This is a genomic window from Streptomyces sp. KL116D (assembly GCF_030766975.1).
Lineage (GTDB): Bacteria > Actinomycetota > Actinomycetes > Streptomycetales > Streptomycetaceae > Streptomyces > Streptomyces longispororuber_A.
This window is the reverse complement of the sequence record NZ_JASERH010000099.1, coordinates 1-57,671: the sequence shown is the minus strand read 5'-3', so window position 1 is coordinate 57,671 and position 57,671 is coordinate 1. Positions and strand designations below refer to the sequence as shown.

The 57,671-nt window shown below is 70.7% G+C and carries 48 protein-coding genes, 1 tRNA gene and 1 other RNA gene (1 of these 50 running past the window's edge); 36 read left to right on the top strand and 14 right to left on the bottom strand.

The window, feature by feature from the left end:
- The 4 genes from RBJ77_RS39645 to dacB all read left to right on the top strand — a co-directional run.
- Positions 1 to 804, top strand: partial view of a S41 family peptidase gene (locus tag RBJ77_RS39645; protein ID WP_372349405.1) — the 3' portion only. The gene continues 363 nt to the left of window position 1, outside the view; only the last 804 of its 1,167 coding nucleotides appear in the window; the start codon falls outside the window, past its left edge; its stop codon occupies positions 802 to 804.
- Positions 805 to 835: 31 nt separating this feature from the next.
- On the top strand, positions 836 to 1,375 hold the full coding sequence (smpB, locus tag RBJ77_RS39640) for an SsrA-binding protein SmpB (RefSeq protein WP_372349404.1): 540 nt from the start codon (positions 836 to 838) through the stop codon (positions 1,373 to 1,375).
- A 118-nt stretch (positions 1,376 to 1,493) separates the two neighbouring features.
- Positions 1,494 to 1,881, top strand: a transfer-messenger RNA (tmRNA) gene (gene ssrA, locus RBJ77_RS39635).
- 138 nt (positions 1,882 to 2,019) lie between these two features.
- Positions 2,020 to 3,624 carry a D-alanyl-D-alanine carboxypeptidase/D-alanyl-D-alanine-endopeptidase gene (dacB, locus tag RBJ77_RS39630; protein ID WP_372349403.1) on the top strand — a complete coding sequence of 535 codons (1,605 nt, stop codon included), beginning with the start codon at positions 2,020 to 2,022 and terminating at the stop codon, positions 3,622 to 3,624.
- On the opposite strand, the gene RBJ77_RS39625 is transcribed toward dacB, so the two are convergent.
- Complete coding sequence (locus tag RBJ77_RS39625; RefSeq protein WP_372349402.1) at positions 3,605 to 4,894, bottom strand: MFS transporter; 1,290 nt, start codon at positions 4,892 to 4,894, stop codon at positions 3,605 to 3,607. The two genes, dacB and RBJ77_RS39625, sit on opposite strands and share 20 nt — an antisense overlap.
- A gap of 83 nt (positions 4,895 to 4,977) precedes the next feature.
- On the opposite strand from RBJ77_RS39625, the gene RBJ77_RS39620 reads away from it, so the two are divergent.
- The 6 genes from RBJ77_RS39620 to RBJ77_RS39595 all read left to right on the top strand — a co-directional run bounded on the left by RBJ77_RS39620 (position 4,978) and on the right by RBJ77_RS39595 (position 13,324).
- A complete protein-coding gene (locus RBJ77_RS39620) occupies positions 4,978 to 5,955 on the top strand; it encodes a LysR family transcriptional regulator (RefSeq protein ID WP_372349401.1) in 978 nt (325 codons plus the stop codon).
- A 159-nt stretch (positions 5,956 to 6,114) separates the two neighbouring features.
- Complete coding sequence (locus RBJ77_RS39615) at positions 6,115 to 6,888, top strand: hypothetical protein (protein WP_372349400.1); 774 nt, start codon at positions 6,115 to 6,117, stop codon at positions 6,886 to 6,888.
- Complete coding sequence (locus RBJ77_RS39610) at positions 6,889 to 9,075, top strand: glycosyltransferase (RefSeq protein ID WP_372349399.1); 2,187 nt, start codon at positions 6,889 to 6,891, stop codon at positions 9,073 to 9,075.
- Positions 9,072 to 10,496 (top strand): acyltransferase, encoded by a 1,425-nt coding sequence (locus RBJ77_RS39605; protein ID WP_372349398.1) that lies wholly within the window; start codon positions 9,072 to 9,074, stop codon positions 10,494 to 10,496. Before RBJ77_RS39610 ends, RBJ77_RS39605 begins: the two co-directional genes overlap by 4 nt.
- A gap of 168 nt (positions 10,497 to 10,664) precedes the next feature.
- Entirely contained in the window at positions 10,665 to 12,014 is a 1,350-nt protein-coding gene (locus RBJ77_RS39600; protein WP_255976169.1) for a NarK/NasA family nitrate transporter, read from the top strand.
- A 149-nt stretch (positions 12,015 to 12,163) separates the two neighbouring features.
- Positions 12,164 to 13,324, top strand: a complete 1,161-nt coding sequence (locus RBJ77_RS39595) for a uroporphyrinogen-III synthase (RefSeq protein WP_372349397.1) — start codon at positions 12,164 to 12,166, stop codon at positions 13,322 to 13,324.
- A 21-nt stretch (positions 13,325 to 13,345) separates the two neighbouring features.
- Here RBJ77_RS39595 and RBJ77_RS39590 read toward each other — a convergent pair whose 3' ends face one another.
- Positions 13,346 to 13,849: a DUF1772 domain-containing protein gene (locus RBJ77_RS39590; protein ID WP_372349396.1), complete on the bottom strand. Its 504-nt coding sequence runs from the start codon at positions 13,847 to 13,849 to the stop codon at positions 13,346 to 13,348.
- 100 nt (positions 13,850 to 13,949) lie between these two features.
- Between RBJ77_RS39590 and RBJ77_RS39585 the strand changes: the two genes are divergently transcribed.
- From RBJ77_RS39585 to RBJ77_RS39555, 7 genes are all read left to right on the top strand, one after another.
- Positions 13,950 to 14,483, top strand: a complete 534-nt coding sequence (locus RBJ77_RS39585; protein WP_372349395.1) for a GNAT family N-acetyltransferase — start codon at positions 13,950 to 13,952, stop codon at positions 14,481 to 14,483.
- A gap of 53 nt (positions 14,484 to 14,536) precedes the next feature.
- Positions 14,537 to 15,127 (top strand): ABATE domain-containing protein, encoded by a 591-nt coding sequence (locus RBJ77_RS39580; RefSeq protein ID WP_372349394.1) that lies wholly within the window; start codon positions 14,537 to 14,539, stop codon positions 15,125 to 15,127.
- Positions 15,128 to 15,240: 113 nt separating this feature from the next.
- Positions 15,241 to 15,816 carry a sigma-70 family RNA polymerase sigma factor gene (locus RBJ77_RS39575; protein WP_207829144.1) on the top strand — a complete coding sequence of 192 codons (576 nt, stop codon included), beginning with the start codon at positions 15,241 to 15,243 and terminating at the stop codon, positions 15,814 to 15,816.
- Positions 15,813 to 16,607, top strand: a complete 795-nt coding sequence (locus RBJ77_RS39570) for a zf-HC2 domain-containing protein (RefSeq protein WP_372349393.1) — start codon at positions 15,813 to 15,815, stop codon at positions 16,605 to 16,607. Before RBJ77_RS39575 ends, RBJ77_RS39570 begins: the two co-directional genes overlap by 4 nt.
- An 81-nt stretch (positions 16,608 to 16,688) precedes the next feature.
- On the top strand, positions 16,689 to 19,100 hold the full coding sequence (locus RBJ77_RS39565) for a UvrD-helicase domain-containing protein (RefSeq protein ID WP_372349392.1): 2,412 nt from the start codon (positions 16,689 to 16,691) through the stop codon (positions 19,098 to 19,100).
- A gap of 344 nt (positions 19,101 to 19,444) precedes the next feature.
- Positions 19,445 to 20,878 carry an NAD-dependent malic enzyme gene (locus RBJ77_RS39560; protein ID WP_372349391.1) on the top strand — a complete coding sequence of 478 codons (1,434 nt, stop codon included), beginning with the start codon at positions 19,445 to 19,447 and terminating at the stop codon, positions 20,876 to 20,878.
- A 301-nt stretch (positions 20,879 to 21,179) separates the two neighbouring features.
- Positions 21,180 to 21,461, top strand: a complete 282-nt coding sequence (locus RBJ77_RS39555) for an HU family DNA-binding protein (RefSeq protein WP_016645140.1) — start codon at positions 21,180 to 21,182, stop codon at positions 21,459 to 21,461.
- 217 nt (positions 21,462 to 21,678) lie between these two features.
- Here RBJ77_RS39555 and RBJ77_RS39550 read toward each other — a convergent pair whose 3' ends face one another.
- Positions 21,679 to 22,311, bottom strand: coding sequence for an HAD family hydrolase (locus RBJ77_RS39550; RefSeq protein ID WP_372349390.1), 633 nt, complete (start codon positions 22,309 to 22,311; stop codon positions 21,679 to 21,681).
- A gap of 79 nt (positions 22,312 to 22,390) precedes the next feature.
- A complete protein-coding gene (gene murA, locus RBJ77_RS39545) occupies positions 22,391 to 23,731 on the bottom strand; it encodes a UDP-N-acetylglucosamine 1-carboxyvinyltransferase (protein WP_255976127.1) in 1,341 nt (446 codons plus the stop codon).
- Between the two features lie 253 nt (positions 23,732 to 23,984).
- On the opposite strand from murA, the gene RBJ77_RS39540 reads away from it, so the two are divergent.
- The 12 genes from RBJ77_RS39540 (at position 23,985) to mycP (ending at position 38,931) form a co-directional block, all read left to right on the top strand.
- Positions 23,985 to 24,554, top strand: coding sequence for a YqgE/AlgH family protein (locus tag RBJ77_RS39540; protein ID WP_255976125.1), 570 nt, complete (start codon positions 23,985 to 23,987; stop codon positions 24,552 to 24,554).
- Positions 24,555 to 24,578: 24 nt separating this feature from the next.
- A complete protein-coding gene (locus tag RBJ77_RS39535; RefSeq protein ID WP_255976123.1) occupies positions 24,579 to 24,869 on the top strand; it encodes a DUF3039 domain-containing protein in 291 nt (96 codons plus the stop codon).
- A gap of 233 nt (positions 24,870 to 25,102) precedes the next feature.
- Positions 25,103 to 26,413 carry an extracellular solute-binding protein gene (locus tag RBJ77_RS39530; protein ID WP_372349389.1) on the top strand — a complete coding sequence of 437 codons (1,311 nt, stop codon included), beginning with the start codon at positions 25,103 to 25,105 and terminating at the stop codon, positions 26,411 to 26,413.
- Entirely contained in the window at positions 26,410 to 27,297 is an 888-nt protein-coding gene (locus RBJ77_RS39525; protein ID WP_372349388.1) for a carbohydrate ABC transporter permease, read from the top strand. Before RBJ77_RS39530 ends, RBJ77_RS39525 begins: the two co-directional genes overlap by 4 nt.
- The gene (locus RBJ77_RS39520; RefSeq protein WP_372349387.1) at positions 27,294 to 28,157 is read left to right on the top strand and encodes a carbohydrate ABC transporter permease; all 864 of its coding nucleotides are present in this window, start codon (positions 27,294 to 27,296) and stop codon (positions 28,155 to 28,157) included. The genes RBJ77_RS39525 and RBJ77_RS39520 overlap by 4 nt, the downstream gene beginning before the upstream one ends.
- Positions 28,158 to 28,226: 69 nt before the next feature.
- On the top strand, positions 28,227 to 29,840 hold the full coding sequence (locus RBJ77_RS39515) for a beta-N-acetylhexosaminidase (RefSeq protein ID WP_372349386.1): 1,614 nt from the start codon (positions 28,227 to 28,229) through the stop codon (positions 29,838 to 29,840).
- Between the two features lie 360 nt (positions 29,841 to 30,200).
- Complete coding sequence (locus RBJ77_RS39510) at positions 30,201 to 31,097, top strand: xanthine dehydrogenase family protein subunit M (RefSeq protein ID WP_255976113.1); 897 nt, start codon at positions 30,201 to 30,203, stop codon at positions 31,095 to 31,097.
- Complete coding sequence (locus RBJ77_RS39505; RefSeq protein ID WP_372349385.1) at positions 31,094 to 32,653, top strand: 2Fe-2S iron-sulfur cluster-binding protein; 1,560 nt, start codon at positions 31,094 to 31,096, stop codon at positions 32,651 to 32,653. Before RBJ77_RS39510 ends, RBJ77_RS39505 begins: the two co-directional genes overlap by 4 nt.
- Complete coding sequence (locus RBJ77_RS39500) at positions 32,650 to 34,983, top strand: xanthine dehydrogenase family protein molybdopterin-binding subunit (protein WP_372349384.1); 2,334 nt, start codon at positions 32,650 to 32,652, stop codon at positions 34,981 to 34,983. The genes RBJ77_RS39505 and RBJ77_RS39500 overlap by 4 nt, the downstream gene beginning before the upstream one ends.
- Positions 34,984 to 35,200: 217 nt before the next feature.
- The gene (locus RBJ77_RS39495; RefSeq protein WP_372349383.1) at positions 35,201 to 35,728 is read left to right on the top strand and encodes a hypothetical protein; all 528 of its coding nucleotides are present in this window, start codon (positions 35,201 to 35,203) and stop codon (positions 35,726 to 35,728) included.
- Positions 35,728 to 37,506, top strand: coding sequence for a hypothetical protein (locus RBJ77_RS39490; RefSeq protein WP_372349382.1), 1,779 nt, complete (start codon positions 35,728 to 35,730; stop codon positions 37,504 to 37,506). The genes RBJ77_RS39495 and RBJ77_RS39490 overlap by 1 nt, the downstream gene beginning before the upstream one ends.
- A gap of 3 nt (positions 37,507 to 37,509) precedes the next feature.
- On the top strand, positions 37,510 to 38,931 hold the full coding sequence (gene mycP / locus RBJ77_RS39485; RefSeq protein ID WP_372349381.1) for a type VII secretion-associated serine protease mycosin: 1,422 nt from the start codon (positions 37,510 to 37,512) through the stop codon (positions 38,929 to 38,931).
- A gap of 334 nt (positions 38,932 to 39,265) precedes the next feature.
- Here the strand turns inward: mycP and RBJ77_RS39480 are convergent, their stop codons facing one another.
- The 7 genes from RBJ77_RS39480 to RBJ77_RS39450 form a co-directional block, all read right to left on the bottom strand.
- Positions 39,266 to 39,883 carry a hypothetical protein gene (locus RBJ77_RS39480; RefSeq protein WP_372349380.1) on the bottom strand — a complete coding sequence of 206 codons (618 nt, stop codon included), beginning with the start codon at positions 39,881 to 39,883 and terminating at the stop codon, positions 39,266 to 39,268.
- A 65-nt stretch (positions 39,884 to 39,948) separates the two neighbouring features.
- On the bottom strand, positions 39,949 to 40,518 hold the full coding sequence (locus tag RBJ77_RS39475; protein ID WP_372349379.1) for a hypothetical protein: 570 nt from the start codon (positions 40,516 to 40,518) through the stop codon (positions 39,949 to 39,951).
- 307 nt (positions 40,519 to 40,825) lie between these two features.
- Complete coding sequence (locus RBJ77_RS39470) at positions 40,826 to 41,437, bottom strand: hypothetical protein (protein ID WP_372349378.1); 612 nt, start codon at positions 41,435 to 41,437, stop codon at positions 40,826 to 40,828.
- Between the two features lie 314 nt (positions 41,438 to 41,751).
- Positions 41,752 to 42,321 carry a hypothetical protein gene (locus RBJ77_RS39465; protein WP_372349377.1) on the bottom strand — a complete coding sequence of 190 codons (570 nt, stop codon included), beginning with the start codon at positions 42,319 to 42,321 and terminating at the stop codon, positions 41,752 to 41,754.
- A gap of 66 nt (positions 42,322 to 42,387) precedes the next feature.
- Positions 42,388 to 44,709 carry a hypothetical protein gene (locus RBJ77_RS39460; protein WP_372349376.1) on the bottom strand — a complete coding sequence of 774 codons (2,322 nt, stop codon included), beginning with the start codon at positions 44,707 to 44,709 and terminating at the stop codon, positions 42,388 to 42,390.
- A complete protein-coding gene (locus RBJ77_RS39455; protein ID WP_372349375.1) occupies positions 44,709 to 45,227 on the bottom strand; it encodes a hypothetical protein in 519 nt (172 codons plus the stop codon). The genes RBJ77_RS39460 and RBJ77_RS39455 overlap by 1 nt, the downstream gene beginning before the upstream one ends.
- Before the next feature lie 143 nt (positions 45,228 to 45,370).
- A complete protein-coding gene (locus tag RBJ77_RS39450; RefSeq protein WP_372349374.1) occupies positions 45,371 to 45,994 on the bottom strand; it encodes a Uma2 family endonuclease in 624 nt (207 codons plus the stop codon).
- Positions 45,995 to 46,619: 625 nt separating this feature from the next.
- Here RBJ77_RS39450 and RBJ77_RS39445 point away from each other — a divergent pair.
- Positions 46,620 to 46,862, top strand: a complete 243-nt coding sequence (locus RBJ77_RS39445) for a hypothetical protein (protein WP_372349373.1) — start codon at positions 46,620 to 46,622, stop codon at positions 46,860 to 46,862.
- A gap of 412 nt (positions 46,863 to 47,274) precedes the next feature.
- A complete protein-coding gene (locus RBJ77_RS39440) occupies positions 47,275 to 47,832 on the top strand; it encodes an AAA family ATPase (protein WP_372349372.1) in 558 nt (185 codons plus the stop codon).
- A 10-nt stretch (positions 47,833 to 47,842) separates the two neighbouring features.
- Here RBJ77_RS39440 and RBJ77_RS39435 read toward each other — a convergent pair whose 3' ends face one another.
- Positions 47,843 to 48,481 carry a DinB family protein gene (locus RBJ77_RS39435; protein WP_372349371.1) on the bottom strand — a complete coding sequence of 213 codons (639 nt, stop codon included), beginning with the start codon at positions 48,479 to 48,481 and terminating at the stop codon, positions 47,843 to 47,845.
- A gap of 174 nt (positions 48,482 to 48,655) precedes the next feature.
- Positions 48,656 to 48,727 (bottom strand) — tRNA-Cys (locus RBJ77_RS39430).
- A 193-nt stretch (positions 48,728 to 48,920) separates the two neighbouring features.
- On the opposite strand from RBJ77_RS39430, the gene RBJ77_RS39425 reads away from it, so the two are divergent.
- The 5 genes from RBJ77_RS39425 (at position 48,921) to dapE (ending at position 55,977) form a co-directional block, all read left to right on the top strand.
- On the top strand, positions 48,921 to 50,396 hold the full coding sequence (locus tag RBJ77_RS39425) for an MFS transporter (protein WP_372349370.1): 1,476 nt from the start codon (positions 48,921 to 48,923) through the stop codon (positions 50,394 to 50,396).
- A 210-nt stretch (positions 50,397 to 50,606) separates the two neighbouring features.
- Complete coding sequence (locus RBJ77_RS39420) at positions 50,607 to 52,400, top strand: DEAD/DEAH box helicase (RefSeq protein WP_255982053.1); 1,794 nt, start codon at positions 50,607 to 50,609, stop codon at positions 52,398 to 52,400.
- A gap of 271 nt (positions 52,401 to 52,671) precedes the next feature.
- Positions 52,672 to 53,313: an IclR family transcriptional regulator gene (locus tag RBJ77_RS39415; RefSeq protein ID WP_255982055.1), complete on the top strand. Its 642-nt coding sequence runs from the start codon at positions 52,672 to 52,674 to the stop codon at positions 53,311 to 53,313.
- Between the two features lie 133 nt (positions 53,314 to 53,446).
- Complete coding sequence (locus tag RBJ77_RS39410; RefSeq protein ID WP_372349369.1) at positions 53,447 to 54,895, top strand: amino acid permease; 1,449 nt, start codon at positions 53,447 to 53,449, stop codon at positions 54,893 to 54,895.
- The gene (gene dapE, locus RBJ77_RS39405) at positions 54,892 to 55,977 is read left to right on the top strand and encodes a succinyl-diaminopimelate desuccinylase (protein ID WP_372349368.1); all 1,086 of its coding nucleotides are present in this window, start codon (positions 54,892 to 54,894) and stop codon (positions 55,975 to 55,977) included. Before RBJ77_RS39410 ends, dapE begins: the two co-directional genes overlap by 4 nt.
- Before the next feature lie 404 nt (positions 55,978 to 56,381).
- On the opposite strand, the gene RBJ77_RS39400 is transcribed toward dapE, so the two are convergent.
- A partial coding sequence (locus tag RBJ77_RS39400) for a PucR family transcriptional regulator (RefSeq protein WP_372349367.1) occupies positions 56,382 to 57,671 on the bottom strand: 1,290 nt, incomplete at its 5' end.

Here is a 57,671-nt window from a genome sequence, read left to right as displayed (position 1 = left end):
ACGGTGGACGGCGAGGTGCAGGTGACCCGGGTGCGCGGCGGCTCGCCCGCACAGCACGCCGGGATCCGGGAGGGCGACCGCATCGCGGCCGTCGACGGCAGGCCGGTCACCGGCCGGCCCGTCACCGAGGTCCTCGCGCTGCTCCGCGGCGAGCGCGCCGGGACGTCCGTCCACGTCGGCCTGCAGCGCGGCACGCGCGCGTGGAGCGAGACGCTGCGCCGCGCGAACCTCTCCACGGACTCCGTCGCCGTCACCCGCCTCGCCGACGGGGCCGTGCTGATCAAGGTGAGCGCGTTCACCAAGGGAGCGGGCGGCCGGGTGCGTGCGGCGGTGCGTGCGGCCCCCGCGCGCGCGGGCGTCGTCCTCGACCTGCGGGGCAACTCCGGCGGCCTGGTCACCGAGGCCGTCACCGCGGCCTCCGCGTTCCTCGACGGCGGGCTCGTGGCGACGTACGACGTGCGCGGCGCGCAGCGCGCCCTGCACGCGGAGCGCGGCGGGAACACGTCCAGACCGGTGGTCGTGCTCGTCGACAGCGGGACGATGAGCGCGGCCGAGCTGCTCACCGGAGCCCTTCAGGACCGTGGCCGCGCGGTCGTCGTGGGCACCAGGACCTTCGGCAAGGGCTCGGTCCAGATGCCGAGCCGACTGCCCGACGGCTCCGTCGCCGAGCTGACCGTCGGGCACTACCGCACCCCTTCGGGGCGCAGCGTCGACGGCCGGGGCATCACCCCCGACCTGGAGGCCGCCGACGGGCAGCTGGAGCGGGCCGAGACGGTATTGAGTGGCCTCGGGGCCCCCTCGTAGTGCGAAAATGGCCAGCACTATGGCCAAGGGAATGTACGTACCGAAGGAGTCCCAGCCCAAGCAGGGCAAGGGGAAGGCGTCCGACCAGAAGGACGGCAAGCGCAAGATCGTCGCGCAGAACAAGAAGGCGCGGCACGACTACCTGATCATGGACACCTACGAGGCCGGCATCGTGCTGTCCGGCACCGAGGTCAAGTCGCTGCGCCAGGGGCGGACGTCCCTGGCCGACGCCTTCGTCCAGATCGACGGGGGCGAGGCGTGGCTGCACAACGCCCACATCCCCGAGTACAGCCAGGGCACCTGGACCAACCACGCGGTGCGCCGCAAGCGCAAGCTGCTCCTGCACCGCGACGAGATCGACAAGCTGGACTCGAAGTCCCAGGAGTCGGGTCACACGATCGTGACCCTCGCGATCTACTTCAAGGACGGCCGCGCCAAGGCCGAGATCGCGCTCGCCAAGGGCAAGAAGGAGTACGACAAGCGGCAGACGCTGCGCGAGCAGCAGGACCGGCGGGACTCCGACCGCGCCATCGCGGCGGCGAAGCGGCGGCAGCGGGCGCGGGAGCACTGACCCGCGGTGCGGGGGCGTCAGGAATAGGCTGGCATCGCCGCGCGTTGTTCACGTACGATGGCACTGCTCCTCACCGAAGGGGCGCCGGATCGACAGATCCACTTTGAAAAAACAACATGGGGATGATCGGTTTCGACAGCGGCTGTCGAAGCAGGTGAAGCGTGTCGAGGAAGCGGCAATGATCTCGTAAACCATATGTCGCAACCAATAATCGCCAATTCTAAGAGCGATTCCCAGTCCTTCGCCCTCGCTGCCTAATAACAGCGACTGAAGGACCCTAAAAGGGTGTCAGCCCGGGAGTGTTCCCGGCCCGGATCCTGGCATAATCTAGGGGACTAAACCATCGAGCCCGGTCACGGGGTTCGATGGGAAATCAAACAGTGACTGGGCCCGTCGGCGACTTGTTCGCGTGATCACCGGGGCCGAGAAAATCGAAGCGAACTGCACACGGAGAAGCCCTGCTGCTGCACCGTTGGACGCGGGTTCGATTCCCGCCATCTCCACTCATCCCATGCGATTCAGGCCCGACTGTCACCAGTCGGGCCTTTGTCGTGGTGCGGTCCCCTGACCTTGGCGCTCGTGGGTCTTGGCTGAGCCCTGCTCCTCCGGAATGCTCCTGAGCCATGAGCAGACCTGACGGACCCGTGAGACGAGCCATCGACCTCGACTTCCGTACGAAGGCGCGGCGCTGGGCCCTGCCCGCCGTCGCGCTCGTCACCGCCGCCACGCTCTCCTGGGGCGCGCCCGCCGGCGCCGACTCGGACCCCAGCGGGCTGCCCGAGGCCATCGACACCATCCTGGGCGACCCGCGGATGGAGGGCGGCGCGGCGAGCGTCGTCGTCGCCGACGCCGCCACCGGCGAGACCCTCTACCAGCACAACCCGACCGGGCGGCTGATGCCCGCCTCCAACACCAAACTCGCCACGTCCACCGCCGCGATGGCGGTGCTCGGGCCCGACTACCGGTTCAGCACCGACGTGCTCGCCGCGGGCAAGGTGCGGGGCGGGGTGCTCGCCGGGGACCTGTACCTGCGCGGCACCGGCGACCCGACGACCCTCGCCGCCGACTACGACAAGCTCGCCGCGGAGGTCGCCGCGGCCGGGGTGAAGCGGGTGAGCGGGCGGCTCGTCGCCGACGACACCCGGTTCGACGCCCAGCGCCAGGGCGACACCTGGGGCGCCGACGACGAATCCTCGTACTACGCCGCCCAGATCTCCGCCCTGAGCGTCGCCCCGGACACCGACTACGACACCGGCACCGTGATCGTGGAGGTGGAGCCCGGCGCCCGGCCGGGCGACAAGCCCGTCGTCAGCGTCACGCCGAAGAACGACTACGTGCACGTCGACCTGCGGGCGAGCACCGTGGGCGCCGACGGCGACGACACCGTCGGCGTGGTCCGCGAGCACGGGACCAACACCATCACCGTCAGCGGGACCGTCCCGGTGGGCGGTGACACCACCAAGGAGTGGGTCACGGTGTGGGAGCCGACCGGATACGCGGCCGCCGTGTTCCGGGACGCGCTCGCCGCGCACGGGGTGAAGGTCACCGGCGCCACCCGGCTCGGCCGGGCCGCACCGGCCGGTGCCCAGCGGCTCGCCACGCACGACTCGATGGCGCTGAAGGACCTGCTCGTCCCCTTTATGAAGCTGTCCAACAACATGCACGCCGAGTCGCTGACGAAGGCCATGGGGTACAAGACCACCGGCCGCCCCGGCAGCTGGGGCGACGGCATCGCCGCCATCGCCGGCTACCTCAAGGGCGCCGGCGTCGACGCGACGAAGATCCGCCAGGTCGACGGGTCCGGCCTGTCCCGCAAGGACAACTTCGCCGCCCGGCAGCTCGCCGACCTGCTGCTCGCCGTGCAGCACGAGCCCTGGTACGCCGACTGGTACAAGTCGCTGCCGGTGGCCTGCGACCCCGACCGGTTCGTCGGCGGGACGCTGCGGACCCGGATGTGCGGCACGCCCGCCGCCCTCAACGCCCGGGGGAAGACCGGGTCGTTGACGGGGGCGTCCGGTCTGTCCGGCTACGTGAAGGACGCCGACGGGCGGCTGCTCGTCTACAGCATCGTGCAGAACAACTACCTGGTGTCCTCCGTGAAGCCGCTGGAGGACGCCATCGTGGTGACCCTCGCCGGGTCGACCGGGAAGAAGGCCGCCGCCGTGCCGCCGAAGGCCACCCGGTCCGTGCCGGCCGCCGAGCGCCGCGGCGACCTGGAGTGCTCGTGGCTCAAGCCCGCCACGTGCTAGCCGGCCGCTGCGACCTGCCGCGTGCGTAGCCGTACAGCGACAGCAGCAGGGCGCACGCCGCGGCCGTGACCGGCACCGTGTACGCCGCGGTGGGGCCCCAGTGCTCCACCGCGGCACCGCCCGTCGCCGAGCCGCACGCGATGCCGCCGAGCAGCGCGGTCACCGCGAGGGTCATGCCCTCGTTCAACCGGCCGTCGGGCGTGCGCTCCTGGACCAGCGTCATGCCCGTCACCATCGTCGGCGCCGTGCCCATGCCCGCGATCAGGAGCGCCGCGCCGAGCACGTACAGCGAACCCGTGAGGGCCGCCGCGAGCAGCGGCAGCGTCATCAGTACGGCCATCGCCGCGACGCACACCGGATGGCGGCGGGCCGCGGGCCCCGACGGCTTCACCGCCCCGAACACCAGGCCCGCCACGCACGACCCGGCCGCCTGGAGCGCCAGGACGCCCCCGGCCCACGCCTTGTGGCCCAGCTCGTCCGCGAAGGCGACGGTGGTCACCTCCAGGGAGCCGAAGATCGCGCCGAGCGCGAGGAACGCGACCAGCAGCGGCGGCATGCCCGGCGCGCGCAGCGGCGTCCGCGTCGCCGCCGTGCGCGGCCGAGCGGGCGGTTCCGTCGCACGCTGCGCGGCGAAGACCAGCACGCCGGTCACCATCAGGACCGTACCGACGAGCGCGCCCGCCTCCGGGAACAGCGCACTGCACAGGAACGCGGCCACCACCGGGCCGAGCATGAAGCACAGTTCGTCGGCCGCCTGCTCGAAGGAGTTCGCGGTGTGCAGCGCCTTCGGGTCGCCGTCGAGCAGATGCGCCCAGCGGGCCCGCGACATGCCGCCGGTGTTGGGCTGCGCGGCCGTCGGCAGGTACGCCACGAACAGCACCCAGTCGGGGACGTCGAGCCGTACGCAGAGCAGGAGCGCGAGAGCGCCGGACGCCGCGACGAGCGTCGCGGGCACGGCGATCCTGGCCTGCCCGTGGCGGTCCACCATCCGCGCGAGCCACGGTCCGAGGAACGCACTGGTGACCAGGCCCGTCGCGGTGAGCGCCCCGGCGAGCGCGTACGAGCCGCGGACGCCGGAGATCAGCATCACCGCGCTGATGCTGAACATGCCCTGCGGGAAGCGTGCGAGGAGGTTGCCGAGGGTGAAGGCGAGGGCGCCGGGGATCGCGAAGAGCCGGGTGTACGAGGTGACGGCCGTGGCGGGCGCGGCAGGCGGGGTGGGCGCGGCAGGGGACGAAGCAGGGGACGAAGCAGGGGTGGCAGTGGGCATGCCAAGAGCGTCGCCGCAGGCCACCCGATGGGTCCAACACTTACTCGGTACCCATTCACGCACCTGCGTTGTAAATTCGCCCGATGCCCCCGGTGAACGTCGAACCCCGCCTGCTGCGCGCCTTCCTGGCCGTCGCCGACGAGCTGCACTTCACGCGCGCCGCCGCCCGGCTCTACGTCGCCCAGCAGGCGCTCAGCCGGGACATCCGGCGCCTTGAGCGGGAGCTGGGAGCCGAACTGTTCGGCCGGACCACCCGGCAGGTGACGCTCACCGCGGAGGGCGCCCGGCTGCTGCCGTACGCGCGGCGGGCCGTCGAGGCGCAGGACGAGCTGCTCGCCGCGTTCGCCCGGCCCGCCGCCGCGGCCCGGCCGCTGCTGGTCGACGTGAACAGTCCGGGGCTCGTGCATGAACAGGTCCTCGCGCGGGCCCGCGAACTCGCCCCGGACTGCGAGCTGATGGCCCGCTACGAGAGCGGGCTGACCGGGGCCGCCGCCGAACTGCTCGCCGGGCGCCTCGACGTGTCCTTCGGGCGCTTCGGCGGGCTCGACCCCGCGGTGCGCGAGCGGCTCTCCCAGCAGCCCCTGCGGTACGAGCCGATGGCGGTCGTGCTGCCCGACGACCATCCGCTGGCCGCACTCGACGCGGTGCCCCTCGGACGGCTCGCGGGGGAGACGGTCTACGCGGGCGCCGGCAACCCCCGGACGCCCGAATGGACCGATCTGGCACGGCAGTTGTTCGCCGGACGGGGCATCGGGATCGCGCCGCCCGCGCCGCTCGCCGTCGGCAAGGAGGAATTCCGGCGGATCATGACGAAATACCGGAATCCGGTCCTCGCCGGAGTGGATTTTCCGGCCATGCCGGGATCGGTTCTGCGGCCCCTGGTCGACCCGGTGCCACTGTCCCCGGTGTCGCTGGTGTGGCTGAAGGGGAGGCAGCACCCCGGAATCGACGCGCTGCGGGCCGCCGCGGCCGAGCTGGCCGGGATGAACGGGTGGCTGGAGCGGCCCGCCGGGGCGTGGATACCGGCCACGGATGCACTCATCATGGTGAGCCCGGACTGAACCGTGGCAACGGCTGTCACCTACGTGCGCTACATTCATAGTCCGGGCGCGGTGTGATAAGGGGGGCGCTCGGGCCGGGTGGGGGCCCGGTCCGGCCGACGAGTGCCCGGGGAGTCGCGCGCGCACCCATGAACATGTCCTTGGGGGGATGTGCGTACGGTGGATAACTGGCGAGAAGACGCCCTGCCCGGGCAGACCCATGACCCGAACGAGGTGACGGTCCAACTGGACGGCGCAGGCCGGCAGTTGGGCGAGCTCCTCGCGGCGCGTGGGCAGACCGGGCCGGCCGAAGCCACGGGGGACGACAAGGAAGTACCCGTCTTCGTCGACGACTCGGGGCGGCGCAGCCGCAGATTCCGGCGCATCGGCGTGTTCCTCGGTATCGCCTGCGCGGTGTACGCGGTCGTCATCGTGGCCACCCTGCTCTCGGGGAACTCGAGCGCGCCCTGGCTGCCCATGGACCCGGAGAAGCCCGCGGGCAAGGTCGACACCAAGCCGCTGCCCGCCGATCCGGAGGCGCCGTCCGTGTCCCCGGGCACCACCCCGGACCCGAGCGCCTCCGGCACCGCGCCCGGCGCCACCGGCGCGCCCGGCACGTCGACGTCGCCGACGGCCGACGCGAGCACGGGCGACGACGAGCCGGGCACCGGCACCACCCCGTCGGACCGGCCCACCGGCGGCAAGACGACGCCACCGGTCGAGCCGTCCAAGCCCGGGGGGCACACGACGCCGCCGGTCGACCCGACCACCGATCCGCCCACGGACCCGAGCACCCCGCCGGTCGACCCGACGGACGACCCGACCACGGACCCCGTGGGCGGTGGCACCGACACCGTCGCCGACGGCACCTCATCGCCCCAGCCCGTCGACCGGAGCCCGAGCGGCGAGCCGTCGGCACCGACCGTCGCGTCCCAGGAAAGCAGCGTCCTGTAGATGTCCCACCGCTCACGTCGCCGGCACACCGGTCCCCGCAGGCGCCGCCTCCCGCTGCGCTATCTCCTGCCGTCCCTGCTGCTCGTGGCCCTGATCGCGATGCTCATGCTCCGCGGCTACGTGCACAGCGAGATCATGGCCGACCACCGCATCCGGCCCGAGGCCGCCACCGACAAGGTGCCGGAGAAGATCCTCGACGGCGGCCCCGTCATCGACACCCGCGAGGGCCGCCAGGAGAGCCGCTCCATAGGCAGCCACAAGCTGGTCCTCACCTTCGACGACGGGCCGGACCCGGAGTGGACCCCGAAGGTCCTCGACGTCCTGAAGAAGCACGACGCGCACGCCGTCTTCTTCGTCACCGGCACGATGGCCTCGCGCTACCCCGACCTGGTGCACCGCATGGTCGAGGAGGGCCACGAGGTCGGCCTGCACACCTTCAACCACCCGGACCTCTCGTACCAGTCGACGAAGCGGATCGACTGGGAGCTGTCGCAGAACCAGCTGGCCCTAGAGGGCGCGGCGGGCGTGCGCACCTCCCTGTTCCGGCCGCCGTACTCGTCGTTCGCCGACGCCATGGACGACATGTCGTGGCCGGTCACGCAGTACATCGGCTCGCGCGGCTACATCACGGTCGTCAACAACACCGACAGCGAGGACTGGAAGCGCCCCGGCGTCGACGAGATCATCCGGCGCGCCACGCCGCACGACGGCAAGGGCGCCATCGTCCTGATGCACGACTCCGGCGGCAACCGCTCGCAGACCGTCGCCGCCCTCGACCGCTTCCTGCCCCACCTCCAGGACGAGGGCTACAAGTTCCAGAACCTCACCGAGGCCCTGGGCATCGCCAGCGCGCACACCCCCGTCACCGGCCCCGAGCTGTGGAAGGGCAAGGCGTGGATCGTGGCGGTCCAGGCGTCGGAGAACATCACGGGCGTGCTGGTCGCCGGGCTCGCCGTCATCGGCGTCCTCGTCATGGGCCGCTTCGGCCTGATGCTGATCCTGTCCGCGGCGCACGCCCGGCGGGTGCGCAAGAAGGGCTTCGCCTGGGGGCCGCCGGTCACCGAGCCGGTCTCCGTCCTGGTCCCGGCCTTCAACGAGGCCAAGTGCATCGAGAACACGGTGCGTTCGCTGATGTCCAGCGAGCACCCCATCGAGATCATCGTCATCGACGACGGCTCCACCGACGGCACGGCCCGCATCGTGGAGAACCTCCGGCTGCCCAACGTGCGGGTGGTCCGCCAGCACAACGCGGGCAAGCCCGCCGCCCTCAACAGGGGCCTGGCGAACGCCCGGTTCGACCTCGTCGTGATGATGGACGGCGACACGGTCTTCGAGCCGGCCACCGTGCGCGAACTGGTCCAGCCGTTCGGCGACCCGCGCGTCGGCGCGGTCGCGGGCAACGCGAAGGTGGGCAACCGGGACTCGCTGATCGGCGCCTGGCAGCACATCGAGTACGTGATGGGCTTCAACCTCGACCGCCGCATGTACGACATCCTGCGCTGCATGCCGACGATCCCCGGCGCCGTGGGAGCCTTCCGCCGCAGCGCCCTGGAGCGGATCGGCGGCATGAGCGACGACACGCTCGCCGAGGACACCGACGTCACGATGGCGCTGCACCGCGACGGCTGGCGCGTCGTCTACGCGGAGAAGGCCCGCGCCTGGACCGAGGCGCCCGAGTCCGTCCAGCAGCTGTGGTCGCAGCGCTACCGCTGGTCGTACGGCACCATGCAGGCGATCTGGAAGCACCGCCGCGCCCTGATCGAGGGCGGCCCGTCCGGCCGCTTCGGCCGCGTCGGCCTGCCGCTGGTCTCCCTGTTCATGGTCCTGGCCCCGCTCCTCGCCCCGCTGATCGACGTCTTCCTGCTCTACGGGGTGGTCTTCGGCCCCACCGAGAAGACGGTGATCGCGTGGCTGGGCGTGCTCGCGATCCAGGCGGTCTGCGCGGCGTACGCCTTCCGGCTCGACAAGGAACGCATGACGCACCTCATATCCCTCCCGCTCCAGCAGCTCCTCTACCGGCAGTTGATGTACGTCGTGCTGCTCCAGTCCTGGATCACGGCGCTCACCGGCGGCCGGCTCCGCTGGCAGAAGCTGCGCCGCACCGGCGCGGTCGGCTCGGTCCCCGGCGGACTGCCGCGCCAGCGGACGTCCTCGGTGTCCGGTGACGACAGGAGGCCGGTGGCATGACGTACCCCCACGACCCGTCCGCGCAGGACGGCTGGTTCGGCGGAGCCCAGCAGCCCGCCCCCGCACCCGGCCCCGCCCCGGCGCCCGGACCCGGCCCCGTGCGGCCGGTGACCTCGGGCTGGCCGCAGGCCGCGCCGGTCTGGCCCGACGGCCTGGACACCGGAGCACCCGCCCCGGCCCAGACCGCCCCCGCCACCACGACCACCCGCCTCGCCGAGGTGCCCCGGCAGGCACAGGGGGAGGCGGACGCCACCCGACCGCTGCCGGAGGCGAAGCCCGCGCCGAAGAAGCCCGGCCGCGACCGGTACCTGGACCTGCTGCGCACCACCGCGCTGGTCCGCGTCGTCGTCTACCACCTGTTCGGGTGGGCGTGGCTGACGGTGCTCTTCCCGTCCATGGGCGTGATGTTCGCGCTCGCCGGATCGCTGATGGCCCGCTCGCTGAGCCGGCCCGCGATCGGCGTGATCCGCGGCCGCATCCGGCGACTGCTGCCGCCGATGTGGGCGTTCAGCGCGGCCGTCCTCACGCTGCTCTTCGCGGGCGGCTGGAACCCCGGCAAGGACCCGGACAACGGCGGCACCTGGGGCTGGATCAGCCTCGTCAACTACCTGGTGCCGATCGGCGCGCCCAGCTTCCCCTGGCACCTCGGGGACAAGGCGGGCCTGCTGGAGGACACCTGGCCCGCCCAGGCCGCGGGCCCGCTCTGGTACCTGCGCGCCTACATGTGGTTCGTGATCGCCTCGCCGCTGCTGCTCTGGGCGTTCCGCAAGGTGCCGTGGGCGACGCTGCTCGCCCCGCTCGGCCTCACCGCGATCGTCGGCACCGGCCTCGTCACGATCCCCGGCGAGACGGGCAACGCGGTCACCGACTTCGGCGTCTACGGCAGCTGCTGGGTGCTCGGCTTCGCCCACCACGAGGGCATGCTGGTCAAGATCCCGCGCTATCTCGCGGTGTCCGTCTCCGCGCTCGTGATGGCCTTCGGCATCTGGTGGGCCTCGGGCCACCTCGGCCCCGACGGCTGGGACCTGAACGACATCCCGCTGGCCCAGGCCACCTGGTCCTTCGGATTCGTCGTCATCCTGCTCCTGTACTCGCCCTCCTGGCAGCAACTGCCCGGCAAGCTCGCCAGGTTCGACAAGGTCATCACGCTCTCCAACAACCGGGCCGTGACGATCTACCTGTGGCACAACATGCTGATCATGGCGACGGTGCCGCTCATCGACCTCGCGTACAACCTGCCGTTCATGGACGACGCGCGCTGGAGCGGGGCGCTCGACTCGACGTACATGCTCTGGATGTTCGTGCTGGTCTGGCCGCTGATCGCGCTGGCGATCGTGAGCACCGGCTGGATCGAGGACCTGGCCGCCAAGCGCTCGCCGCGGCTGTGGCCGGACGGGTCGCGCCGCACGAAGAAGCACTGACACCCGGCCCGGGGGCGGCGTCGGCCGCCCCCGGACCCGGGCCTCACCACCCGCCCGGCGGGCAGGTGAGAGCAACGTTCCCCGACGGTCACTCCACGCCACAGCCCGGAAATCCGGCCTCCCTACCTTCGGTCGCATCAGCAGTGAACCGTGACCTGGAGGCGTCAGATGGCCGGCCGGAGCTGGATCGAACAGTGGGATCCCGAGGACGAGGCGTTCTGGGAGAGGACGGGCGCGAGGGTGGCCCGGCGCAATCTCGTCTTCTCCATCCTGTCCGAACACATCGGGTTCTCCGTGTGGACCCTGTGGTCGGTCATGGTCCTGTTCATGGGACCCGAGTACGGCATCGACCCGGCGGGGAAGTTCTTCCTCGTCTCCATGGCCACGCTCGTCGGCGCCTTCGCCCGCGTGCCCTACACCTTCGCCGTCGCCGTCTTCGGCGGCCGCGCCTGGACGGTCATCGCGGCGAGCATGCTGCTCGTGCCGTCGATCGCCGCGTTCGCCGTGATGGAGCCGGGCACCTCGTACAGCACCTTCATGGTGTGCGCGGCGCTCACCGGGGTCGGCGGCGGCAACTTCGCCTCCTCCATGACCAACATCAACTCCTTCTTCCCGATGCGGAAGAAGGGCTGGGCGCTCGGACTGAACGCGGGCGGCGGCAACATCGGCGTCCCCGTCATCCAGCTGATCGCGCTCGCCGTCATCGGCGCGGGCGGCGGCCCGCGCGTCCTGCTCGGGATCTACATCCCGCTGATCGTCGTCTCGGCGGTCTGTGCGGCCCTGTTCATGGACAGCCTGGCCACCGTCAAGAACGACACCGGTGCCGCCAAGGACGCCGCCCGGGACGTGCACACCTGGATCATGGCGTTCCTCTACATCGGCACCTTCGGTTCCTTCATCGGCTACTCGTTCGCCTTCGGGCTCGTCCTGCAGACCCAGTTCGGCCGCACCCCGCTGCAGGCGGCGGGCGTCACGTTCATCGGCCCGCTGCTCGGCTCGCTGATCCGCCCGGTCGGCGGCCGGCTCGCGGACCGGTTCGGCGGGGCGCGCATCACGCTGTGGAACTTCGTGGCGATGGCGGCGGCGACCGGGGTGGTGATCCTGGCGTCGGTGCAGAAGTCGCTGGCCCTGTTCACGGTCGCGTTCATCGTGGTGTTCGTGCTGAGCGGCCTCGGCAACGGGTCCACGTACAAGATGATCCCCGGCATCTTCCAGGCCAAGGCGCTCGCCACGGGGCTCACGGGGGAGGAGGCCGCGGCGTACGGGCGGCGCCTGTCGGGCGCGTCGATGGGGTTGATCGGCGCGGTCGGGGCACTCGGCGGACTCGGCATCAACCTGGCCTTCCGCCAGTCCTTCCAGACGGCGGGCACCGGCACCGGCGCCTTCGTGTCCTTCCTGGTCTTCTACGGGGCGTGCTTCGTGGTCACCTGGGCCGTATACCTTCGCCGGTCGGCCGCCCGCTCCGTCGCCGCACCGACGGCGGAGGCGAAGCCGCAGCTCAGCTACGCGGAGGTGTGAGCGACCCGCACGTAACACGTACGCAATCATGTGGATCCGGGCCCGTCACGGGTTGTTGACAGGCTCGGACGACGCCAGGAGAGCCACGGCAGCACGAACGACAGCACGACCAGTGCACGGGACGACCGTCGAGCGGGACGAGAACGAGCATGTACGAACCACAGCAGTCCGCCCCCGAGCAGGCCCACGGCCCGCTCGCGGGGTTCACCGTCGGCGTGACCGCCGCCCGTCGCGCCGACGAGCTCGGGGCGCTGCTGCGGCGGCGCGGCGCCGCGGTGCAGCACGCGCCCGCCCTGCGCATCGTGCCGCTCTCCGACGACAGCGAACTCCTCGCCGCGACGAAGGAGTTGCTCGACCACGCGCCCGACGTGGTGGTCGCCACGACCGCCATCGGGTTCCGCGGCTGGGTCGAGGCGGCCGACGGCTGGGGCCTGGGCGACGCGCTCCTGGACCGGCTGCGCGGCGTCGAACTGCTCGCCCGCGGGCCGAAGGTCAAGGGCGCGATCCGGGCGGCGGGCCTGACCGAGGAGTGGTCGCCGTCGTCCGAGTCGATGGCGGAGGTCCTGGAGCGGCTGCTCGCCGAGGGCGTCCAGGGGCGGCGCGTGGCGGTCCAGCTGCACGGGGAGCCGCTGCCCGGCTTCGTGGAGGCGCTGCGCGAGGCGGGCGCCGAAGTGGTGGGCGTCCCCGTGTACCGGTGGATGCCGCCGGAGGACATCGGCCCGGTGGACCGGCTGCTCGACGCGACGGTGGCGCGCAGCGTGGACGCGCTGACCTTCACCTCGGCCCCGGCGGCGGTGTCGCTGCTGAACCGGGCCGAGGAGCGGGGCCTGCTGCCCGAACTGCTCGCGGCCCTGCACCACGACGTGGTCCCGGCGTGCGTCGGCCCGGTGACGGCGCTGCCGCTGCAGGCGCACGGCGTGGACACCGTGCAGCCGGAGCGGTTCCGGCTCGGCCCGCTGGTCCAGCTGCTCTGCCAGGAACTGCCGTCCCGCGCCCGTACGCTCCCGGTCGCCGGACACCGCGTCGAGATCCGCGGCCACGCGGTCCTGGTCGACGGGGCGCTGCGCCCGGTGCCGCCCGCCGGGATGGCACTGCTGCGCTCGCTGGCCCGGCGGCCCGGCTGGGTGGTGGCACGGGCGGAGCTGCTGCGCGCGCTGCCCGGCGCGGGCCGCGACGAGCACGCGGTGGAGACGGCGATGGCCCGTCTGCGCTCCGCCCTCGGCACCCCGAAGCTGATCCAGACCGTGGTGAAGCGCGGCTACCGGCTCGCGCTGGACCCGGCGGCGGACGCCAAGTACGCGGACGACTGAGGCAGTTCGCGGCGCGGTGGCTCACCGCGCCTTCCGCCCCCACACCACGAGCCCCCGTATCAGGCAGCCGAGGGCGCCGGTGCACAGCACGGCCCGCACCACGTTCCACGCCACCCACGGCCCCTCGAACCGGTCCCGCACCCGGGCCGGATCGGCGATCCGCGCGGGGTCGCCGGCCTGCGCCAGCGCGTCGTTGAGCGGCACGTTCACCCCGGACGTCAGCACGAACGCCACCCCGTAGAGGACCAGCGCGACCACCACCCAGGAGCGCAGCGCCCGTTCGTGGCGCAGCCGCCAGACCGCCGCGCCCGTGAGCAGCAGCGCCCCGATGAAACCGAGGAAGAACACCGGGTTCTGGATGACGTCGTTGATGTTCTGCATCACCTCGATGTACGTACGGTCGTCGCTGCGGGCCAGCGCGGGCATCACCGCGCACCCGAACACGTAGAACGAGCCCGCCATCAGGCCCATGGCGACCGTGGCCGCCCCCAGCACCCATCCCGTGAAACGCTTCGCTGTCGTCATGCGCCCAGTCAAGACGAGGGCCACCCCTGCCGACATCGTCGATCCGCGCATTCCCATACGCGAGCGTCCACCGTGCCCTGCCCGCGCGTACCGTACGGACATGCTGATCACTCCCGACATCGACCTGCGCCGGGGAGTCCCCGCCGACGCACAGGCCCTCGCCGACGCCACGGTCCGCAACCTGGAGCACCTGCGCCCGATCGATCCCCACCGGGACCCGGAGTACTACACGGCCAGCGGGCAGCTGGAGCGCCTCACGCAGCCGAACAGCGTGACGTGGCTGCTGTTCGACGGCGAGCTGGTCGTCGGCCGCCTCATGATCACCAGCATCGTGCTCGGCCCGCTGTGCAGCGCGAGCCTCGGCTACTGGGTCGACGCCGAGTACCGGGGGCGCGGTCTGATCCCCGCCGCGGTCGAGGAGATCGCCCGGATCGGCCGCGACGAGCTGGGCCTGCACCGCATCGAGGCCGGCACCCTCATCGACAACAAGGCGTCCCAGCGGGTCCTCGCCAAGTGCGGTTTCACCGAGTACGGCCGCGCGCCCAAGTACCTGCACATCGACGGCGAATGGCGCGACCACATCCTCTTCCAGCGCATCCTGCACGACGATCCTCCGCCGAACGTCCCCAAGTAGCGGTGCGGCACCGGGGGTTCCGGCCCCGCGCGCGGGCGGGCACTGTAGAGGACATGGCAGCAGTACCCACAGGGCCCTACCTCCACGAGCTGCGGTTCGACTCCGGACGCCTCTGCCTGGACCTGGTCGCCACCGCACACCCCGACGAACGCCTCACCTCACCCGACCTGTTGCGCGCCTGGCTCGTCGGCGCCGGACTCGTCCCCGACACCGTCGCGCCGCCCGTCTGCGCCCCGGCCTGGCTCGCCGCCTTCCGTGAACTGCGCGGCCACATCGGCCAGTTGGTGCGCGGCGAGCTGGCGGGCCGGCCGGCCCCCGCGGCTCTGGAACGTGTCAACCTGCTGGCCCGTGCCGCCCCGCCGACGCCCTGTGCCGTCCGCGCCTCCGACGGCACCCTCGCCCGCTCCCTGCAGACCGCCCCCGGCTGCCCGGCCCTGCTCGCCGCGGTCGCCCGGGACGCCGTCGACCTGCTCACCGACCCGGCCGTCCGCGGCTGCCTGCGCCAGTGCGAGGGCGACAACTGCAGCCTCATCTACCTGGACACCTCCCGGGGCCGGCGCCGCCGCTGGTGCTCCAGCGAGGTCTGCGGCAACCGGGAGCGGGTGGCCAGGCACCGGCGCAGGGCGGCCCTCGCCCGGGCGTGAGACGAGCGCCACAACGCCGTTTGAACATCCGTGAGTTCGTCTGCGTATCAACTCCGTGAGCCCAGCCGAAAAGACGTGGCCGGATCGTCGAACTGGGGACACCGGAGGTAGGCGTGCGCAAGGATTCCGCCGTGGCCGATGAACGCCCGCCCCGGGCCCGACATCGTGCGCCCCGGCCCCCCGAGCCGGACGAGGAGCTGATGCGCGCGCTCTACGCCGAGCACGCGCGGCCGCTCCTGGCCTATGTGCTCCGGCTCGTGGCGGGGGACCGGCAGCGCGCGGAGGACGTCGTGCAGGAGACGCTCATCCGTGCCTGGAAGAACGCCGGCCAGCTCAACCGAGCGACCGGTTCGGTACGCCCCTGGCTGGTGACGGTCGCCCGACGGATCGTCATCGACGGCCACCGCAGCCGGCAGGCCCGGCCGCAGGAGGTCGACCCGTCGCCGCTGGAGGTCATCCCCGCGGAGGACGAGATCGACAAGGCGCTGTGGCTGATGACGCTGTCCGATGCCCTGGAGGACCTCACCCCGGCCCACCGGGAAGTGCTGGTCGAGACCTACTTCAAGGGGCGTACGGTCAATGAGGCGGCCGAGACGCTCGGCATCCCCAGCGGAACGGTGCGCTCCAGGGTGTTCTACGCGCTGCGTTCGATGAAGCTGGCTCTGGAGGAGCGGGGGGTGACGGCATGACATCGACGCACGGACCGTACGGACACGGGCCCGCGGGTGATGTGCACGAGACGGTCGGCGCCTACGCGCTGGGCATCCTCGACGACGCGGAGGCGACCGCGTTCGAGGCCCATCTGGCGACCTGCGAGCCGTGCGCGCGGCAGCTGGAGGAGTTCGCGGGCATGGAGCCGATGCTCGCCGCGCTCGCCGATCTGCCGGGGGAGCGGGGCGTGCCGGTGGTCGGCGAGTCGCTCGCGGCCCGCCCGAGCCCGCGCCTGGCCGAGTCCCTGGCCGACGAGGTGGCCCGCAAGCGGACGCAGAAGCGCCGCCGCGGCCTGTACCTGGTGGCGGCCGCCGCCGCGCTGATCATCGGCGGCCCGCTTACGGTGATGGCGGTGACGGACGACGGCGGCACCGGAACGGTCGCGGGCGACCCGCACCCCACCAGCCCCGCCGAGGACGCCTTCTTCCACCACATGGACGAGAAGGTGCAGGCCACCGACCCGACGACGAAGGTCAGCGCGACCGTCGGCATGGAGAGGAAGGCGTGGGGGACGCACACCGTCCTGCAGCTGAAGAACGTGAAGGGCCCGCTGAAGTGCTCGCTCATCGCGGTCGGCAAGGACGGCGAGCGCGAGACGGTCACCACCTGGGCCGTCCCGAAGTGGGGCTACGGCATCGACAACAGCACGCACGAGAGCGCCAAGTACCCGCTGTACGTGCACGGCGGCGCGGCCCTCGACCGCAACCAGATCGACCACTTCGAGGTGGAGACGCTCGACGGGAAGCGGCTCGTGGAGGTGAACGCGTGACCCCTCCGCGCCGCACGTAGCCTGACCGGGCCCTTTTCGCGTACCTTTGACGGCTGCCCAAGCACGTCAGAAGGGGGCCCGGTGGCCGCTCAGGCTCAGCACGATTCGACGGTGGACCGCGGGAGGAACGCCGCGGCCCGATCCGCCGCGGACTCCGTGCGTGACCGCGAGATCGGTGTCGAACAGGATCATCTCGACGCCGTCTACCGCCGCCTCGAGGAGAAGATCCACGAGGCGGAGTTCCTGATGGACGACGCCGCCAAGCGCGGCCAGGTCGGCACGCCCGGCGCGCTCGCCGAGCGGGACGCCCAGGTGTTCCGCGCGGGCATCCACCTCAACCGGCTCAACAACGAGTTCGAGGACTTCCTGTTCGGCCGGATCGACCTGCTGCTCGGCAAGGACGGCAAGAAGGGGCCCGACGGCGCGTACACCGCCGTCGAGCCGGCCGAGGGGGCCGTCCGCGCCGACAACACGGCCGACATCGCCGAGACGCTGCACATCGGCCGCATCGGCGTCCTGGACGCCGACTACTCGCCGCTCGTCATCGACTGGCGCGCCCCGGCCGCCGCGCCCTTCTACCGGTCGACCCCGGTCGACCCGGGCCGCGTCGTGCGCCGCCGCGTCATCCGCTCCAAGGGCCGCAAGGTGCTCGGCGTCGAGGACGACCTGATGCGTCCCGAGCTGACCGCGTACCTGGACGGCGAGACGCTGCCCGCGATCGGCGACGGCGCCCTGATGGCCGCGCTCGGCCAGGCCCGCAGCCACTCGATGCGCGACATCGTCGCCTCCATCCAGGCCGAGCAGGACCTGGTCATCCGGGCCCCCGCCGCGTCGGTGACGTACGTGGAGGGCGGTCCGGGCACCGGCAAGACGGCGGTGGCGCTGCACCGCGCCGCGTACCTCCTCTACCAGGACCGCCGGCGCTACGCGGGCGGCATCCTGATCGTCTCGCCGACCCCGCTCCTGGTCGCGTACACGGAGGGCGTGCTGCCCTCGCTCGGCGAGGAGGGCCAGGTCGCGATCCGCGCGGTCGGCTCCCTGGTCGACGGCGCGGAGGCCACGGAGTACGACAGCCCGGCGGTGGCCCGCGTGAAGGGTTCGTCGCGGATGCTGAAGGTGCTGCGCAAGGCGGCCCGCGGCGCGCTGGAGTCGCCGGTCGCGCCGCCCGCGCCCGCGTCCGGCGGCGACGGGCAGCTGGCCTTCGGCGACGACGAGGCCGACGACGAGGCCGGGGCGACGGCCGCCGTCACCACGAGCCGCCTCCGCGTGGTCGCCTTCGGCCGCCGCCTGGAGCTGGAGGCCGACCAGCTGAACCGCATCCGGCACGCGGCGCTGAGCGGCACGGCCCCCGTGAACCACCTGCGCCCGCGCGCCCGCAAGCTCCTGCTGGACGCGCTCTGGAGCCAGTCGGGCGCCGGCAGCCGCCACACCGACCCCGAACTCGCCGCCGAGCTGCGCTCGTCCTTCGACGACGACATCACGGGCGAGGACGACTTCATCCGGTTCCTCGACGCGTGGTGGCCGGAGCTGACGCCGCGCTCCGTGCTCGCCGCGATGGCCGACGAGAAGCGCCTGGGCCGCTGGGCCCGCCGCATCCTGAACCCGGGCGAGGTGCGCAAGCTCGCCCGGTCCCTGAAGCGGGACGCCCTCTCGGTCCACGACGTCGCCCTCCTCGACGAGCTGAACGCCGTCCTCGGCACCCCGGCCCGCCCGCGCAAGAAGCGCGAGTACGACCCGCTGGACCAGCTCACGGGCCTGGACGAGCTGATGCCCGTGCGCGAGGAGACCCAGTACGAGCGCGCCGAGCGCCTGGCGCAGGAGCGCACCGAGTACGCGCACGTCATCGTCGACGAGGCGCAGGACCTGACGCCCATGCAGTGGCGGATGGTCGGCCGCCGCGGCCGGCACGCCACGTGGACGATCGTCGGCGACCCGGCGCAGTCCTCGTGGTCGACCCCGGACGAGGCGGCCGAGGCCCGTGACGAGGCCCTCGGCAGCCGCCCGCGGCGCCGCTTCACGCTGACCGTCAACTACCGCAACCCGTCCGAGATCGCCGACCTCGCGGCGAAGGTGCTGGCGCTGGCGATGCCGGGCTCGCAGTCCCCGTCCGCGGTCCGCTCGACGGGCGTGGAGCCGCGCTTCACGGTCGTCGGGGACCGGCTCGGCAGCACGGTCCGCGAAGAGGCCGCGCGGCTGCTCGACCGGGTCGACGGCACGGTCGGCGTCGTCGTGGCGATGCACCGCCGCGCGGAGGCGGCCCGCTGGCTGGCCGGGCTCGGCGAGCGGGTGGTGGCGCTGGGCTCGCTGGAGGCCAAGGGCCTGGAGTACGACGCCACGATCGTGGTCTCCCCGGCGGAGATCGCCGACGAGTCCCCGGCCGGCCTGCGGGTCCTGTACGTCGCCCTGACCCGGGCGACCCAGCAGCTCACGGTCGTCTCGGCGGACCGTGACGAGCCCGACGCGCGGGGGGTTCCGGACCTGCTGCGCGACTAGGACAGGTCCTGGGGGCGACGGGCCCTTGTGTCCGCAGCAGCCGGTGTTACCGTTGATGACGGCACCGGCTCGATCCAAGCCCCCGGGCCCAACCTTCGTCCCTCAGAGGGACCACTTGCCGCGAGGCGAGCATGGCGGGTCGGTGTCGTCAGCGTGGAGAGGCCCACGTCACTTCGGTGACGTGGGCCTCTTTCTGTTTCCCTCAACTTCTCGTATGGTGGAAGTCAGTTTCCGAAAGCGCGGTGAACGTAAGGTTCACAATCCGATGCGGCTACCACGTACTCACCGGTAGGTGCGACCATCGGACGGCAACAGCTACACGGTGAAAGCAGAGGAAGTCGGCCATGGCAACGGCGCCCAGCGTCTCCTACTCGATGACGGTCCGGTTGGAGGTGCCCGCGAGCGGAACCGCCGTCTCGCAGCTCACCACCGCCGTGGAGTCCTCCGGAGGCTCGGTGACCGGCCTCGACGTCACCGCTTCCGGCCACGAGAAGCTCCGGATCGACGTCACGATCGCGGCCACCTCGACGTCCCACGCGGACCAGATCGTCGAGGAACTGCGCGGCATCGAGGGCGTGACGCTCGGGAAGGTCTCCGACCGTACGTTCCTGATGCACCTCGGCGGCAAGATCGAGATGCAGTCCAAGCACCCCATCCGCAACCGTGACGACCTGTCCATGGTCTACACGCCGGGTGTGGCCCGCGTCTGCATGGCGATCGCCGAGAACCCCGAGGACGCCCGCCGCCTCACGATCAAGCGCAACACCGTTGCGGTCGTGACGGACGGCTCCGCGGTCCTCGGCCTGGGCAACATCGGCCCGATGGCCGCCATGCCGGTCATGGAGGGCAAGGCGGCCCTCTTCAAGCGGTTCGCCGACATCGATGCCTGGCCGATCTGCCTGGACACCCAGGACACCGACGCCATCGTCGAGATCGTCAAGGCGATCGCCCCCGGCTTCGCCGGCATCAACCTGGAGGACATCTCCGCGCCGCGCTGCTTCGAGATCGAGGCCCGGCTGCGCGAGGCCCTCGACATCCCGGTCTTCCACGACGACCAGCACGGCACCGCGATCGTCGTCCTCGCCGCCCTGACCAACGCACTTCGCGTCGCGGGCAAGGCAATTGGGGACATTCGCGTCGTCATGTCGGGCGCCGGCGCCGCCGGTACCGCGATCCTCAAGCTGCTGCTCGCGGCGGGCGTGAAGAACGCGGTCGTGGCCGACATCCACGGCGTCGTGCACGCCGACCGCGAGGACCTCAAGGGCGCCGACAGCGACTCGCCGCTGCGCTGGATCGCCGACAACACCAACCCCGAAGGCCTGACCGGCAGCCTCAAGGAGGCCGTCGTCGGCGCGGACGTCTTCATCGGCGTCTCGGCCCCGAACGTCCTGAACGGCGACGACGTGGCCGCGATGGCCGACGGCGCCATCGTGTTCGCGCTCGCGAACCCGGACCCGGAGGTCGACCCGGCGATCGCCCGTCAGACGGCGGCCGTCGTGGCCACGGGACGCTCCGACTTCCCGAACCAGATCAACAACGTCCTCGTCTTCCCGGGCGTCTTCCGCGGCCTGCTCGACGCCCAGTCGCGTACGGTCAACACGGAGATGATGCTGGCCGCGGCGACCGCCCTGGCCGACGTCGTCAGCGAGGACGAGCTCAACCCGAACTACATCATTCCGAGCGTCTTCAACGACAAGGTCGCGGGCGCCGTGGCCGGCGCCGTGCGCAACGCCGCGAAGGCGGCCGGAGTGGCTGTGACGGGGACCACGACCGCCTGAGGCCCGGCGCGTCGCGGAATGCGGGGCCCTTCCGGGCCCTCTAGGGTGGCCGGGAAGCAGGCCCCCCTAGGGCCGTCCCGCCCCCGGTGGTGGCGCTGTCCGTGTGACCCCCACGGGTGCCGGATTGGCTTTACCGCCGCTGGTGGGGGCAGGATGCGTCTTCGGGCGCGAGGGTCTGGACGACGGACCCGGGTCCTGGGCCTGACCGAGACCCTGGCAGCATCGGCTTCGCTGTTGCCCAACATGCGGCTTGCCGCCGCGTGGCACGCCTCAACGGCAAGAAGAACACGGGAGTACAAACATGAACCGCAGTGAGCTGGTGGCCGCGCTGGCCGACCGCGCCGAGGTGACCCGCAAGGACGCCGACGCCGTGCTGGCCGCGTTCGCCGAGACCGTCGGCGAGATCGTTGCCAAGGGCGACGAGAAGGTCACCATCCCCGGCTTCCTGACCTTCGAGCGCACCCACCGTGCCGCTCGCACCGCTCGTAACCCGCAGACCGGCGAGCCGATCAACATCCCGGCCGGTTACAGCGTGAAGGTCTCCGCGGGCTCGAAGCTCAAGGAAGCCGCCAAGGGCAAGTAAGTCTTAGGCGAGGAAGCGGTCCCCCGGGGTTCCGGGGGGCCGCTTTCGCGTGTGCGGGGTTCTCTCGTGTGGGCGTCCGCGGGTCTCGTCGTGGCTGGTCGCGCAGTTCCCCGCGCCCCTGGGCGGCCCGTTGAAGGCTGCGCGTCAGCGCATGCCTTCCAGGGGCGCGGGGAACTGCGCGACCAGCCCCCACCGGCCCGCAGGCGCCGACGGACCGTCAAGCGGGCAGACGCGTCAGCGTGACGTCCTCCAGGGAGGCCACGACCGTCGTACGGGGCCCGGGCGCGATGCCCGGAACCGACGGGACCGCCAGCAACCGGCACCCCGCGGAGAGCGCCGCCGCGGCCCCCGTGGGCGTGTCCTCCACGGCGAGACAGTCCGCCGCCGCCACCCCGAGCGCCCGAGCCGCGGCCAGGTACGGGTCGGGATGCGGCTTGCCGCGCTCCGTGTCGCCGTTCGTCACGAGCACCGCGAACCTCTCGGCCCCCAGCGACTTCACCACCAGCTCGGCCACGTGCCGCTCAGAAGCCGTCACGAGCGCCACGGGGACGCCGAGGGCCCGCGCCCCGTCCAGCAGCCGCAGAGCGCCTGGCTGCAGCCGCACACCGGCGGCCACGGCCGCCGTGAACTCCCGGTCCAGGAAGGCGGCGGCGTCCTCGTAGGGAAGGTCCGTGCGGCCCTCGTCGACGAGCCGGCGCGCGGCGTCCCGGATCGTCAGGCCCGCGTACGCGTCGAGTCCGTCCCGGCCGGGCAGCAGCCGGGCCACGACGGCGAGCCAGGCCCGCTCGGAGTCGACGAGCGTGCCGTCCATGTCGGTCAGGAGCGCGGCGGGGCGGGGCAGTTGGATCATGGCGACTCTCGGGCTCTACGACGACGGGGCCGCCCGGTGTCCCGGACGGCCCCATCAACGTACGTAATCAGAAGGGCGCTCAGCCCAGCGCCTTGCCCGGAAGCTCAACCTTCGCGCCGAGTTCAACGAGCTTCTCCATGAAGTTCTCGTAACCGCGGTTGATCAGGTCGATGCCGTGCACCCGGGACGTGCCCTGGGCGGCGAGCGCCGCGATCAGGTACGAGAAGCCGCCGCGCAGGTCGGGGATGACCAGGTCGGCGCCCTCCAGCTTGGTCGGGCCCGAAACGACGGCCGAGTGCAGGAAGTTGCGCTGGCCGAAGCGGCAGTCGGAGCCGCCCAGGCACTCGCGGTAGAGCTGGATGTGCGCGCCCATCTGGTTGAGCGCGGAGGTGAAGCCGAGGCGGGACTCGTAGACCGTCTCGTGGACGATCGACAGGCCGGTCGCCTGCGTGAGGGCCACGACCAGCGGCTGCTGCCAGTCCGTCTGGAAGCCGGGGTGGACGTCCGTCTCCAGGGCGATGGACTTCAACTGGCCGCCGGGGTGCCAGAAACGGATGCCCTCGTCGTCGATCTCGAAGGCGCCGCCGACCTTCCGGTACGTGTTGAGGAAGGTCATCATCGAGCGCTGCTGGGCGCCGCGCACGTAGATGTTGCCCTCGGTCGCCAGCGCCGCGGACGCCCAGGACGCCGCCTCCAGGCGGTCGGAGAGCGCGCGGTGCGTGTAGCCGCCGAGCTTGTCCACACCGGTGATGCGGATGGTGCGGTCGGTGTCCATCGCGATGATCGCGCCCATTTTCTGCAGGACGCAGATCAGGTCCTCGATCTCCGGCTCGACGGCCGCGTTCGAGAGCTCCGTGACGCCCTCGGCGAGGACGGCCGTGAGCAGGACCTGCTCGGTGGCGCCCACGGAGGGGTAGGGGAGGCGGATCTTGGTGCCGCGCAGCCGCTGCGGGGCCTCCAGGTACTGGCCGTCCGCGCGCTTCTCGATGGTCGCGCCGAACTGGCGGAGCACCTCGAAGTGGAAGTCGATCGGCCGGCCGCCGATGTCGCAGCCGCCGAGGCCCGGGATGAAGGCGTGGCCGAGCCGGTGCAGGAGCGGGCCGCACAGGAGGATCGGGATGCGGGAGGACCCGGCGTGCGCGTCGATGTCGGCCACGTTCGCCGACTCCACGTGCGAGGGGTCCATCACCAGCTCGCCCGGCTCCTCGCCGGGGCGGACCGTCACACCGTGCAGCTGCAGCAGACCGCGTACGACGCGGACGTCGCGGATGTCCGGGACATTGCGCAGCCGGCTCGGAGCGCTGCCGAGGAGGGCCGCGACCATGGCCTTGGGCACCAGGTTCTTGGCGCCGCGGACACGGATCTCGCCCTCCAGCGGGGTTCCGCCGTGGACAAGCAGTACATCGTCGGTGACGGTCATGAATCTCGCGTTCCGATGAGGTGGGCAGGGGGCCAAGGGACAAGGGTAAGGGCCGCCTCCCCCTGCTCCGTAAGCCCGAGGACGCACGGAACCGTCATGACTTCGCTACAACACGAACCGTTCCGAATCGGACACATGGGGTGACGGCCGGGCGGGCGTGCGCCCCTTCCGCTTCCATGCGCGCTGAGCTGCATTCATGCGGTTCTTACGCTTGGCTCCCCGTGCGGCGGGAAGATGCGGGATCATGTCTGCCATGACCGAGGTGTCCTCGCTCACAGGGCGGTTGCTCGTGGCCACACCCGCCCTCGCGGACCCGAATTTCGACCGGGCGGTCGTGCTGCTCCTCGACCACGACGAGGAGGGCTCGCTCGGTGTGGTGCTCAACAGGCCCACCCCGGTGGACGTCGGGGACATCCTGGAGGGCTGGGGCGAGCTGGCCGGTGAGCCGGGTGTCGTCTTCCAGGGGGGTCCCGTCTCCCTCGACTCCGCGCTCGGTGTCGCCGTGATCCCGGGGGACTCCCTGGAGGCGGCGCCGCTCGGGTGGCGCCGGGTGCACGGCGCGATCGGTCTCGTCGACCTGGAGGCGCCGCCGGAACTGCTGGCCGCCGCGCTCGGCAGTCTGCGGATCTTCGCGGGGTACTCGGGCTGGGGGCCGGGACAGTTGGAGGACGAGCTGACCGAGGGCGCCTGGTATGTCGTCGAGTCGGAGCCCGGTGACGTCTCCGCCACCCGGCCCGAGGGTCTGTGGCGCGCGGTCCTGCGCCGCCAGCGCAGCGAACTGGCGATGGTGGCGACGTATCCGGACGACCCTTCGCTCAACTGACGGGTTTCAGTACCCTTGGGCTCCATGAGCACTCTTGAGCCCGAGCGCGGGACAGGTACGGGGACCCTCGTAGAGCCGACGCCGCAGACGTCGCACGGTGACGGCGATCACGAGCGCTTCGCCCACTATGTCCAGAAGGACAAGATCATGGCGAGCGCGCTGGACGGGACGCCTGTGGTCGCGCTCTGCGGCAAGGTGTGGGTGCCGGGCCGTGACCCGAAGAAGTATCCCGTCTGTCCCATGTGCAAGGAGATCTACGAGTCCATGGGCGCCGGCGGCGACAAGGACGGCGGCAAGGACGGCGGGAAGAAGTAGCCCCGTCCCCTTTCCCGTGAGACCTCCCGGGCGAGGTCCTGTGTGAGCCCGGTGTGAGGCCCGGTGCGAGGTCTTGTACGAGGCCCCTGGTGCGCTGATGTGCGCACCAGGGGCCTCTTTTTGTGCTCCGCAAACCATTGCGCTCACTGGTCCAGTCCTTTTAGCCTCCGTCGTGTTGTGCAGAGCGAAACCCCCATTGCGTATGTTGCAACGACACTTCGGAGGCGTTTCCGATGAACCACCCCCGTACGTTCGCCGCACGAACCGCCGTCCCCCTCGCGGCACTTGTCCTCACCGCCACCGCCTGCGCCCCCGGCACCTCCGACAACAGCGGCTCCGCCGACGACGAGAAGAGCGGCACCCTGCGCGTCTGGCTCTTCCAGGAGGTCAACAACGCGCCCAAGAAGCAGGTCGTCGACGAGGCCGTCGCCACCTTCGAGAAGGCGCACGACGGGGCGAAGGTGAAGGTCGAGTACATCCCCGTCGAGACCCGCGCCGAGAAGATCAAGGCCGCCTTCAACGACCCGAAGAGCGCACCCGACGTCATCGAGTACGGCAACACCGACACCGCCGGCTACGTGAAGGACGGCGGACTCGCGGACGTGACGAAGGAGTTCGGGGCCTGGGACGAGGCCGCCCGGACGGACCCGACCGCCAAGCAGTCCGTCACCGTCGACGGCAAGGTCTACGGCGCGCCCTACTTCGTCGGCGTCCGCGCCCTCTACTACCGGACCGACGTCTTCGAGCAGCTGGGCGTCGACGTCCCGAAGACCCAGGCCGAACTCGTCGCCACCGCCCGGAAGATCCACAAGGCGCGCCCCGAGCTGTACGGGCTCGCCGTCGGCGGCGCGTACACCTACGGTGCGATGCCGTTCATCTGGGCCAACGGCGGTGAACTCGCCGACGAGAAGGGCGGCGCGTACGTCTCCGCGATCGACAGCCCCGCCGCGCAGAAGGGCATCAAGGCCTACACGTCCCTCTTCGGCGACACCAACTGTCCCGCCGCCAAGTGCGCCGCCATGGGCGGCAACGACACCGTCACCGCCTTCGCCTCCGGCAAGGCCGCCATGGCGATCGGCGGCGACTTCAGCCACCAGGCCATGGAGGACGGCAAGGTGAAGGGGAAGTACGCCGTCGTGCCGCTGCCGGGGGTGAAGGCGGGGGAGATCGCGCCCGCGTTCGCCGGCGGCAACAACATCGGCGTGCTCAGGAGCACCTCGCACCGCACCCTCGCCGTCGACCTCATGAAGCAGCTCGCCGGGAAGGACACCCAGCGCGAACTCTTCGCCGGCATGGGGTTCCTGCCGACCTACACCGACGTGCGGGACGAGGTCGCGAAGAAGGAGCCGTTCGTCGAGCCGTTCGTGCAGACCCTCGGCGCCGGCGCCAAGTTCGTGCCCGCCTCGCCCGCCTGGGCCAAGATCGACGCCTCGCTCGTCCTGCCGACCATGTTCCAGGAGATCGTCAGCGGCCGTAAGGACGTGAAGGCCGCCTCCGGCGACGCGGCACGGAAGATGGACGACGCCTTCGGGGCCGCCGGGTGAGGTCCGTGCACGGCGCGCGCTGGACACCCTGGCTGTATCTGGCCCCCGCCCTGGTCCTGCTGGGCGGGCTGCTCGTCTACCCGATCTACCAACTCGGCCTGATCTCCTTCCTGGAGTACACCCAGGCCCAGGTCAGCGGCGGCGAACCGACCACCTTCCAGGGCCTCGCCAACTACCAGCACCTGTTCTCCGACAGCCAGTTCTGGCAGGTGCTGCTCGCCACCGTGCTGTTCGCGGCGGCCTGCGTCGTCTCCACGCTGCTCGTCGGCTGCGCGCTCGCCGTGCTGCTCACCCGGGTGCGGGCCGTGCCCCGGCTCGCGCTGATGCTGGCCGCGCTCGGCGCCTGGGCGACCCCGGCGATCACCGGGTCCACCGTCTGGATGTTCCTCTTCGACCCGGACTTCGGCCCGGTCGACAAGGCGCTCGGACTCGGCGACTACTCCTGGACCTACGGGCGGTACAGCGCCTTCGCGCTCGTCCTGCTCGAAGTGGTCTGGTGCTCCTTCCCGTTCGTCATGGTGACCGTGTACGCGGGGATCAGGGCCATCCCGGGCGAGGTCCTGGAGGCGGCCTCGCTCGACGGGGCCTCGCAGTGGCGGACCTGGCGCTCGGTCATGGCGCCGATGCTGCGGCCCATCCTCGTCGTCGTCACCATCCAGTCGATCATCTGGGACTTCAAGGTCTTCACCCAGATCTACGTCATGACGAACGGCGGCGGCATCGCCGGACAGAACCTGGTGCTCAACGTGTACGCCTACCAGAAGGCCTTCGCCGGCAGCGAGTACAGCCTCGGCTCGGCCATCGGCGTCGTGATGCTCGTGATCCTGCTCGCGGTGACGCTCGTCTATCTGCGGCTGATGCGCCGCGAGGGGAGAGAGCTGTGACCCTGCCCGGCATACGGGCCGCGCGCGGTCTGCGGGTCCGCCGGCCCTGGCGGCTCGCCGCCGAGGCGTCCGCGCTGCTGATCGCCCTCGTCGTCGCCTTCCCCCTCTACTGGATGGTGCTCAGCGCTTTCAAACCGGCCGGCGAGATCGAATCGACCGAGCCCCGCCCCTGGACGCTCGCCCCGTCCCTCGACTCCTTCCGCCGCGTCTTCCAACAGCAGGAATTCGGCCGGTACTTCCTCAACAGCCTCATCGTCGCGGGCACCGTCGTCGTGGTCTCCGCGCTCGTCGCATTCCTCGCGGCGACGGCCGTGACGCGATTCCGATTCCGGTTCCGCACGACGCTGCTCATCATGTTCCTCGTCGCGCAGATGGTGCCCGTGGAAGCGCTCACCATCCCGCTCTTCTTCCTGATGCGGGACTTCGGACAGCTCAACACGCTCGGCTCGCTGATCCTGCCCCATCTCGCCTTCTCACTGCCCTTCGCCGTGTGGATGCTGCGGGGCTTCGTGAAGGCGGTCCCCGAAGCCCTCGAAGAGGCCGCCTACATCGACGGCGCGAGCCGCGCCCGCTTTCTCTGGCAGATCCTCTTCCCGCTCGTCTTCCCCGGCCTGGTGGCGACGAGCGTCTTCTCCTTCATCTCCACCTGGAACGACTTCCTGTTCGCGAAGTCCTTCATCATCAGCGACACCTCCCAGTCGACGCTGCCGATGGCCCTGCTCGTCTTCTTCAAACCGGACGAGAACGACTGGGGCGGAATCATGGCAGCCTCGACCGTGATGACCGTCCCCGTACTCGTCTTCTTCGTCCTCGTGCAGCGGCGCCTGGTCTCCGGGCTCGGCGGCGCGGTCAAGGACTGACCGAGGACTGACCCCCTAGAGACCCCCCACAGACCCCTTAGAGACCCCGTAGAGAAGGGCCTGGCATTCATGGATCTCATTCCGGCACCCCGCCGTGTGGTGGAGGGCGACGGCTCGTACGAACTCAGTGACGGCACCGGGATCGTGGCGGGCGAGGGCACCGAGGACACGGCGCGCTGGCTGCGCGCCACGCTCGGCGCCGTGACCGGGCTCGCGATGGCGCCCGCGAGCGCGGCCGGCCCCGACGCCGTACGGCTGTCCGTCGACCCCTCCCTGGCGCCCGAGGAGTACCGGCTGGACGTCACCGCCGGCGGCGTGACCATCGAGGGCGGCGCCGCGGCCGGTGTCTTCTGGGGAGCCCAGACGCTGCGTCAGCTCCTCGGCCCCGACGCCTACCGCCGGGCCCCGCTCGCCGCCGACCGCCGGTGGACCCTGCCGTACGTCACGATCGAGGACGCCCCCCGCTTCCGCTGGCGCGGCACGATGCTCGACGTGTCCCGCCACTTCATGCCGAAGGACGGGGTACTGCGCTTTCTCGACCTGCTGGCCGCCCACAAGATCAACGTCTTCCACTTCCACCTCACCGACGACCAGGGCTGGCGCGTCGAGATCAAGCGCTACCCGAAACTGACGGAGCTCGGCTCCTGGCGGTCACGGACGAAATTCGGCCACCGGGCCTCGGAGTTGTGGGAGGACAAGCCGCACGGCGGCTTCTACACGCAGGACGACATTCGCGAGATCGTCGCCTACGCGCACGCCCGGCATATCGCGGTGGTCCCCGAGATCGACGTGCCCGGCCACTCGCAGGCGGCCATCCACGCGTATCCGGAACTCGGCAACTCCGATGTGATCGACACGTCTTCCCTCCCCGTCTGGGACACCTGGGGCGTCAATCCGAACGTACTCGCCCCCACTGACAACACCCTCCGGTTCTACGAGGGCGTCTTCGAGGAACTCCTCGACCTCTTCCCGTCGACGTTCATCCACGTCGGCGGCGACGAATGCCCCAAGGACCAGTGGAAGCAGTCGCCGACCGCCCAGGCCCGCATCAAGGAACTGGGACTGAAGGACGAGGACGAGTTGCAGTCCTGGTTCATCCGGCACTTCGACACCTGGCTGAGCGAGCGCGGCCGGCGGCTCGTCGGCTGGGACGAGATCCTGGAGGGCGGCCTCGCGCCGGGCGCCACCGTCTCGTCCTGGCGCGGCTACGCGGGCGGCATCACCGCGGCCAAGGCCGGCCACGACGTCGTCATGTGCCCCGAGCAGCAGGTCTATCTGGACCACCGGCAGGCGGCCGGGGAGGACGAGCCGGTCCCGATCGGGTACGTCCGCACCCTGGAGGACGTCTACCGCTTCGAGCCGGTTCCGCCCCAGCTCACCGCGGACGAGGCCCGGCACGTGCTCGGCACCCAGGCCAACCTGTGGAGCGAGGTGATGGAGGACGCCCGGCGCGTCGACTACCAGGCCTTCCCGCGGCTCTCCGCCTTCTGCGAGGTGGCCTGGAGCGAACTGCCGGCCCCGGCCGAGCGCGACTACGCGGACTTCGAGCGCCGCATGGCCGTCCACTACCGGCGACTTGACGCGCTGGGCGTCGACTACCGGCCGCCGGGCGGCCCGTTGCCGTGGCAGCGTCGACCCGGAGTGCTCGGACGCCCGATCGAAGGGGCGCCCCCGAACGTGTGAGTCCGGCCCTCGCGCGGCGTGTCCCGGGGGTGCGCTCCCGGGACACGTGCGCCCCCAGGGGCACGACCGGCCCTTATATCGCGCCTACGTCGCCTCATACATCACCGAAGAGTGTCAATTCGCGCTCACCGGCGATGCGGTGCGATATCGGTCATCTCCCAGGTGGAAGGGGCGAATGCCTCCTACCGGACCCCCTCTCCGGGCTCCTGGGAAGATGTGCCAGAGTTGCCACGTCCGGCCTGTCAGCACGTACCGTACGGCGGAACAGGCGTAACGGCGGGAACGGCGGTCACGCGCGGACCACGCGGGACCGGCACGCCGCCGGGCGCGCGGCCGGACATCGGGAAGGGGCAGCCGGTTTTGACCACGCACGCACCGCAGGCGACACAGGCCGCGGTACTTCCGGGTTCGCTGGACGAGGCGGTCGCAGCGCTCGCCGCGATGCCCGCGGCCGTGCCCGTCGCCGGCGGCACCGACCTCATGGCCCAGGTCAACGCGGGTCAACTCCGCCCGGCCGCCCTCGTCGGCCTCGGCCGGATCAGCGAGATCCGCGGCTGGCAGTACCAGGACGGCCACGCGCTGCTCGGCGCCGGCCTCACCCACGCCCGGATGGGCCGCCCCGACTTCGCCGCCCTCATCCCCGCCCTCGCCGCCTCCGCACGCGCCGCGGGCCCGCCGCAGATCCGCAACGCGGGCACACTCGGCGGCAACATCGCGTCGGCCGCCCCGACGAACGACGCGCTGCCCGTACTGGCCGCCCTCGAAGCCACGTTGATCATCGCGGGGCCGCAGGGCGCCCGCCGCGAGGTCCCCGTCTCGCACCTGCTGGCCGGCATGGAGATGCTGCGGCCCGGCGAGCTGATCGGCTTCGTCCGGGTCCCGCTGCTGCACGCGCCGCAGGTCTTCCTGAAGGCCACCGGACGGACCGGCCCCGGCCGGGCGACCGCGTCCGTGGCCCTGGTCCTCGACCCGGCCAGGCGCGGCGTGCGCTGCGCCGTCGGCGCCATCGCGCCGATGCCGCTGCGCCCGCTGGAGGCCGAGCAGTGGGTGGCCTCGCTCATCGACTGGGACGGCGAGCGCAGCGCACTCGTACCGGAGGCCGTGCAGGCGTTCGGCGAGTACGTCGCCGCGGCCTGCATCCCCGACCCGGCCCCCGCTCCCGACGGCACGCAGGAGACCCTGCCTGCCGCCGTACTGCATCTGCGGCGCACCGTCGCCGCGCTGGCCCGACGTGCACTTGGGAGGGCGCTGTCGTGACGAACCCCGGTACCGGTCATGGCTCCGGCGCGGACGGCTGGGAGCCGTTGCCCCAGGGCGACTACGACTCCGACGCGACCGCGTTCGTACAGCTGCCTCCCGACGGCTTCCCCGACGAGGCGCCGCTCGCCGCACCCGGCCACGGCTACGTGCCGCCGCAGATAACGGTGAGCCCGGCCACGGGTGCCGCCGCGACCGACCCGGCGGCGACCGGGGTGTGGGTGCTGCCGCAGGAGCTGACGGGGGCCGGGGGGGCTTCGGATTCCGCCGGGGCCCCGTCGGGCAGTGCTTCCGGTGCTCCTTCGGCTTCCGGTGACTCTTCTGGTGGTGCTTCCGGTGCCCCTTCGGGCGGCACTTCCGGTGGTGCTTCCGGTGGCGGGGGCGTCAGCTGGCCCGACGCGAACCAGCAGCAGTACGGGGCGCCCGCGCAGGGCAGCACCGGCCAGTGGTCGATCCCGCTCGCGGACGGTGAACTGCCGGACGAGTCGGGCGAGTTCACGACCTCGGCGCTCGCCTCGCAGTGGGGCGACCGCACGCCGCCGCCCGCCACGCTGCCGGGCGGCGCGGCCGCGCCGTGGGCGAGCGAGGCGTGGGCGCAGCCGGCCGCTCCCGAGCCGGAGCCGGAGCCGGAGCCGGAACCGGTGGTGGCTGAGGTTCCCGAGGCCGACGTCGAGCCGGAACCGGAGCCCGTACGGGTCGAGGAGCCGGCAGAGGCGGACGTGGATTCGCCTTCGGATCCGGCTTCGGACGCGGACGCGGATGTGGAGGCGGGGGCGGCGGCCTCCGACCTGGACGCGGACGGCGAGACGGCCGACGACGCGGAGGCGGACGACGCCCCGGCCCGCCTCCCGCTCCACGACGACCACCCCCTGGTCAGCTACGTGCTGCGGGTCAACGGCTCCGACCGCCCCGTCACCGACGCCTGGATCGGTGAGTCGCTCTTGTACGTGCTGCGCGAGCGCCTCGGCCTCGCGGGCGCCAAGGACGGCTGCTCGCAGGGCGAGTGCGGAGCGTGCAACGTCCAGGTGGACGGCCGCCTCGTCGCCTCCTGCCTGGTGCCCGCGGCGACCGCGGCCGGCAGCGAGGTCCGTACCGTCGAGGGCCTGGCCGCCGACGGGCAGCCCTCCGACGTGCAGCGGGCGCTGGCCGCCTGCGGGGCCGTCCAGTGCGGCTTCTGCGTTCCCGGCATGGCGATGACGGTCCACGACCTGCTCGAGGGCAACCCGAACCCGACCGACCTGGAGGCCCGCCAGGCGCTGTGCGGCAACCTGTGCCGCTGCTCCGGGTACCGGGGCGTCCTGGACGCGGTCCGGCAGGTGACGGTCGAGCGGCGGGCGTCCGCGGAGGCGGCGGCCGCCGAACCACCGCCAGGACCTGGCGCGGAGGAGCCCCGCATCCCGCACCAGGGGGGCCCGGCACCCAGCGAGGGCATCCAGGACTTCCACGGCGACCACGGCGATCACGGCGGCCAGGGTGCCTACGGGGATCACGGCGGCCACGACGCACACGGATCGCACGGTACGTACGGGGACTTCAAGGACGGAGGCCAGGCGTGACCAACGAGACGACCGAGGTCCCCGTGGCCCCAGAAGCGGAAGGACTCCCGCACGGACTGGGCACCACGCTCCCCTCGGCGGAGGCCCGCGCCAAGACGGAGGGCACCTTCCCGTACGCCTCCGACCTGTGGGCCGAGGGCCTGCTCTGGGCGGCGATCCTGCGCTCCCCGCACGCGCACGCACGCGTGGTCTCCATCGACACCACCCACGCGCGCGAGATGCCCGGCGTCCGCGCGGTGGTCACGCACGAGGACGTCCCCGGCGGCCCGCTCCCCGGCCACCGCACGGCGGACCGCCCGGTCTTCGCCTCCGAGGTCGTCCGCCACCACGGCGAGGCCATCGCGGCCGTCGCGGCCGACCACCCGGACACGGCACGGATGGCCGCGGCGGCGATCATCGTCGAGTACGAGGTGCTCGACCCGGTCACCGACCCCGAGCAGTCCTTCGCCGCCGAACCCCTGCACCCCGACGGCAACCTGGTCCGCCACATCCCGCTGCGCCACGGCGACGCCGAGGCGACGGGCGAGGTGATCGTCGAGGGCCAGTACCGCATCGGCCGCCAGGACCCGGCGCCGATCGGCGCGGAGGCCGGCCTCGCCGTACCCCGCCCCGACGGCGGCGTGGAGCTCTACATCGCGTCCACGGACCCGCACGGCGACCGTGATCTGGCGGCCTCCCGCTACGGCCTGGAGCCGGAGCGCGTGAAGGTCGTCGTCACGGGCGTGGCGGGCGCGACGGCCGACCGGGAGGACCCGAGCTTCCACCTCCCGCTGGGACTGCTGGCGCTGAAGACCGGCTGCCCGGTCAAGCTGACGGCGACCCGCGAGGAATCCTTCCTGGGCCACCCGCACCGCCACCCCACGCTGCTCCGCTACCGCCACCACGCGGACGCGGACGGCAGGCTGGTGAAGGTCGAGGCGCAGATCCTGCTCGACGCGGGCGCGTACGCGGACACGTCGTCGGACGCGCTGGCGGCGGCCGTGGCCTTCGCCTGCGGCCCGTACGTGGTGCCGCACGCCCTGATCGAAGGCTGGGCGGTCCGCACGAACAACCCGCCCTCCGGTCACGTACGGGGCGAGGGCGCGCTCCAGGTCTGCGCGGCCTACGAGGCCCAGATGGACAAGCTCGCGAAGAAGCTGGGCATCGACCCGGCCGAACTGCGCATGCGCAACGTCCTCGCGACGGGCGACGTCCTGCCGACGGGCCAGACGGTGACGTGCCCCGCGCCGGTCGCCGAACTCCTGTCCGCGGTGCGGGACTTCCCGCTGCCCGCCCTCCCGAAGGACACGCCAGAGGAGGACTGGCTGCTGCCGGGCGGACCGGAGGGGGCCGGTGAGCCCGGGGCGGTCAGGCGGGGCGTCGGCTACGGCATCGGCATGGTCCACATGCTCGGCGCGGAGGGCGCGGACGAGGTGTCGACGGCCACCGTCAAGGTCCTGGACGGCGTCGCCACGGTCATCTGCGCGGCGGTCGAGACGGGCCAGGGCTTCACCACCCTCGCCCGCCAGATCGTCCAGGACACGCTCGGTATCGACGAGGTCCACGTGGCGCCGGTCGACACGGACCAGCCGCCGGCGGGGCCGGGCTGCCGCGGCCGTCACACGTGGGTGTCGGGCGGTGCGGTGGAACGCGCGGCGAAGATGGTCCGCACGCAGCTGCTCCAGCCGCTGGCCCACAAGTTCGGCATGTCCACGGAGCTCCTCCAGATCGCGGACGGCAAGATCACGTCGTACGACGGGGTCCTGTCCACGACGGTCGAAGAGGCCATGGAGGGCAAGGAGTTGTGGGCGACGGCGCAGTGCCGCCCCCACCCCACCGAGCCGCTGGACGCGACCGGCCAGGGCGACGCGTTCGTGGGCCTCGCGTTCTGCGCGATCCGCGCGGTCGTCGACGTCGACATCGAGATCGGCTCCGTACGGGTGGTGGAACTGGCGGTGGCCCAGGACGTCGGCCGGGTCCTCAACCCGGGCCAGCTCGCGGCCCGCATCGAGGCCGGGGTCACGCAGGGCGTGGGCGCGGCGCTCACGGAGAACCTCCGGACACCGAAGGGCGTCGTCCGGCGCCCCGACCTGACCGGCTACGCGCTGCCCACGTCCCTCGACGCGCCGGACATCCGCATCGTGAAGCTGGTCGAGGAGCGGGACGTGGTCGCCCCGTTCGGCGCGAAGGCCGCCAGCGCGGTGCCGGTGGTCGCGTCCCCCGCGGCGGTCGCCTCGGCGGTGCGCGCGGCGACGGGCCGCCCGGTGAACCGCCTCCCGATCCGCCCGCAGGCGGCGGTCGTGACGGAACCCCTGTCGGCATCTGCCGCCCCCGCCGAAGCAACTGGCTGAATTCCACGGCCTGTTGACGGGACCGGCTCGGTTTCGAACTGTTACGCGCCGTGGCGTTCTGTGACGTGATGTGTGTTGCCTCTGCCCTGAGGCGACTGTGAACTGTCAGTGCGCCTGGCTAGAGTTGTGCCCAGACTTCTGACTTTGGCTTCGGCAGTGACCGTACGGGGCACGGGGATCCAAGGGACTTCACGGGGGAACGGGGAGGGCGGACGCGATGGCGGACGACAAGGGTGGCGGTGGCCTGGGCGGCTGGGCGTTCGGCGTCGTCGAGGCGGCGAAGGACGCGGTCGGTGACGTCGTCACCGAGCTGGAGTCGTTCACCAAGTTCCAGCAGCGGGTCGACCAGCTGATCAAGGACCTGAGGGAATCACCGGCGGGCCCGAAGAAGGTCGGCCACGAGCCGCTGGGCCGCACGAAGTTCGGCGGCGGCCACAAGGGCTGGCACGAGGCCGACAGCATGTTCACCCAGTACGACACGGTCATCGCCGACCTGGAGAACCTCTCGAGCCTCCTCTCGGACTCGATAGAGGCGATGGGTATCGCCGTACTGGCGTCGCACAAGGGTTACGACAACGTCGACGACGACGTGCGGCGGCGGTTGGCCGCGATCAATGCGGAGACCACGGATCACTACGGCGGTGAGTACGTGCCGGAGCCGTCGAAGAGCAAGGCAGGCGACGCAGGCGGCTCGAGCGCACCCGACAAGGCGCGCGGTGACGGGGGAGAGGAGACGGGTCTCTGATGGCCGGACAGGGTAAGAAGACGTCGTTCGACGGCATGACGCACGAGCAGATGCTCGCGTGGCTCGACGAGGCCGACGCCGGCACGGTCCAGGCGGCAGCGGACAAGCTGGCCGCCGCGGCCAAGGAGATCCACTCCATCGCCGACGAGCTCAAGGTCCGTCCTCAGTGGGTGAAGTGGAAGGGCGACGGCGCCGACTCCTTCCGCCAGTGGGCGGGCAAGCTGGCCAACGTGACCGTGGCGATGGGCGACTACAGCCAGGACACGTCGAAGTGGCTCGGCCAGGCGGCCACGGCCATCGGCAAGGCCAAGACCTCGGCGCCGCGGGACAAGGGCGTCGACGCGAACATCGACGCGGCGCGGTCCGCGCACAACGACCCTGACGCGCAGACGATCCTCTCGAAGAACATGGCGGTGCGACAGCAGACCGCTGATGAGCTGGAGAAGCTGGGGCAGGCGTATTCGCTGTCTGCTTCGCAGATGGCGGCGGCGCGGAAGCCGGAGCTTTTGAAGTTTCCGCCGATGCCGTCAAAGATCCAGGACCCCGAGGCCAGCAAGTTCTACGGCAGCGAGAACTTGGGCACCGGACGGGGCGGTGCCAGGGGAGGTGCCGTCGGTGGCGCCCGTTCGATCGCCGGCACGGGTTCAGCCGCGCACGGAGCCGCGGTGAGCGGTGCCCGCCCGGGTGCTGAGGCCGGTGCGGCGCCCAGCGTCAGCGGATCTGCCGGGGCCGTTGCACCGGCCGTTCCGGAGACACCCACGCGGATGGGAATCGACTCGGTCGACACCCTCCCGCCCATGACACAGCAGCCGACCGGATCGGCCCCTCCGGCACCCCCTGGCCCGACCGCTCCGAACCAGACCGGCCCCGGGCTGATCCCGCCGGCCTACGGCATCACCGGCACGCCCAATCAGCCTGCTCGCGGCGGTGTCCCGCCGGTGAACGGCCGTCCGGCCACCGGTCCGACGGCCCGGGGGATCACGGGCCGGCCCACCGCACCTGGTGCCCCCGGCCTGACGGGTCGCCCCACCGGGCCTGGAGCTCCAGGCCTGACCGGCCGTCCCACTGGTCCTGGAACGCCGGGAGCGAACGGCCGTCCCACGGCCCCTGGCGTGACGGGCCGCCCGACCGGTCCGGGTGCCTCGAACGCATACGGACGCCCGACGAACACCACGGGACCTGGTCAGTCCGCGACAGGAGCGGGCCGGAGCACCGGCTCGGTCCAGGGCCGTGGACCCGCCCAGAGCGGTGTCACTGGTGGGCGCCAGCAGCCGGGAGCCGGCAGGTCCACGACCGGTATGCCGCGAGGCACGGTCATGGGAGCCGAAGGGAACACGCGGGGCACGACGGGCACGCGAGGCCCGTCGGCCCAGCCGCAGAGCGGCATCAGCGGCAGGCCGACCAACCCCGGTTCCGGCTCGTCCCGCGGCACGACTGCGGGGCGGCTGTCTGCCGGTGCTACGGGCGCCAAGGGCGTTGTCGGAGGTTCGCCCAGCCAGCAGCAGCGGGCGAACTCGAAGGCGTTCAGCCAGGGAGGTTCCGGCCTGGTCCGACCGCAAGCCGGAGGCGGGGCCGGGGGCGAAGGTTCCCGGAATTCGGGTGCGGCAGGTCATGGCGGCTCAGCGCCGGCCGGATCACGCCCCGGAACGCGCCGTGACGACCAGCAGGGCAGCGACCGCCCCGACTACGTCACCGAGGATCAGGAAACCTGGCAGCCGGACGCACGCCGTAGTGTGCCTTCCGTTGTCACGGACGACACCAAGAGCGACGAGAGGTAACCCATGCCCCCCACCAACAGCAACCGCCGCAGGAACCTGGGCGCGGCAGCCTCGGCAGCGCTCGGCCTGCTGTTGGTGGGAACGGTGGCGGTGGCCCCCGCCCAGGCGGACTCCTTCCGCTCGCAGCAGTGGCATCTGGACGCCATGAAGGCTGATCAGATGTGGAAGACCAGCACCGGTAAGGGCATCACGGTGGCCGTGGTGGATACCGGAGTCAACGCTGATCACCCGGACCTGCAAGGTCAGGTGCTCCCTGGGAAGGACCTGGCCAAGAAGGCGACCGGCGACGCGCACACGGACTACGACGGTCACGGCACCGGAATCGCCGGGGTGATCGCAGGGACCGGTTCGGGCAATGGCGGGAACGGAGCTTTCGGCCTTGCCCCGGGAGCCAAGATTCTCCCTGTTCGGATTTCGGATGGTGAGAAGGCTGCCAACCGCGGTGAGTCATCCGAGTGGGTGTTCACCGAGGTGGCGGAGGGCATCAGGTACGCAGCAGACCACGGTGCGAAAGTCATCAACGTTTCGCACGGCGCAGCGGTGGTTAGCGCGGATCAGAAGCCCTTGACCGATCGGTTGGCGGAGGCAGTCAAGTACGCCCTGGGCAAGGGATCTTTGATCTTTGCTGCCACAGGCAATGACGGCAGCACGACGAACTCCGTCAACTACCCGGCCGCCACCCCCGGCGTGGTGGGTGTCGGTGCAATCGCCGAGAACGGGAAGCGTACGAGCGAGTCCAACTACGCCTCGCACGTGGATATGGCCGCACCGGGCATGGGCATCGTTCACGCCTGTGGCGGCAAGACGGGCTACTGCAAGAGCCATGGCACCAGCGACGCCAGCGCACTGGCCTCCGCGAGTGCCGCTCTCATCTGGTCCAAGCACCCCTCCTGGACCAACAACCAGGTCCTGAAGGTCATCCTGAACACCATCGGTGGAATCAAGGACGACAAGGCACAGCGCAGCGACTTCCTCGGCTACGGCGCCGTCCGCCCCCGCATCGCCCTGACCAACCCCGGTAACCCGGGCCCGGCCGACAAGTTCCCGATGTCGGACTTCCCGGTGGTGGCCAAGTCGCCGGCTCCGGAAGCCTCGAAGGCAACGGGCAGCGACGAGAAGCCTGAGGCGGCGGCTGCCGCCAAGGACGACGGCGGCAACACCGGGCTGTGGATCGGCGTGGGCGTCGCGGCAGTCGTGGTGATCGGCGGAGCCGTCGCCTTCGTGGCGGCCAGGCGCCGTCGCGGCGATCAGCAGGTCCCGCCCCCGCCGCCGGGGGCTCCGGTGCAGCAGGGCTATCCCGGTGGGCCGTACGGCGCTCCGCAGCAGCAGCCGTACGGTCAGCAACAGCCGTACGGTCAGCAGCAGCCGTACGGTTCGGGCGCTCCGGGCGGCAGCCCTGACCACAACCCTTACCAAGGTTCTTGACCCCGGCCGCATCCCTGCCGTAGCGCGCACCCGACGTGTCGAGGATGACGGAGCGATCAGCAGCGGATGCGTCATCGCAGCATCCGGTAGGTCGAGCGCCCATGCGTTCCAACGATGCTGCGGCAGAGGTGTCGAGTGTGGTCCGGCGCAGAATTGCGAAGCGGGCGTGTCAGCCGCTTGCGGTTCTTTGCGCACGAGTCACCGCATGACGACAGACCCAGTGCGACGAGCAGGATGAAGGCCTGCCCGCGCAACGGCGTTCGGATGCAGCGGTGCCGGGTGCGTTTGTAAGTCCAGCCCCGATGGCTCAACGCACTCGCCATGCGGGCGGAGGTCACCGTTCAGCGCAGGCGTTCGTCTCGGCCGTACCCTTCGCGTAGTCCTTGATCAAGGCAAGCATGTCCTTGGCGCTTGCCGTGTGCGTCGTGCGAGCCGTCACCCACAACGATGCCTCCGTCTCTGGCGAAGGAGGGCACTGCACACGACCGACGGCACCGGTCTTGGCATAGATGAACCGACCGTCGTCCGTTGCAAAGTCCGAAGGTTCGACGCCGATGGCGGATTGGGCCACATCGTGGGCCGAGGCGCCCTCAGTCCGCGTCTCAACACTGCTTGAGAACACCACCTCGCCATCGACCTGGAGCCGGCAGCGATCAACGCCCACCGTGGAGGTCGGCTGCTCGGAAATCTTCTTTCCCGGTGGCAGGACTGGCTCCAGGGAGGTGTTCGAGACCTGCGCGCCACACAAGTTGTTTGGGACCGCGTACTCGCGCTCCGGCACCGGCGAAGAACACGCACCGACTGAGATGATCAGGAGGGCTGTACCGAGTGCGGCGGTGAGCAGGTATCCCCTGTTGTGCGCCATCACGTACGTACTCTCTTCCGTTGCGTTCGCCAGTGGTGCCGAGGATGGGCCGGGACTTTGGTTGATGTCGCCATCGATGTCACCCAAGCTGCGGGGTAAGTCTGGAAATTCGGGGGGGCTGCCGATCGGGGCACCTCGGAGGAAGCAATCGATCAGCGGTTTGGGAGTTCGAGCGGCATGTCGCACCCGGCTTTTCCGTGTGCGAAATTGGCTGCGTTCTTGGCCAGCTTGATCAGCTCACTGCGTGTCGAGTCTCCGCCTGGCCTTCCGAGTTCGACGGAAAGACTGATGTTGTACTGCTGGCTCCGGTTCTCAACTTCGGAGATGCATGGAATGAAGATGGCTGCAAAGTTTCCGGAGGCGACCGCCTCGGCGCCTGCCGGGAATGACGTGAGTGATCGTACGAAACCATCGCTCAGCGCTGTTGTCTTCACCCATTTCAGCCAGCTCGCGCCTGACTCCGATGCCAGCGATTCCGTGCGCGCGTTGAGCAGGATCTTGTTGCTGTCCCCAGTGACCTGACACATGGATCTGTAACTGAGGCCCGTAGTGTCATGTCCGCCGGAAATGGAGTCGTCGAACGAGTAGGAAGACCTGGAAGGCAGCACCATCCGCAGAACTACAGTCGATTTGGCGCGGGAGCCCAACGATTGACAGATCTCGGCTGAGTTGACCTCCCCCTGGCTCTTGAACGGGTGGAGTTTGAAGGCGTAGGCACACACCGCGGCGAGTATCAACAGGGAGGCTGCGGCAGTAACAAGTAGATTGGGGCGATTGAGTCTCAAGGCCTAGTCTTCCGTGGCGGGTACCGGAATTTCCTCTGACTGCTCGACAGCAGTTGTGTAGCTTTCGATCAGAGATTTCATTGGGTCTGAATCATCGTGCTTGCTGTCGGTTACCTGCACGGCGGAAATAGCCGCCGCTGCTGAGGTCGCTCCGTGTCGAGTTCCTTGGCCTTGCCGTGACCGTCAAGGTAGGTGTTGGTGTCTTCGCAGGCGTCGTTGGAACAGTCCAGCTCACTCGCGACGGTCAGTCATTCAATGGCGCAGGAACCTGTCCAGGAATATTCGACTCCGCGGAGCATCCGAGTTCTTTCACCACGGACCTGGTGACGGACATGAGAACGTTCAACCCGTCAGTGGACTTCGCCTTGGTGGACGGCTTGCCGCCCCAGAGTTCTGCTTTCACTGCGGGGAGTGTGCCGTTCGAGCCCTTGGTGCGGCACATGAAGTAGATGTCTCCCGAGGATGAGCTCGTCATCTTGGCGTACACGCCTACGGGGTAGTACGCGGCACCGGAGGTCCGGTTTGCGAGGTCGCGCTTCATGTTCGGTTCGTAGGAAATGGCCGTGAACTCGATCTGAACTATCGGTGCTGGGCTCGACTTGCCGGATGCTGCGATGGTGCATCCGCGACTGATCGCTCCGTCGTCTTGGACGTGTCGAGCGACGTTGGCCGGTGAGAATTTATGCACCTCTTCAAATTCCGAGGCGTTTCCCATGCGTTCCAGCGATGCTGCGGCAGAGGTGTCGAGTGTCTCGGCGCAGATTTTCGGCGCGGTGGTGGAATTCGCTGAAGATTCCTTCTCGCCCGAGTCGCTGCACGACGAGAGGCTCAGCGCGACGAACAGTGTGACAGTCACCGCGCGCACCGGAATTCGGGCACATCGGTTCCGAACCGCCCGGTGTGCAGCCCTGGATGCACTGTCGGGCTGGCACCGATAGCCGGGCACACTCAGAATTTGGGTGGAAGTCACAGATCGGCTCAGGCTTTCGTCTCGGAATGCTCTTGGCGTAGTTCTTGATCAAGTCGAGCGTGTCCTTGGCGCTTGCTGTGTGCGGCAGCATTCGGGTAGCTCTTGTTGTGCGCAAACCCGTACATGCTCACTTCCGTTGAGTTTTTAGTGGTGCCGTGGAGGTGGGGTCAAGGTCGATTTCACCCGGACTGCGCGGAGTGTCAGTGGTCCTGGAGTTTGAGCGGCATGTCGCACCGGGCTTTTCCGTGTGCGAATGTGGCTGCGTTCTTGGCCAGCTTGATCAGCTCGCTGCGTGTCGATTCTCCGCCTGGCCTTCCGAGTTCGACGGAAAGACTGATGTTGTACTGCTGGCTCCGGTTCTCAACTTCGGAGATGCATGGAATGAAGATGGCTGCAAAGTTTCCGGAGGCGACCGCCTCGGCGCCCGCCGGGAATGCCGTGAGTGACCGTACGGAACCATCGCTCAGTGCCGTTGTCTTCACCCATTTCAGCCAGCTCGCGCCTGACTCCGATGCCAGCGATTCCGTGCGCGCGTTGAGCAGGATCTTGTTGCTGTCCCCAGTGACCTGACACGTGGATCTGTAACTGAGGCCCGTAGTGTCGTGTCCGCCGGAGATGGAGTCGTCGAACGAGTAGGAAGACCTGGACGGCAGCACCTTCCTCAGGATGGCAGTCGATTTGGTGCGGGAGCCCAGCGATTCGCAGACCTCGGCTGAGTTGATCTCTCCCTGGCTCTTGAACGGGGGGAGTTTGAAGGCGTAGGCGAACACCGTGGCGAGTATCAGCAGGGAGGCCCCGGCAACCACAAGGAGTTTGGGGCGAGTGAGTCTCAAGGCCTATTCTTCCGTGTCGAGTTCCTTGGCCTTGCCTTGGCCGTCAAGGTAAGCCTTGGTGTTTTCATGGGCGTCGTCGAAGCCCGTCTGTGAGTTGGTGGCGACAGAGGCTTCGATCAATGGGTAGCGATGGCCAGAGTTTTCCCCCGCTTTCCGTGCGGCTTCCTCGACCATGGCGAAGGTTGAGTTCTTGGTTCCTTCGAAGTCCTTTCCGTTGCGGTAGATCACTTCGTTGGAGCTGTCCTTCATGGACCCTTCGACGATCTTGCCGATGATTTCATCGGCTGCCGTCCCGGCCAGATCGCCAGCTACAGCAGCCCCTGGTCCGGTGAAAGGTGCTGTTCCCAACCCGATACCAATGCCGACCGCCGATCCTCCCCAGGTACCTGCTCGCTCCAGTGCCTCGTTGTATTCCTTGTCCTTCGCAGCGCCCTCCAACTCGCTCTCGAGAGCACGGCCACCGCCGATCAACCCTTCTACCTCACCTGCGGTTCGCGCGATTTCGTTAGCGCCTTGCTGCAGGTGCTGCTCTTGAGTGAAGTGAGGATCGGTTGCGTATGCATCCGGGTTCTGGAAGTGGAACTGCATCAACTGGCTGGTATAACTGGCCTGGCCGAGATTTACCGCGGTGTAGCCCTCAGGGTTTCTTCCCACGGTGTACAGGAATCGCGTAATGTCCTGTTCTTTGAGTGTCGCCGTGCTGCCGGCATTGGGGAAGAGTTGTTCGTCGCTGTCTCCGGCAGCATGGAGCCCACGATGAATATCTGGCATGTACTCGGCCGCGATCTGTCCCATGCTGTCGGACATGTAGCTGTTCTTGCTCAGGCGTTCCGGATCCTCGGATACCGAGGAGACGATGTTCTCCAAGAGCTTCGCCTGGCTGGCGCTGTGCGCAGGGGTGTCCAGGGTGGGGTATTCCCCTGCCGGGTGACCAGTCGTTGCGGCTTCCAGTGCCAATGCGAGGTTGTTCTTTCCCGTATTGACCTCGTCCCCTGAGAGGTTTCTCTCCGCAGGCCATTCCCGTTCTTCGAAAAGGTATTGGAAGTTGGACAGATCCTTCTTGGCCTTGTATGTGTTGTCGTCGTCCGAGTCCCACTCAAATGGATTGTCCGGGTCGTTCTTGGAAACATACTCGTGGTTGAAGAAGTCGGTGGCCGCGTCTGGACTGTTGGACAGGCCTTTGAGATAGCCGGTCAGTGGATCGCTGCCGCTGTCTCCACCGTCCTTGCCCATGAAATTGAGCCGCTGGTCCGCCCCCATGTGCTGCCAGGCAGTGTTGCCGTTCTCCCCCTTGCCGGTGAGCTGCCGCTCGGTCTCCATGAGCGCGTCGCCGTACTGGGTCATGAACTTGTCGTCGTAGTCGCCCACCCGCATGAGATTGCTCATGACTTGGAAGCCCATGGGGCCGCTGCCGTTGGGGCCCAGATGCTTGTCACCCGACTCGATCACCGTGCGCTTCCAGTCGGCCATGGCAACCGAGTCGCTTTGCGAAGCGCTGGCGAGAGTCAAGCTCAGGTTCCGCTGGAGATCGTCGAGCTGGTCCTTGCGGGCCAGGTACAGATCGCGATTTCCGTAGGGGTCTGTGAACCCGGTCCAGAACTCCAACGTCTTCTTCGCCCCTAGAACGGTGGCGAACCGTTCCGAGAACAGTTCGTCGTTCTTGTACTTCTGCAGCCCGGCGTTGATTCGGTCGAAATCCTCGACCGTGAGATCCTCGGGCTTCTTCTTCGCGATTCTGGCCAGGTCCTCGGCTTCCTTGATGGCCGCAGCCGCGTCGTCCCGGTCCTTGTACGTCGCGTCGGAGAAGCCGAGTTCGGTCTGGTCCGCGATCGCCTTGAGGACCTCGTTCGCGGAGCTGTCGCTCTCGGCCGCGTTCTTGAGGATCTTCTCGATCTCGTCGCGCAGCGCGGTGATGTCGTGCTGGTTGTCCTTGTCCGTGTGGGCGCGGCCCTCCGGCGGGACGTTCGAGGTGACCGTGAAGCCGCCCTCGTAGCCGATGACGGTGATGTTCTGCTTGCGGCCCCGTTCCACCGCGTCCTCGAGCTGGCCCTTGTACTTCTTCAGCTCTCCCCGGGTGTCGCGGAGGATGTTGTGAACCGTCGTGGCCTGCGTGTGGGCGTCCGCGAACTCGCCGGCGGTCTTGCCGATGAAGCGCTTGGTCACCTGGGAGTTGAGGCCGGACCAGTCCGCCTTGTTGGCGGCCTGGTGCAGGCCGTCCTCGGCCCTGGTCTTGAGGGTCAGCAGGTTGCCGACGAGGTCGCCCCAGTCCGTGACGGCGTCGTCGAGCAGCTTGAAGTTGGCGTGGTACAGCGCGTCGAAGTCCATCAGTCGTCCTTCTTGTCGCTGGGCTTGCCGTAGTACGCGGGGTTGCGGCGGCCCTCTTCGCCGACCCGTTCGTCGAAGCCCTGGTCCAGGGCGTCGATGCTGCTCATCTGGCGCTGGATGTAGTGCTCGTCCCCGGCATGGACCTTCTTCGTGGTCTGCATGTGGTTGGAGATGTGGGCGCACGCATCCATCAGGGAGCTCAACTGCTCGCTCCAGCGGCTCGCCACGTGCTGGAGCCCCGAGCCGACGGAGAAGCCCTGCCCCAAGAGGTCGGCGGCGGCTTTGGTGCTGCTCGCGTCGGCGATGCGGGCCTTGTCCCACAGCAGGTGGTAGAGCTCGCCCGCCTCGCCGCCGATCTTGGCCAGATCGCGATCCGAGACCTTCAGATCGCCGGTCCTGCCGGGCAGCGCCGGGCTGCTTCCATCGAGGCCTCCGCCGTCGACCGTGTTCAACTGCATATGGGTTGACTGCCGGTCGGCCGCGCTCGCCTTGGCCTGTTCCCACTCGTCCCATGCCATGGGTGAGTACCTTCCCCCGTGTCGTGATTGCTGGTGCGACTATCGGATGCACTGGCTTCGATCAACCTAGCAACGCGGCTGGCAAGATCACGCAGCGTGGTGGTGTTCTCACGGATGTGAGGGGAGGGGGGAATTGGGGCCTTTTACTGCGATTCTGTAGGGGCTGGGGTGCGCGGCGGGTTGCCGTAGCGGGGGAGGTTCGTCGTCGGGATCGTCCAGCCCGCGATGTCGATGTCCTCGTCGTAGACGAAGTCCTTGCGCGATGAGTAGCGCGGGCCCGACGGGGTCGAGTGGATGTCCGTCATGATCGCGCCCGTTCCCGTACGGGGATCGAAGATCACGTAGACCTGGATGCCCATGACCGGGTAGTCCCGCATCTTGCCCACCCAGTCGTTGTCCGGGTTGGACCGGGAGACGACTTCGATCGCGGCGACGAGTGTGCGCGGATCGAAGGCGCCGTCGCCCTCCATGTCGGTTTCTGCGATCACCATGACGTCGGGGTGGCGCATGACTCCTGCTGCGGCATCCTCCACGTCGGGCGTTCCCGTGTGCGCCAGCAGCTCCTCGGGCAGCACCACGTCCAGACGTCTGCGGATGCGCAGTGCGGTCAGTTCGTGGGGCTTGGCCGGCGACATCATGTCGTGGACGATGCCTTCCTTGGTGATCTCGAATTTCCCCGGGAGGGTGTCGTCCATCGACTGCACGAACTCCCGCATCGTCCGGTAGAGGTGCGCGGCCATGTGCTCGCTGTCGGGGGCGATGGACATGTCGCTCGCTCCGTGTCGTTGCTGCTCATGGGCAGGAGTCATGAGTCTCATGCTAGGCGGCCCCCTGCGCCCCGGCCCCGCATGCGCGGCACAGGCCAGGTTCCGTCGCGCGGAACGCTCGGTCGCAGCCGTCGCAGTTCTGCAGGGGTGCCGGGCGGGGTGCCGTTGAGGCTGTGGGGAGTAGGTGGGGGCGTGGCGGCAGCGGGGGTGGCAGGAGGTTCGTCAGACGGTGGGAAAGGAGGGCCGCCGGGTGGTGGACCGGCGATGTGGGAAGCGCTGAGGTCAGGGTTCTGCGTACCGCCTCCGGCGTGATGTTCCTGTCCAGCCAGGCTGTCACCGCCGGAGCGAGGCGGGCCACGTCGCGGGCGGGGAGCGTGAGGCGGGGGTCGTCTCGGCGGAGGGAGGCGAGGATGCTCACCGCGGGGTCGGTAGCGTCGAGTTCCGGTGGCGGGAGGGGAGTCGCCTGATTGCTGCGCTGCGGTGGGGTTTGTGTCGGTCCGGCTGCGGTTGCGGTTGCGGCTGCGGTTGCGGTGCGCGTGGGACGGGCCCCGGGGTTGTTGTACGACGTCGTGTGCGTGACCATCTGGCCCGACGGCAGGCGTCGGCGGGTGCGGGACAGGTAGCCGTGGGACTCCAGTTCGCGCAGGGCCCGCGCGATGCGGACCTCGCCCTCCGGGAAGCGGGCGGCCAGCGATTTGATCGTGATGCTGGCGCCGGGCGGGAGCGACTGGATGTGTCCGGCCAGGCCGATCGCCGTGAGGGAGAGCTCGCGGTGCTGGAGCAGGTGGTTGCCGATCACCGTGTAGCGAGTCGGGTGCCGGACGTGCACGTGCCGTACGCCGCCACTGCGTGTGGCTACCGCGCGTGATGTGAGTGGAAGTCCGGGGCGCGCGCATACGGGGGCGCTAGGCTTGTTCGTAGCCATCGGGAAGGGTTCGCTTCCTGGGTGGTCAGGCCCTCGCAGTGGGATGGCAGTCCCGGCGGGGGCCGAAGTCTGTGTGGGGTTGTTGAGCTTGAGCTTCAACTTGTGTCGTGAGCGTGGTCGGTGAACTGCGGCCCACGCAAGTTGAGTTGGCGATCGCCACTCTTGTGAGTGACGCCGGGTGAGTCGTCGGGTGTGCGCGGCCGGGGTGGTGGGGAAGGGATTTTCCCTCAACTATTGGTAGTTGAGCGCGGGAGCCGCCGGTTGCTCGTGCACCGGGGCGTGGAAATCCCGATCCGGTGACCGAGATCTGTCCCGCGGCGGGCGGGGGCTGGGCTCGGTGATCCAGGATGAGGGCATGGCCTCATCGTCGTCGCTCGACTCCGCCGTCGTCCTCGTCACCGGGATCATGGCCTCCGGCAAGTCCACGATCGCGCAGTCTCTCGCCGAGCGGCTGCCGCGGGCCGCGCACGTGCGGGGGGATCTGTTCCGGCGGATGGTCGTGTCGGGGCGGGTCGAGTACGAGCCGGGGGCCGGGGCGGAGGCCGAGGCTCAACTCCGGTTGCGGTACCGGCAGTCGGCGCGGGTGGCCGAGGGGTACGTGCGGGGCGGGTTCACCGCCGTCGTGCAGGACGTCGTGCTGGGGGAGTACCTCCAGGAGTACGTCGAGTACGTGGACGGGCTCGGCGTGCGGCCGGTGTACGTCGTCGTGCTCGCGCCCCGCGCCGACGCGGTCGTCGCCCGGGAGGCCGCCCGCGGCAAGAGCGGGTACGGCGAGTGGGGGGTGCGCGAGCTCGACCGGGTGCTGCGGGAGGAGACTCCTCGGATCGGGTTGTGGCTCGACACGTCCGACCTCACCGTGGACGCGACCGTCGATGCCGTTCTGGCGGGGCTGGCCGAGGCTCGCGTCGGGTGAGCAGGCGCGGTCAGCGCGGGGCGAGGCCGGTGCGGCCGTCCAGGAGTTCCCGGGCGGCGTCCAGGTGACCCAGGTGGCGGGCCGTCTCCTCGATCATGTGCAGGACGATCCAGCGCAGGTCGGTGACGTCGTCGTCGAGGTCCCCGTCGTGGCGGCCCAACGGGCGTGCGTCCAGGGGCGTCGAGGCGAGGACGGCGTCGGACAGTTCGCACTGGGAGCGGTAGAACGCGATGACCTCGGCCGTCGGGTGCTCTGACGACAAGGGGTTCGTCGGGTTCTCCGGGTTCTCCGGGTTCTCCGGGTCCGCAGGGTTTCCAGGGTTCGCAGGGTCTCCAGGGTTCGCAGGGTCTCCCGGGTTCGCCGGGTTCGTCTCTTCGGTCGGCCACGGCAGCGGGGGCGCCGTGCCCCGGGTCACCTCCTGGAACCAGTGACGTTCCGCGTGCCCCAGGTGTTCGACGAGGCCGATCGGTGTCCATCCCGAGGGCAGGACCGGGGTGCGGAGCTGGTCCTCCGTGAGTCCTTCGAGGATCGCCAGGGCTCCGGAGCGCTGTGCCCGGAGGAAGTGGTGGAGGGCCCCCGATTCCCCTGTCGTGGGGCAGGGCGGAGAGGACGGAGAGGGCGGGGGCGTCTGCGTTCTGTTGGCGGGCATGGGCAGCCTTCCCGTGGCTTGGATGCGGGCGTGGGCGTGGGCGTGGTCTCCGGGGAGGGGGACTTCCGCCGGCCTGCGAAATCATCGGTGCCGGCCCGAGCATGCCGAAGGGGCGTCCCGCCGCAGCGGGACGCCCCTTCGTGAACATGCAGCCCAGCGCCGTCGAGCTGCCGGAGGCCGTAACCGGAATCGAACCGGTGTGCTTCGCTTTGCAGGCGAATCCCTAAACCACTCGGGCATACGGCCGTGTTCTCCAACTGGTTCGACCGTAGGCGCCCCGCCGATCCCGCCTCAAGGGTCCGGCCCGCCCTGCAACGCGACTGCCACACGCCGTTCACGATCCGGGCCGGCCGCCCCGGGGACGTACGACGAAGGGACCACCCACAACCCCGTCTCCGGACAGGGGTCAGTCGCCCGGACGCCCCTTACTCTGATCCGCATGACCGCCCTCGAAGACGACATGGACGTCGTTGCCCCCGCCTCCGTCCGCGATGCCGCTGCCCACATATCGGGCGGCGAGCCCGGTGAGCCCGAGGGCGTGCTCGGCAAGACCTATCGCGCGCTCAGCATCGGCATCGTCACCGTCGTCCTCCTCATCGCCTTCGAGGCGACCGCTGTCGGCACCGCGATGCCGGTCGCCGCGCGCGAGCTGGACGGGGTGTCGCTGTACGCCTTCGCGTTCTCCGGGTACTTCACGACCAGCCTGTTCGGGATGGTGCTCGCCGGGCAGTGGGCCGACCGGCGCGGGCCGCTGGGGCCGGTCACCGCCGGGATCGCGACGTTCGCCGCCGGGCTCGTGCTCGCCGGGACCGCGGGCGGCATGTGGCTGTTCGTCGCCGGGCGGGCCGTGCAGGGGCTCGGCGGCGGGCTGGTCATCGTCGCCCTGTACGTGGTCGTCAGCCGCGCCTACCCGGAGCGGCTGCGGCCCGCGATCATGGCGGCGTTCGCGGCGAGCTGGGTGGTGCCGTCCGTCGTGGGGCCGCTGGCGGCGGGGGCCGTCACCGAGCACGTCGGATGGCGGTGGGTGTTCCTCGGGATCCCCGTCCTCGTCGTCCTTCCCCTCGCGCTCGCGCTGCCGCAGATCAGGCGGCGGGCCGGCGGGCCGCCCGCGGGCGCCGTGGGCGACGGCGGCGTCGACCGGCGGCGGATCCGGCTGGCGTTCGGGATCTCGCTCGGCGCGGGGCTGCTCCAGTACGCCGCCCAGGACCTGCGGTGGCTGTCCCTGCTGCCCGGTGCGGCCGGTGCCGCGCTGCTCGTGCCGTCCGTGCTCGGGCTGCTGCCGCGCGGCACGTATCGGGCGGTGCGCGGGCTGCCGTCGGTGGTGCTGCTGCGCGGGATCGCGGCCGGGTCGTTCATCGCGGCCGAGTCGTTCGTCCCGCTGATGCTGGTCACCCAGCGCGGGCTCTCGCCGACGCTCGCCGGTTTCTCGCTGGCCGCGGGCGGTGCGACGTGGGCGCTCGGGTCGTGGGTGCAGTCGCGGCCGCGGCTCGAACCGTACCGGGACCGGATGGTCGCCGGGGGCATGGTGCTGGTCGCCGCCGCCATCGTGACCGCGCCGAGCGTGCTGATCGAGGCCGTGCCGGTGTGGATCGTCGCGGTGGCGTGGGGCTTCGGCTGTCTGGGGATGGGGCTCGTCATCTCCTCCACGAGCGTGCTGCTGCTCCAGCTGTCCGCGCCCGAGGAGGCCGGGACGAACTCCGCCGCGCTCCAGATCTCCGACGGCCTGTCGAACGTCGTGCTGCTCGCCGCCGGGGGCGCCGCCTTCGCCGCGCTGGGCGGGGGAGCGGTCGGGCACGGGGTGACCGAGGGCGCGACCGGCTCGCACCCGGGGGCGTTCGTCGCCGTCTTCCTGCCGATGGCGGTGGTGGCGCTGGTCGGGGCCTGGGTCGGGACCCGGCTGCGGGAATCCCGGTGACGACGGCCAAGCGGCCAGCCGACCAGCCGTCACCGGAATCCCGGTGACGTGACGGCGACTCCCCGTGCACGGCGGGCAGTTGATCTGTGATGCGTGTCGCAACCGTCCCCGGCCCGGCCTCGTCCACCGCGCTCGTCAACACGCTCACCGGTAGGGTGGCCCGGTTGTCATACGTAGCCGTGCCGTCCAGCCCCAGTGATTCCGGAGACCGTGACTACTACCGCCGCCTCCTCGTCCCACCACCTCTCACCCGCCTTCCCCGGCCGCGCCCCCTGGGGCACCGCCAACAAGCTGCGCGCCTGGCAGCAGGGGGCGATGGAGAGGTACATCCAGGAACAGCCCCGCGACTTCCTCGCGGTCGCGACCCCTGGCGCCGGCAAGACGACCTTCGCGCTCACCCTCGCCTCCTGGCTGCTGCACCACCACGTCGTGCAGCAGGTGACCGTGGTCGCGCCGACCGAGCACCTGAAGAAGCAGTGGGCCGAGGCGGCCGCCCGCATAGGCATCAAGCTGGACCCCGAGTACAGCGCGGGCCCGCTCAGCAAGGAGTACGACGGCGTCGCCGTGACGTACGCCGGTGTCGGCGTGCGCCCGATGCTGCACCGCAACCGCTCCGAGCAGCGCAAGACGCTCGTCATCCTCGACGAGATCCACCACGCCGGTGACTCGAAGTCCTGGGGCGAGGCGTGCCTGGAGGCGTTCGAGCCGGCCACCCGCCGCCTCGCGCTGACCGGTACGCCGTTCCGCTCCGACACCAACCCCATCCCCTTCGTCCAGTACGAGGAGGGCAACGACGGCATCCGGCGCTCGTCGGCCGACTACACGTACGGCTACGGCAGCGCGCTGGGCGACGGCGTCGTGCGGCCCGTCATCTTCCTCTCGTACAGCGGCAACATGCGCTGGCGCACCAAGGCCGGTGACGAGATCGCCGCGCGGCTCGGCGAGCCGATGACCAAGGACGCCATCAGCCAGGCCTGGCGGACCGCGCTCGACCCGCGCGGCGAGTGGATGCCGAGCGTGCTGCGGGCCGCCGACGCCCGGCTCACCGAGGTCAGGAAGGGCATCCCGGACGCGGGCGCCCTCGTCATCGCCTCCGACCAGGAGTCCGCGCGCGCCTACGCCAAGCTGATCCGGGAGATCACCGGCAGCAAGGCCACGCTCGTCCTCTCCGACGACACCGGCGCCTCGAAGCGGATCGACGACTTCGCGGCGAGCGAGGACCGGTGGATGGTCGCCGTGCGCATGGTGTCGGAAGGCGTCGACGTGCCGCGCCTGGCCGTCGGCGTGTACGCCACCACCATCTCGACGCCGCTGTTCTTCGCGCAGGCCGTCGGCCGTTTCGTACGGTCCAGGCGGCGCGGCGAGACCGCCTCCGTCTTCCTGCCCACCGTCCCGGACCTGCTCGGCTTCGCCAACGAGATGGAGGTCGAGCGCGACCACGTCCTCGACAAGCCGAAGAAGGACGGGGAGGAGGACCCCTACGCCGAGTCCGAGCAGGAGATGGACGAGGCGAACAAGCAGCAGGACGAGGACACCGGCGAGCAGGAGCAGTTCTCCTTCGAGGCGCTGGAGTCCGAGGCCGTCTTCGACCGGGTCCTCTACGACGGCGCCGAGTTCGGCATGCAGGCCCACCCCGGCAGCGAGGAGGAGCAGGACTACCTCGGCATTCCCGGACTCCTCGAACCCGACCAGGTGCAGCTGCTGCTCCAGAAGCGGCAGGCCCGGCAGATCGCGCACAGCAAGAAGAAGCCCGACAGCGAGGCGGATCTGCTCGAACTGCCCGCCGAGCGGCGGCCCGTCGTCTCCCACAAGGAGCTGATGGAGCTGCGCAAGCAGCTGAACACGATGGTCGGCGCGTACGTCCACCAGAGCGGCAAGCCGCACGGGGTGATCCACACCGAGCTGCGGCGGGTCTGCGGCGGCCCGCCGAGCGCCGAGGCGACCGGCGGGCAGCTGCGGCAGCGCATCGCCAAGGTGCAGGAGTGGGCCACCCGCATGAAGTGACGCGGGGGTCATGTGCGGGCAATCGCGTACAACTCAGGCCGGGGACTGACCGGATTCTGGACGGAGTCTTCCGCTCAGCGGGACGTCCTCGCTACATTCCCGGCAACGCACACGCTCCGTGGCAGCGCCGCCCCGGACTGCAGCCGGTATGCACGTGCACAGCCCAGCGCCTGATCACCGACCGGCGGCCTCTGACGCGCGTCGCCCACGGGACAGGCGGCGGGGCAGCCACGTCCGAGCCGCCGACCCTCACCACTAAGGAGTGGGCGTCGTGACCGCGGAGACCTCCCAGACGCTCGACCGGGGACTGCGCGTCCTCAAACTGCTCGCCGACACCGACCACGGGCTGACCGTGACCGAGCTCTCGAACAAGCTCGGCGTCAACCGCACCGTCGTCTACCGTCTGCTCGCCACGCTGGAACAGCACGCCCTCGTCCGCCGCGACCTGGGCGGCCGCGCCCGGGTCGGGCTCGGCGTGCTGCGCCTGGGCCGGCAGGTCCATCCGCTGGTGCGGGAGGCCGCACTGCCCGCACTGCGCTCGCTGGCCGAGGACATCGGGGCGACCGCCCATCTGACGCTGGTGGACGGTACGGAGGCGCTGGCCGTGGCCGTCGTCGAGCCGACCTGGACCGACTACCACGTGGCGTACCGGACCGGGTTCCGTCATCCGCTCGACCGGGGGGCCGCGGGCCGCGCCATCCTCGGGGCCCGGCAGGGCGTGCTGCCCGAACACGGCTACACCCTCACCCACGGCGAGCTGGAGGCCGGCGCGAGCGGTGCCGCGGCGCCGCTGCTCGGCGTGACCGGGATAGAGGGCAGCGTGGGCGTCGTGATGCTGGCGGACGCGGTGCCCGAGCGGGTCGGCCCCCGGGTCCTCGACGCCGCCCGCGAAGTGGCCGACGCGCTGCGCTGAACCCGGCACCGGGCCCCTTTGGCCGACCGGCCAAGCGGGCCCCTCCCTTTCTGGCCGATGTTCCCAACCCCACTGCCTGCCCGCTCAGCATCATCAGGGCGACAACCAGTGCAGGGGTGAGGGGAGCGGTGCCGTGGAGACGGTTCGTACACGTCCGGACGGTGGTCCGGGAAGCGGTCTCGCGGCGCGGCTGACGCGGCGCCAGGACGTGGCGGCGGCCGCCGCCACGGGCACCGCGCTGCGCCGCACCATGGGCATGTGGCAGCTGACCCTGCTGTCCGTCGGCGCCACGCTCGGCACCGGCATCTTCGTCGTCCTCGGCGAGGCGGTGCCCGACGCCGGGCCCGCCATCGTCGTGTCGTTCGCGCTCGCCGGGGTCACGGCGCTGTTCTCGGCCCTGTCGTACGCCGAGCTCGCCGGCATGATCCCCGCGTCCGGCTCCTCGTACAGCTACGCGTACGCGACGCTCGGCGAACTCGTCGCCTGGGTGTGCGGCTGGTGTCTGATCCTGGAGTACGGGGTGTCGGTCGCGGCCGTCGCCGTCGGCTGGGGCCAGTACGTGAACGAGCTGCTCGACCTGACGGTCGGCGTCACCCTGCCCGACGCGCTCAGCGCGCCCCCGGGCGCGGGCGGCGTGCTGAACGTCCCGGCCGCGCTCATCGTCGTCCTCGCCATGGTCGTGCTGCTGCGCGGCGCCAAGGAGAGCGCCGTCGCCAACGTCGTCATGGTCGGCGTGAAGGTGGCCTCCCTGGTGATGTTCTGCGCGGTCGCCTTCACGGCGTTCCACGCGGGCAACTTCCAGCCGCTGTTCCCGCTCGGCGCCGCCGGGATGAGCGCGGGCGCCGCGTCCCTCTTCTTCTCGTACATCGGCTTCGACGCGGCCTCCACCGCCGGCGAGGAGGCGAAGAACCCGCAGCGGGACCTGCCGCGCGCCATCATCCTGTCCCTCGTCCTGGTCACCGCGCTGTACGTGCTCGTCGCCGTCGCCGCGCTCGGCGCCATGCCGTGGCAGGACTTCGGGGGCACCGAGGCGACGCTGAGCCAGGTGCTCGTGCAGGCCGTCGGCGGCGGCAGCCTCTGGCCGATCCTGCTGTCGGCCGGTGCGGTCGTGGCGACCACGAGCGTCGTGCTCACCGTCCAGTACGGGCAGATCCGCATCCTGTTCGCCATGTCGCGGGACGGCCTCGTGCCGCCCGTCTTCTCCCGGGTGCACGCGAAAAGCGGGGTGCCGCGCGCCAACACCGTGATCGTCTCGTCCTTCATCGCCGTCCTGGCCGCGCTCGTCCCGCTGGGCAGCCTCGCCGACGCCACCAGCATCGGCACCCTGTTCGCCTTCGCCCTGGTGAACATCGCCGTGGTGCTGCTGCGCCGCCGCGACCCCGACGCGCCCCGCAGCTTCCGGGTGCCGCTGTCGCCGCTGGTGCCGGTGCTCGGTGTGGTCTGCTGCGGCTACATGCTGTTCAGCCTCGGTACGGACACCTGGATCGCGTTCGGCGCGTGGATGGCGGTCGGGCTCGTCGTCTACCGGCTGTACGGGATGAAGCACTCCAAGCTCAACTCCGCCCCCGAGGAGCAGTCGTGACCGCCCCCGCCCCCGCCCCCGCCCCTGTTCTCGAACTCGGCTCGGACGTCGTCGCGTTGACCCGCGCGCTCGTCGACATCCCCTCCGAGAGCGGCGACGAGAAGCCGCTCGCGGACGCCGTCGAGTCCGCGCTGGCCGCACTGGCGCACCTCACCGTCGAACGGGTCGGCAACTCGGTCGTCGCCCGCACCGGCCTCGGCCGCCCCGAGCGGGTGATCGTCGCCGGACACCTGGACACGGTGCCCGCCGCCGGGAACCTGCCCGCGCGGCAGGAGGGCGACCTGCTGTACGGGCTCGGCGCCTGCGACATGAAGGGCGGCGTCGCCGTCGCGCTGCGGCTCGCCGCGACCCTGACCGCGCCGTCGCGCGACATCACGTACGTCTTCTACGAGTGCGAGGAGGTCGAGGGCGACCGCAACGGGCTGCACCGGATCGCCACCGAGCGGCCCGAGCTGCTCGCCGCGGACCTCGCGATCCTGATGGAGCCGTCCGACGCCGGGGTCGAGGCGGGCTGCCAGGGCGTGCTGTGCGCCGACATCACGGTGCGGGGCGCGCGGGCGCACACGGCGCGGGCCTGGCGGGGCGTCAACGCGGTGCACCGGTCGGCGGAGGTGCTGCGCGTGCTCGACGCGCACGTGCCGGAGCGGGTCGTCATCGACGGCCTGGAGTACCGGGAAGGGCTCAGCGCCGTCGCCGTGCGGGCCGGGGTCGCCGGGAACGTCGTCCCCGACACCTGCGTCATCTCCCTCAACGCCCGCTTCGCGCCCAGCCGTTCGGCCGCGGAGGCGGAGGCGTACGTGCGGGGGCTCTTCCCGGCGGAGTACGAGTTCGAGGTGACGGAGGTCGTGCCCGGGGCCCTGCCGGGTCTCGACCGGGCGGCCGTGGGGTCGCTGGTCCGGTTCCTCGGGGTCGAGCCGCGGCCCAAGCTGGGGTGGACGGATGTCGCGCGCTTCACGGAGCTGGGGGTGCCGGCGGTGAACTTCGGGCCGGGTGATCCGGTGCTGGCCCATACGGCCGAGGAGTACGTTCCCGTGGGGCAGCTGGTCGAGTGTGAGCGGAAGTTGGGCGCCTGGTTGCGCTGACGCGCCGCGGCTTCGAGGTTTCGTGGGCGGCTGCGGGCCGGTGGGGGCTGGTCGCGCAGTTCCCCGCGCCCCTGAATGCCTGCGGCTTCGGCTGTGGGCCGGTGGGGGTTGGTCGCGCAGTTCCCCGCGCCCCTGGATGCCTGCGGCTTCGGCTGCGGGTCGGTGGGGGTTGGTCGCGCAGTTCCTCGCGCCCCTGGATGCCTGCGGCTTCGGCTGCGGGTCGGTGGGGGTTGGTCGCGCAGTTCCTCGCGCCCCCTGGAGATGCGCACTTCGTGCGGCATCTCCGGGCCGGGGAAGGCTGCGCGCAGCGCATGCCTTCAGGGGCGCGGGGAACTGCGCGAGCAACCCACCACGACCCGCACCCCGCGACGAAGGACCTGCCCGGCAGACGCAGTCGGTGGTGTTCAGGCGGAGTCCAGTCGGGCCGTGAGCCACAGGATCAGGCGCTCGTCCGGGTCGTCCAGGTCCAGGCCCACCTGCTCCCGCGCCTGCCGGAGGCGGTACCGGCAGGTGTTGGGATGGACGGCGAGCCGCTTCGCCGCGCCCGCCATGTCGCAGCCGGCCTCCAGCCACGCCCTGACCGTACGGGCGTAGTCCGTACCGTGCTCCGCGTCGTACGCCCGCACCCGGACCCACGCCCCCTCCATCAACTCCCGCCGCCCGCCCAGGAGTTCACCGAGCCGCAGCAGGGTCACCCGGGCCTGGACGTCGTCCACCAGCGCGACCGGCAGCTCCGCCGAGAGGCAGCGCAGCACCAGATCGGCGTCGTCCCGGGAGTCCGCGGCGCGCGCGAGCCCCGGCACCAGCGCGCCGAGCCCGGCCCGCACGGGGGTGCGCAGCGCTTGTCCCGCCCGCTCCACGATGTCCTGCGCGAGCCGCTTGTGGCGGGCGGCGCCGCGTTCGCCGGTGGCGGGCAGCAGGGCGTAGACGACCCCGTCGACCAGGACGCAGGCGTGCCGCCCGTAGCGCGCCTCGCACTGCAGCCGGACGAGGTCGAGGAGGCGCAGCGCCGTCCGTTCGACGTCCGGTGCCGTGCTGGCGCCCGCCGGGACGAACGCCGCCACCCGTACCGGCTCGGTGCCCGCGCCCAGGCCCAGCCGGTGCGCGGCGCCGGCCGGGTCGACCGTGCCGTCCAGGACCCGGCGCAGCAGGTCCCCGCCGAGGTGCCGGGCCAGCTCCTGCGCGGCGCGGGCCCGCAGCAGCAACAGGGCGGCGGTGGACGCCCCTTGGGCGAGGGCGTCCTCGGCGTCGGGGGCGAGACCGCCGTCGTCGACGACCCACAGCGAGCCGAGCGTCTCGCCGCCCGCGCGCACGGCCACGGCGATCCTGGGCAGGTTGTCGGCGTCGAGCGCGGGCAGCCGCAGCGGGACGTCGGCGGCGAACAGGGCCCGGTACTGCTCGGCGTTCTCCGGGCTGTCGGGGACCTGGAGGCCGAGGATGCCGTTGCGCCGGTCCTCGTCGACGGCCTGCCCGGGCACGGTCGAGTAGGCGAGGATGCGCTGGCGCGGGTCCTCGATGGCGGTGGCCCCGCCGACCGCCGCGGCGACGGCGTCGGCGAGCGCGAACAGATCGCCGCCCGGCGTCGGCGCACCGCCCGCCCCGGCGCCCGCCGCCGCGGACAGCAGCAGGTGGACGCGGTGCCAGGCCGCGTCCTCGTCGACCGTGAGCAGGGCGATCCCGGCCCGCTCCGCCGC

Excerpts from the sequence above, each read along its gene's own strand:
- smpB (WP_372349404.1), top strand. The coding sequence starts at position 836 with ATGTACGTACCGAAGGAGTCCCAGCCCAAGCAGGGCAAGGGGAAGGCG.
- RBJ77_RS39625 (WP_372349402.1), bottom strand. The coding sequence starts at position 4,894 with ATGCCCACTGCCACCCCTGCTTCGTCCCCTGCTTCGTCCCCTGCCGCG.
- RBJ77_RS39620 (WP_372349401.1), top strand. The coding sequence starts at position 4,978 with ATGCCCCCGGTGAACGTCGAACCCCGCCTGCTGCGCGCCTTCCTGGCC.
- RBJ77_RS39610 (WP_372349399.1), top strand. The coding sequence starts at position 6,889 with ATGTCCCACCGCTCACGTCGCCGGCACACCGGTCCCCGCAGGCGCCGC.
- RBJ77_RS39605 (WP_372349398.1), top strand. The coding sequence starts at position 9,072 with ATGACGTACCCCCACGACCCGTCCGCGCAGGACGGCTGGTTCGGCGGA.
- RBJ77_RS39600 (WP_255976169.1), top strand. The coding sequence starts at position 10,665 with ATGGCCGGCCGGAGCTGGATCGAACAGTGGGATCCCGAGGACGAGGCG.
- RBJ77_RS39595 (WP_372349397.1), top strand. The coding sequence starts at position 12,164 with ATGTACGAACCACAGCAGTCCGCCCCCGAGCAGGCCCACGGCCCGCTC.
- RBJ77_RS39590 (WP_372349396.1), bottom strand. The coding sequence starts at position 13,849 with ATGACGACAGCGAAGCGTTTCACGGGATGGGTGCTGGGGGCGGCCACG.
- RBJ77_RS39585 (WP_372349395.1), top strand. The coding sequence starts at position 13,950 with ATGCTGATCACTCCCGACATCGACCTGCGCCGGGGAGTCCCCGCCGAC.
- RBJ77_RS39580 (WP_372349394.1), top strand. The coding sequence starts at position 14,537 with ATGGCAGCAGTACCCACAGGGCCCTACCTCCACGAGCTGCGGTTCGAC.
- RBJ77_RS39570 (WP_372349393.1), top strand. The coding sequence starts at position 15,813 with ATGACATCGACGCACGGACCGTACGGACACGGGCCCGCGGGTGATGTG.
- RBJ77_RS39560 (WP_372349391.1), top strand. The coding sequence starts at position 19,445 with ATGGCAACGGCGCCCAGCGTCTCCTACTCGATGACGGTCCGGTTGGAG.
- RBJ77_RS39555 (WP_016645140.1), top strand. The coding sequence starts at position 21,180 with ATGAACCGCAGTGAGCTGGTGGCCGCGCTGGCCGACCGCGCCGAGGTG.
- RBJ77_RS39550 (WP_372349390.1), bottom strand. The coding sequence starts at position 22,311 with ATGATCCAACTGCCCCGCCCCGCCGCGCTCCTGACCGACATGGACGGC.
- murA (WP_255976127.1), bottom strand. The coding sequence starts at position 23,731 with ATGACCGTCACCGACGATGTACTGCTTGTCCACGGCGGAACCCCGCTG.
- RBJ77_RS39540 (WP_255976125.1), top strand. The coding sequence starts at position 23,985 with ATGACCGAGGTGTCCTCGCTCACAGGGCGGTTGCTCGTGGCCACACCC.
- RBJ77_RS39535 (WP_255976123.1), top strand. The coding sequence starts at position 24,579 with ATGAGCACTCTTGAGCCCGAGCGCGGGACAGGTACGGGGACCCTCGTA.
- RBJ77_RS39530 (WP_372349389.1), top strand. The coding sequence starts at position 25,103 with ATGAACCACCCCCGTACGTTCGCCGCACGAACCGCCGTCCCCCTCGCG.
- RBJ77_RS39515 (WP_372349386.1), top strand. The coding sequence starts at position 28,227 with ATGGATCTCATTCCGGCACCCCGCCGTGTGGTGGAGGGCGACGGCTCG.
- RBJ77_RS39495 (WP_372349383.1), top strand. The coding sequence starts at position 35,201 with ATGGCGGACGACAAGGGTGGCGGTGGCCTGGGCGGCTGGGCGTTCGGC.
- RBJ77_RS39490 (WP_372349382.1), top strand. The coding sequence starts at position 35,728 with ATGGCCGGACAGGGTAAGAAGACGTCGTTCGACGGCATGACGCACGAG.
- mycP (WP_372349381.1), top strand. The coding sequence starts at position 37,510 with ATGCCCCCCACCAACAGCAACCGCCGCAGGAACCTGGGCGCGGCAGCC.
- RBJ77_RS39460 (WP_372349376.1), bottom strand. The coding sequence starts at position 44,709 with ATGGACTTCGACGCGCTGTACCACGCCAACTTCAAGCTGCTCGACGAC.
- RBJ77_RS39455 (WP_372349375.1), bottom strand. The coding sequence starts at position 45,227 with ATGGCATGGGACGAGTGGGAACAGGCCAAGGCGAGCGCGGCCGACCGG.
- RBJ77_RS39450 (WP_372349374.1), bottom strand. The coding sequence starts at position 45,994 with ATGTCCATCGCCCCCGACAGCGAGCACATGGCCGCGCACCTCTACCGG.
- RBJ77_RS39440 (WP_372349372.1), top strand. The coding sequence starts at position 47,275 with ATGGCCTCATCGTCGTCGCTCGACTCCGCCGTCGTCCTCGTCACCGGG.
- RBJ77_RS39435 (WP_372349371.1), bottom strand. The coding sequence starts at position 48,481 with ATGCCCGCCAACAGAACGCAGACGCCCCCGCCCTCTCCGTCCTCTCCG.
- RBJ77_RS39425 (WP_372349370.1), top strand. The coding sequence starts at position 48,921 with ATGACCGCCCTCGAAGACGACATGGACGTCGTTGCCCCCGCCTCCGTC.